48 protein-coding genes, 1 tRNA gene and 1 pseudogene are annotated in these 55,692 nt (G+C 62.1%); 32 read left to right on the forward strand and 18 right to left on the reverse strand.

The window, feature by feature from the left end; all coding sequences use genetic code 11:
* The first annotated feature begins 201 nt into the window (after positions 1-201).
* Positions 202-1,158: a cytochrome c biogenesis CcdA family protein gene (locus tag HMPREF2806_RS05925; RefSeq protein ID WP_005326045.1), complete on the forward strand. Its 957-nt coding sequence runs from the start codon at positions 202-204 to the stop codon at positions 1,156-1,158.
* A gap of 246 nt (positions 1,159-1,404) precedes the next feature.
* On the opposite strand, the gene HMPREF2806_RS05930 is transcribed toward HMPREF2806_RS05925, so the two are convergent.
* The 3 genes from HMPREF2806_RS05930 to HMPREF2806_RS05940 all read right to left on the reverse strand — a co-directional run bounded on the left by HMPREF2806_RS05930 (position 1,405) and on the right by HMPREF2806_RS05940 (position 5,278).
* Positions 1,405-2,691: an MFS transporter gene (locus tag HMPREF2806_RS05930; RefSeq protein ID WP_070516839.1), complete on the reverse strand. Its 1,287-nt coding sequence runs from the start codon at positions 2,689-2,691 to the stop codon at positions 1,405-1,407.
* A 46-nt stretch (positions 2,692-2,737) separates the two neighbouring features.
* Positions 2,738-4,090 (reverse strand): dicarboxylate/amino acid:cation symporter, encoded by a 1,353-nt coding sequence (locus HMPREF2806_RS05935; RefSeq protein ID WP_070516782.1) that lies wholly within the window; start codon positions 4,088-4,090, stop codon positions 2,738-2,740.
* Between the two features lie 117 nt (positions 4,091-4,207).
* Positions 4,208-5,278: a lipoate--protein ligase family protein gene (locus tag HMPREF2806_RS05940; RefSeq protein WP_070516784.1), complete on the reverse strand. Its 1,071-nt coding sequence runs from the start codon at positions 5,276-5,278 to the stop codon at positions 4,208-4,210.
* Positions 5,279-5,747: 469 nt separating this feature from the next.
* Here HMPREF2806_RS05940 and HMPREF2806_RS05945 point away from each other — a divergent pair, with 469 nt between their 5' ends.
* From HMPREF2806_RS05945 to nrfD, 4 genes are all read left to right on the forward strand, one after another.
* The gene (locus HMPREF2806_RS05945; RefSeq protein WP_070516786.1) at positions 5,748-6,590 is read left to right on the forward strand and encodes a PRC and DUF2382 domain-containing protein; all 843 of its coding nucleotides are present in this window, start codon (positions 5,748-5,750) and stop codon (positions 6,588-6,590) included.
* Between the two features lie 123 nt (positions 6,591-6,713).
* Complete coding sequence (gene fdnG / locus HMPREF2806_RS05955; protein ID WP_232745308.1) at positions 6,714-9,989, forward strand: formate dehydrogenase-N subunit alpha; 3,276 nt, start codon at positions 6,714-6,716, stop codon at positions 9,987-9,989.
* Between the two features lie 9 nt (positions 9,990-9,998).
* On the forward strand, positions 9,999-11,042 hold the full coding sequence (locus tag HMPREF2806_RS05960) for a 4Fe-4S dicluster domain-containing protein (RefSeq protein ID WP_070509603.1): 1,044 nt from the start codon (positions 9,999-10,001) through the stop codon (positions 11,040-11,042).
* Positions 11,039-12,133 carry an NrfD/PsrC family molybdoenzyme membrane anchor subunit gene (nrfD, locus tag HMPREF2806_RS05965; protein ID WP_070516788.1) on the forward strand — a complete coding sequence of 365 codons (1,095 nt, stop codon included), beginning with the start codon at positions 11,039-11,041 and terminating at the stop codon, positions 12,131-12,133. The genes HMPREF2806_RS05960 and nrfD overlap by 4 nt, the downstream gene beginning before the upstream one ends.
* Here nrfD and selD read toward each other — a convergent pair.
* Positions 12,123-13,100, reverse strand: a complete 978-nt coding sequence (selD, locus tag HMPREF2806_RS05970) for a selenide, water dikinase SelD (RefSeq protein ID WP_070516789.1) — start codon at positions 13,098-13,100, stop codon at positions 12,123-12,125. The genes nrfD and selD overlap by 11 nt on opposite strands.
* Before the next feature lie 35 nt (positions 13,101-13,135).
* Between selD and HMPREF2806_RS05975 the strand changes: the two genes are divergently transcribed.
* The 5 genes from HMPREF2806_RS05975 to HMPREF2806_RS05995 all read left to right on the forward strand — a co-directional run bounded on the left by HMPREF2806_RS05975 (position 13,136) and on the right by HMPREF2806_RS05995 (position 17,101).
* A tRNA-Sec gene (locus tag HMPREF2806_RS05975) sits at positions 13,136-13,230 on the forward strand.
* A gap of 24 nt (positions 13,231-13,254) precedes the next feature.
* The gene (selA, locus tag HMPREF2806_RS05980; RefSeq protein WP_187357583.1) at positions 13,255-14,538 is read left to right on the forward strand and encodes an L-seryl-tRNA(Sec) selenium transferase; all 1,284 of its coding nucleotides are present in this window, start codon (positions 13,255-13,257) and stop codon (positions 14,536-14,538) included.
* Positions 14,539-16,329 (forward strand): selenocysteine-specific translation elongation factor, encoded by a 1,791-nt coding sequence (gene selB / locus HMPREF2806_RS05985; protein WP_070516793.1) that lies wholly within the window; start codon positions 14,539-14,541, stop codon positions 16,327-16,329. It abuts the gene before it with no gap.
* 182 nt (positions 16,330-16,511) lie between these two features.
* Positions 16,512-16,793 carry a type II toxin-antitoxin system RelE/ParE family toxin gene (locus HMPREF2806_RS05990; RefSeq protein WP_070516795.1) on the forward strand — a complete coding sequence of 94 codons (282 nt, stop codon included), beginning with the start codon at positions 16,512-16,514 and terminating at the stop codon, positions 16,791-16,793.
* A gap of 8 nt (positions 16,794-16,801) precedes the next feature.
* Positions 16,802-17,101, forward strand: coding sequence for a HigA family addiction module antitoxin (locus tag HMPREF2806_RS05995; protein ID WP_049156400.1), 300 nt, complete (start codon positions 16,802-16,804; stop codon positions 17,099-17,101).
* Positions 17,102-17,549: 448 nt separating this feature from the next.
* Here the strand turns inward: HMPREF2806_RS05995 and HMPREF2806_RS06000 are convergent, their stop codons facing one another.
* The gene (locus tag HMPREF2806_RS06000; RefSeq protein ID WP_232745309.1) at positions 17,550-18,398 is read right to left on the reverse strand and encodes a hypothetical protein; all 849 of its coding nucleotides are present in this window, start codon (positions 18,396-18,398) and stop codon (positions 17,550-17,552) included.
* Between the two features lie 79 nt (positions 18,399-18,477).
* On the opposite strand from HMPREF2806_RS06000, the pseudogene zupT reads away from it, so the two are divergent.
* Positions 18,478-19,274: pseudogene (zupT, locus tag HMPREF2806_RS06005) on the forward strand (zinc transporter ZupT).
* Positions 19,275-19,277: 3 nt separating this feature from the next.
* Here zupT and HMPREF2806_RS06010 read toward each other — a convergent pair.
* The 3 genes from HMPREF2806_RS06010 to HMPREF2806_RS06020 are packed head-to-tail and all read right to left on the reverse strand — an operon-like array spanning position 19,278 to position 21,496.
* Positions 19,278-20,198, reverse strand: coding sequence for a DUF808 domain-containing protein (locus HMPREF2806_RS06010; RefSeq protein ID WP_070516797.1), 921 nt, complete (start codon positions 20,196-20,198; stop codon positions 19,278-19,280).
* 42 nt (positions 20,199-20,240) lie between these two features.
* Positions 20,241-20,777, reverse strand: coding sequence for a ribonuclease FAU-1 family protein (locus HMPREF2806_RS06015; protein WP_070516799.1), 537 nt, complete (start codon positions 20,775-20,777; stop codon positions 20,241-20,243).
* Positions 20,777-21,496: an Rv1157c family protein gene (locus tag HMPREF2806_RS06020; protein WP_070516801.1), complete on the reverse strand. Its 720-nt coding sequence runs from the start codon at positions 21,494-21,496 to the stop codon at positions 20,777-20,779. Before HMPREF2806_RS06020 ends, HMPREF2806_RS06015 begins: the two co-directional genes overlap by 1 nt.
* Positions 21,497-21,777: 281 nt before the next feature.
* On the opposite strand from HMPREF2806_RS06020, the gene typA reads away from it, so the two are divergent.
* The 8 genes from typA (at position 21,778) to HMPREF2806_RS06060 (ending at position 29,548) form a co-directional block, all read left to right on the forward strand.
* Positions 21,778-23,688 (forward strand): translational GTPase TypA, encoded by a 1,911-nt coding sequence (gene typA, locus HMPREF2806_RS06025; RefSeq protein WP_046648270.1) that lies wholly within the window; start codon positions 21,778-21,780, stop codon positions 23,686-23,688.
* Positions 23,689-23,757: 69 nt separating this feature from the next.
* The gene (locus HMPREF2806_RS06030) at positions 23,758-25,359 is read left to right on the forward strand and encodes an ABC transporter family substrate-binding protein (protein ID WP_070516802.1); all 1,602 of its coding nucleotides are present in this window, start codon (positions 23,758-23,760) and stop codon (positions 25,357-25,359) included.
* Entirely contained in the window at positions 25,349-26,218 is an 870-nt protein-coding gene (locus HMPREF2806_RS06035; protein ID WP_070509618.1) for a PIG-L family deacetylase, read from the forward strand. Before HMPREF2806_RS06030 ends, HMPREF2806_RS06035 begins: the two co-directional genes overlap by 11 nt.
* Complete coding sequence (locus HMPREF2806_RS06040; RefSeq protein WP_049154368.1) at positions 26,215-26,607, forward strand: hypothetical protein; 393 nt, start codon at positions 26,215-26,217, stop codon at positions 26,605-26,607. The genes HMPREF2806_RS06035 and HMPREF2806_RS06040 overlap by 4 nt, the downstream gene beginning before the upstream one ends.
* Positions 26,608-26,657: 50 nt before the next feature.
* A complete protein-coding gene (fdxA, locus tag HMPREF2806_RS06045; protein ID WP_005327491.1) occupies positions 26,658-26,981 on the forward strand; it encodes a ferredoxin in 324 nt (107 codons plus the stop codon).
* Between the two features lie 3 nt (positions 26,982-26,984).
* Complete coding sequence (gene dapC, locus HMPREF2806_RS06050; protein ID WP_070516804.1) at positions 26,985-28,070, forward strand: succinyldiaminopimelate transaminase; 1,086 nt, start codon at positions 26,985-26,987, stop codon at positions 28,068-28,070.
* Positions 28,071-28,877: a pseudouridine synthase gene (locus HMPREF2806_RS06055; protein WP_070516806.1), complete on the forward strand. Its 807-nt coding sequence runs from the start codon at positions 28,071-28,073 to the stop codon at positions 28,875-28,877.
* Between the two features lie 107 nt (positions 28,878-28,984).
* Positions 28,985-29,548 (forward strand): GtrA family protein, encoded by a 564-nt coding sequence (locus HMPREF2806_RS06060; RefSeq protein ID WP_049154373.1) that lies wholly within the window; start codon positions 28,985-28,987, stop codon positions 29,546-29,548.
* A gap of 432 nt (positions 29,549-29,980) precedes the next feature.
* Here the strand turns inward: HMPREF2806_RS06060 and HMPREF2806_RS06065 are convergent, their stop codons facing one another.
* From HMPREF2806_RS06065 to HMPREF2806_RS06090, 6 genes are all read right to left on the reverse strand, one after another.
* Complete coding sequence (locus HMPREF2806_RS06065) at positions 29,981-30,460, reverse strand: SoxR reducing system RseC family protein (RefSeq protein ID WP_232745310.1); 480 nt, start codon at positions 30,458-30,460, stop codon at positions 29,981-29,983.
* Positions 30,444-30,653, reverse strand: a complete 210-nt coding sequence (locus HMPREF2806_RS13580; protein ID WP_046648286.1) for a helix-turn-helix transcriptional regulator — start codon at positions 30,651-30,653, stop codon at positions 30,444-30,446. The genes HMPREF2806_RS06065 and HMPREF2806_RS13580 overlap by 17 nt, the downstream gene beginning before the upstream one ends.
* Positions 30,654-30,707: 54 nt before the next feature.
* Positions 30,708-31,568 (reverse strand): DUF559 domain-containing protein, encoded by an 861-nt coding sequence (locus HMPREF2806_RS06075; RefSeq protein WP_070516808.1) that lies wholly within the window; start codon positions 31,566-31,568, stop codon positions 30,708-30,710.
* A 483-nt stretch (positions 31,569-32,051) separates the two neighbouring features.
* On the reverse strand, positions 32,052-33,482 hold the full coding sequence (locus HMPREF2806_RS06080) for an amino acid permease (RefSeq protein ID WP_070516810.1): 1,431 nt from the start codon (positions 33,480-33,482) through the stop codon (positions 32,052-32,054).
* An 87-nt stretch (positions 33,483-33,569) separates the two neighbouring features.
* Positions 33,570-34,541: a 2,3,4,5-tetrahydropyridine-2,6-dicarboxylate N-succinyltransferase gene (dapD, locus tag HMPREF2806_RS06085; RefSeq protein WP_070516812.1), complete on the reverse strand. Its 972-nt coding sequence runs from the start codon at positions 34,539-34,541 to the stop codon at positions 33,570-33,572.
* An 18-nt stretch (positions 34,542-34,559) separates the two neighbouring features.
* Positions 34,560-35,918: an amino acid permease gene (locus HMPREF2806_RS06090; protein WP_070516813.1), complete on the reverse strand. Its 1,359-nt coding sequence runs from the start codon at positions 35,916-35,918 to the stop codon at positions 34,560-34,562.
* Positions 35,919-36,009: 91 nt separating this feature from the next.
* Between HMPREF2806_RS06090 and dapE the strand changes: the two genes are divergently transcribed.
* The 7 genes from dapE to HMPREF2806_RS06125 are packed head-to-tail and all read left to right on the forward strand — an operon-like array spanning position 36,010 to position 40,913.
* On the forward strand, positions 36,010-37,098 hold the full coding sequence (gene dapE / locus HMPREF2806_RS06095; RefSeq protein ID WP_070516815.1) for a succinyl-diaminopimelate desuccinylase: 1,089 nt from the start codon (positions 36,010-36,012) through the stop codon (positions 37,096-37,098).
* 7 nt (positions 37,099-37,105) lie between these two features.
* Positions 37,106-37,876 carry an LOG family protein gene (locus tag HMPREF2806_RS06100; protein ID WP_070509630.1) on the forward strand — a complete coding sequence of 257 codons (771 nt, stop codon included), beginning with the start codon at positions 37,106-37,108 and terminating at the stop codon, positions 37,874-37,876.
* A gap of 26 nt (positions 37,877-37,902) precedes the next feature.
* On the forward strand, positions 37,903-38,715 hold the full coding sequence (gene folP, locus HMPREF2806_RS06105) for a dihydropteroate synthase (protein WP_198531324.1): 813 nt from the start codon (positions 37,903-37,905) through the stop codon (positions 38,713-38,715).
* Between the two features lie 3 nt (positions 38,716-38,718).
* A complete protein-coding gene (locus HMPREF2806_RS06110; protein WP_070516818.1) occupies positions 38,719-39,456 on the forward strand; it encodes a glucosyl-3-phosphoglycerate synthase in 738 nt (245 codons plus the stop codon).
* 3 nt (positions 39,457-39,459) lie between these two features.
* Positions 39,460-39,813, forward strand: a complete 354-nt coding sequence (locus HMPREF2806_RS06115) for a DivIVA domain-containing protein (protein ID WP_070516820.1) — start codon at positions 39,460-39,462, stop codon at positions 39,811-39,813.
* Between the two features lie 35 nt (positions 39,814-39,848).
* On the forward strand, positions 39,849-40,016 hold the full coding sequence (locus HMPREF2806_RS06120) for a DUF3117 domain-containing protein (RefSeq protein WP_010187237.1): 168 nt from the start codon (positions 39,849-39,851) through the stop codon (positions 40,014-40,016).
* 9 nt (positions 40,017-40,025) lie between these two features.
* Entirely contained in the window at positions 40,026-40,913 is an 888-nt protein-coding gene (locus HMPREF2806_RS06125; RefSeq protein ID WP_070516822.1) for a methyltransferase domain-containing protein, read from the forward strand.
* Positions 40,914-41,192: 279 nt separating this feature from the next.
* Here the strand turns inward: HMPREF2806_RS06125 and HMPREF2806_RS06130 are convergent, their stop codons facing one another.
* Entirely contained in the window at positions 41,193-42,650 is a 1,458-nt protein-coding gene (locus tag HMPREF2806_RS06130; RefSeq protein ID WP_070516824.1) for a GH32 C-terminal domain-containing protein, read from the reverse strand.
* A gap of 11 nt (positions 42,651-42,661) precedes the next feature.
* Positions 42,662-43,816, reverse strand: a complete 1,155-nt coding sequence (gene glgA / locus HMPREF2806_RS06135) for a glycogen synthase (protein ID WP_070516826.1) — start codon at positions 43,814-43,816, stop codon at positions 42,662-42,664.
* 188 nt (positions 43,817-44,004) lie between these two features.
* On the opposite strand from glgA, the gene glgC reads away from it, so the two are divergent.
* A complete protein-coding gene (gene glgC, locus HMPREF2806_RS06140) occupies positions 44,005-45,222 on the forward strand; it encodes a glucose-1-phosphate adenylyltransferase (RefSeq protein ID WP_046648300.1) in 1,218 nt (405 codons plus the stop codon).
* A gap of 460 nt (positions 45,223-45,682) precedes the next feature.
* Here glgC and HMPREF2806_RS06145 read toward each other — a convergent pair whose 3' ends face one another.
* A complete protein-coding gene (locus HMPREF2806_RS06145; RefSeq protein WP_070516827.1) occupies positions 45,683-46,330 on the reverse strand; it encodes an O-methyltransferase in 648 nt (215 codons plus the stop codon).
* 163 nt (positions 46,331-46,493) lie between these two features.
* Here HMPREF2806_RS06145 and sigE point away from each other — a divergent pair, with 163 nt between their 5' ends.
* The 3 genes from sigE to HMPREF2806_RS06160 all read left to right on the forward strand — a co-directional run bounded on the left by sigE (position 46,494) and on the right by HMPREF2806_RS06160 (position 48,332).
* Positions 46,494-47,159 carry an RNA polymerase sigma factor SigE gene (sigE, locus tag HMPREF2806_RS06150; RefSeq protein ID WP_070516829.1) on the forward strand — a complete coding sequence of 222 codons (666 nt, stop codon included), beginning with the start codon at positions 46,494-46,496 and terminating at the stop codon, positions 47,157-47,159.
* A gap of 83 nt (positions 47,160-47,242) precedes the next feature.
* A complete protein-coding gene (locus HMPREF2806_RS06155) occupies positions 47,243-47,692 on the forward strand; it encodes an anti-sigma factor family protein (RefSeq protein ID WP_046648303.1) in 450 nt (149 codons plus the stop codon).
* A 67-nt stretch (positions 47,693-47,759) separates the two neighbouring features.
* Positions 47,760-48,332: a twin-arginine translocase TatA/TatE family subunit gene (locus HMPREF2806_RS06160; RefSeq protein WP_070516831.1), complete on the forward strand. Its 573-nt coding sequence runs from the start codon at positions 47,760-47,762 to the stop codon at positions 48,330-48,332.
* A gap of 7 nt (positions 48,333-48,339) precedes the next feature.
* Here the strand turns inward: HMPREF2806_RS06160 and HMPREF2806_RS06165 are convergent, their stop codons facing one another.
* Positions 48,340-49,479, reverse strand: coding sequence for an Mrp/NBP35 family ATP-binding protein (locus HMPREF2806_RS06165; RefSeq protein ID WP_198531323.1), 1,140 nt, complete (start codon positions 49,477-49,479; stop codon positions 48,340-48,342).
* Positions 49,480-49,638: 159 nt separating this feature from the next.
* Between HMPREF2806_RS06165 and HMPREF2806_RS06170 the strand changes: the two genes are divergently transcribed.
* The gene (locus HMPREF2806_RS06170; protein WP_070516835.1) at positions 49,639-50,415 is read left to right on the forward strand and encodes a hypothetical protein; all 777 of its coding nucleotides are present in this window, start codon (positions 49,639-49,641) and stop codon (positions 50,413-50,415) included.
* A 389-nt stretch (positions 50,416-50,804) separates the two neighbouring features.
* Positions 50,805-55,692 (forward strand): G5 domain-containing protein (locus HMPREF2806_RS06175; protein WP_070516838.1); only part of this gene is annotated, 4,888 nt, incomplete at its 3' end.

The following is a 55,692-nucleotide window of genomic DNA, read 5'->3' on the forward strand; positions in this document are numbered from 1 at the left end:
ATATCAGGTGTCTACCTAACAGGGGTCAGGTCCCCTTGAGCTCCCTGCCGTCATCGACACCGAGGCCACACTGACCACCCAGTACAAGGTCACCTCCATAAGCACCCTGGTGGTGGTCGACGCGAAGGGCGACGTTACCTTCCGGGCCACCGACCCGTCTGCGGAAAAGATCCAAGAAGAACTCACCAAGGCCGGTGCCCAATGACAGCCCTGCTTGCCCTGGCCTTCGCCGCTGGAATGATTGCCCCGGTCAATCCCTGCGGTTTCGCCCTCCTGCCCGCCTGGATAGCCCAGACCATCGGGGACGCCCGGACGCGCCCGCTCGCGCTGCGTCTGGCCCACGGGCTTCGGGCCGGGCTCGCGCTCAGCCTCGGCTTCGCCGGGACCCTGGCAGCCTTCGGGCTGATCGTCAGCGCGGGCGCCAGGACCCTGATCAGCGCAGCGCCCTGGCTGGGAATGGCCACCGGGGTGATCCTTCTCCTGCTGGGCCTGGCCATGCTCACCGGACTCACACCACGGCTCCGTCTGCCGGCCTGGGCCACGAAACCCCGCACACAAGAAGCCGCAGGGGCAGGTCACAAAACCGGGCGCATGGTGGCCTTCGGGATCGGATACGCCGCAGCATCCCTCGGCTGCACCCTCGGGGTGCTCCTGGCCGTGATCGCCCAAGCCCAGGCCGTCGCCAGCTACGCCGGGCTGCTCGCGGTCTTCGCCGCCTACGCCGCAGGCTCGGCCACTGTCCTGATGCTCGTTTCGGCAGGCACGGCCATCGCCGGGGCCGCCCTCGGGCGAAGAATCACCGGCCTGGCCAAGCACAGCAACCGCATCGCCGCCTTCATCCTCACCATAACCGGCGCCTACCTCAGCTGGTATTGGTATCCCGCCGCCACCGGCGGAACCGCACAGGCCAACAGCCTCGCCGTATGGTCAGCCGCCGCCAGCGCCTGGATCAGCGACAACAGCACCCTGATCGCAGCCCTCGCCGCAGCCGTGGTGCTCGCATCGGCATTGGCCGCCCTCAACCGGCGCAGGAGACTGCGCATCAGACAGGGAACGCCGCCCACAGGCGAGGGCCCCGGGCAAAGCGGGGAACCCGACTGCTGCACACCAACTCCGGACAATAACTCGACCGAGGACCGGCCAGGCACGATCCCGTAGCTGGCCGAGGACTCCCAAAAAGCAAGGGGGAGAGGGAACCTTGCCCATCTTCTGGCAAACGAGGCGCCCGCCTATCAGGACAGGTTGGTACAGCGGCATCAGGCCGGAAGTCAATTCGTGCGGCCCTGCTCGTCGTCTGAAACGACAATTCGGATCGCTAGCGGTCGGGCGATTGACGCTGCCTGAAGCTCAAGTGTGGGTCGTTGATGGAAGTTACTACCAGGAGGGGGAGAGTGAGGCGGTGGGTTAGATCTCTTTTAGGCGATTCCGCTTGGAGGCGAAGAGAACGCCTCCGCCGGTGATAATCGCAGCGGCAACAAGGTAATACGCCGGGGCGAGTTGGTTGTCTGTTTTGTCAATAAGCCAGGTGGCGATCATGGGCGCTGTGCCGCCGAAGACAGCGTTAGCTGTGTTGAAGGTGAGTGCAAAGCCGGAAAGGCGAACATGGGTGGGGAACTGTTCGGAGAGGAAGGAGGGGAGGACGCCGTCGTTAAGCGCAAGCACGCCGCCCAGGCACACCTGGATGATGATGACCAGGAGAATCCCAGCGCCGTCTAGGAGCATGAAGGCAGGGACGATGAAGAGGCCCATGAAAAGTGCAGCACACAGCATGGTGGTGCGGCGTCCCAGGCGGTCCGAAAGCAGGCCGGTGAGAAGTGCGAAGCCGATATAGAACGCGGAAGCGACCGACGACGCAATGAAGGCAGGTGTCTCCGCCATGCCCAGCTCCTGGGAGAGGTAGGTGGGTAGATAGGTCAGGATGACGTAGAAGCCAATGGCGTTGAGAACCGCGCCCGAGAAGGCTATTGCCAGGGCCTTGGGATATTTGATGACCTCGCGAAGAGGGGATTCTTCCGTGTCATCTTGATTCTCAAAGCGGGAAGACTCATCGGCGTTGCGGCGAATCCACAGGCCGTAGAGGCCCAGAGGTAGTGCGATGAGGAAGGGGACGCGCCAACCCCAAGAAACGAGAGCATCGTCGTCGAGTACGCCGGTGAGTAAAGCCGCAATGAGGGAGCCCAATAGCAGGCCGGATGCTGTGGCGGAAGGAACGATTGCGGCGTAAATGCCCCGCTTATGCGTCGGGGCGATTTCTGCGAGGTGCGTGGCTGCACCGGCATATTCGCCAGCCGCGGAGAAACCTTGGACCATGCGCGAAAGTAGAAGCAGCAGGGTGGCGGCGAATCCGATGGTTTCGTAGCTGGGGAGGAAGCCGATCACGGCTGTCGCTAGTGACATCATCGTGATCGATACCGTCAGGGTTTGAATTCGTCCGTGTTTGTCACCAAAGTGTCCCCACACTATTCCGCCGAGCGGGCGGACGAGGAAAGAAAGCGCAAAGAGTGCGAATGTCATGATGAGCGCGCGGCGCCCTTCCATCTCCGGGAAGAAGACTCGGGAGATAATGGCCGACATATAAATGTAGGCCGCATAGTCAAACCATTCGATGAAGGTTCCTATGAAGGACGCTTTGATAGCGCTGTGGTGTTGTGTGGAATCGGGGCCTGGTGGTGCTTGGGTTGACGTGGACATAGCTTCCACCGTACAGAAACTATATGTGCTCCACGTCACTTAATTCCTAAACGTTCACGCTTTCCCGCTCGTTCTCGTCAGCGTTCATGATGTCATTGACGCCACCCTCGGCAGCGTCCCAGGTTGCTCGGTCTTGGATGCCGGCGCGCTTGGCGACGATCGTGGCGCACAGAGCCTGACCGGTGACATTGACGGCGGTGCGGCCCATATCGATGATGGGCTCGATGGCGAGCAAGAGGCCGACGCCTGCCAGCGGGAGACCCAGTGTGGAGAGCGTCAGTGTCAACATAACGGTGGCGCCTGTCGTGCCGGCAGTAGCTGCGGAACCAATGACGGAAACGAAGATGATGAGAAGGTATTGGGTCGGGGAAAGGTCAATTCCGTAGAACTGCGCAATGAAGATGGCGGCGATAGCCGGGTAGACGGAAGCGCAGCCGTCCATCTTCGTGGTAGCGCCGAGCGGGATGGCGAAGGAGGCGTATTCGCGAGGCACACCCATAGCCCTCTCCGTAAAGCGCTGGGTAACCGGCATGACTCCCATAGAAGAACGGGTGACGAAACCGAGGGAGAATACTGGCCATACGCGCTTGTAGAAGCCAATGATTGGAATGCGGTTGAATGCGAGGACGGCAGGGTAGACCACAACAATGACAAGGGCGAGCCCGACATACATCGCGAGGACGAACTTGCCCAAGGAGCTCAGCGCATCCCAGCCGTAGGTAGACACGGCTTTACCGATGAGGGCGGCGGTGCCAATCGGGGCGAGACGGATGATCCACCAGAGAACCACCTGGATGACCTTGAGGAAGGATTCGGTAAAGCGCAGGAAGGGATCGGCTGCCTTGCCAGCCTTGACCGCTGCGATGCCCAGAGCCAAAGAAATGACAAGGAGCTGAAGGGCGCCGAAGCTGAGGGAGACTTCGCCATCACTCAGGGAAGCCTTGAGTCCAAAGAAGTTGGCGGGGACGAGTTGCTGGAGGAAGGCGGTCCAGGACCCAACGTTGGAAGGATCGGCGGCGGTGGAGGCGTCGACAGTTGTGCCCACTCCGGGCTTCATCACGAGGGCAACGAGAATGCCGGCCAAGACGGAGAAGAAGGCCGTAATGGCGAACCATACGAGGGTGGAGATTGCCAGCGAGGCGGCGTTAGCCACCTTGCGCAGGTTGGCAACCGAGGTGACGACGGCCGCGAAGATGAGCGGCGGGACCATTACTTTGAGCAATTGGACGTACGCGCCGCCGACGCCGGACAAGGTATCGGAGAGCCACGAGGACTCCATGCCGGAGGCGATGAAGCCGAGAATGAGGCCGATAATGAGGCCGGCGATGACTTGGGCTCCAAAGCCGGTGGCCCACGAGGGCAGCGTGCGCGAGGATGCGCGGGAGGAAGTGTCGGACACGAGATTTTCCTTCTAGACAGTGTTGTATAGAAATGGACCATTTGGTTCGGTAAAGTCATACCGATCGGTTCATTAGAACATGTAACACCGTACGCTGCCCAGAAATTCCCCCGCAAATTATGGGATGCGCTTGGTCCACTCGTCGTTGAGGAATTTGGTGTCGACGAGGTGGCGGGCGGCGGCTAGGGAGTCGTCGGAAAGCTCGGCGTCGACGGCGCCGTAGCGGGTAGCGAACTCGCGTGCCATGGTCTCGATGATTTCCTCGCGGGGCACGCCGGTTTGGCGGCGCAGCGGGTCCACGCGCTTCTTTGCGCTGGCTAGGCCCTTGGAAGACACCTTGACCTTGCCGATGCGCAAGACTTCCATCATCTTGTCTGCATCGATGTCATAGCTCATCGTGGTGTGGTGGAGCACCGCACCTTTGCGGCGCTTTTGCGCGGCACCGCCAATCTTTCCGCCGTCCGAGGTGATGTCATTAATCGGCACGTACCAGGCGTTGACGCCAAGCTTGCTCAGCGCCGCGAGTACCCATTGGTCTAGGTACTCGTAGCTGGCCTCGTAGGAATAGCCGGCCACGAGCGAGTCCGGGGCGTACAGGGAATAGGTCACGCAGTTGCCGCCCTCCATGAACATCGCACCGCCACCGGAGATTCGGCGTATTGGAATGATGCCGTGCTTGTCGACGCCCTCCTGGTCCAACTCGTTGGCATAGGACTGGTAGGAACCGAAGACGACGGCGCGGTCCTCCCATTCCCAGAAGCGGAGCGTGGGCCCGCGCTTTCCTTCCGCGACTTCGTTGAGGAGGACTTCATCGAGGGCAACGTTTACTGGGGTAGGTAGAACCCCAGGACGCAGGATCTCCCAGCTGTGGTCGGTGAAATCGGTGCCGCCTGACAGCGCGCGCTTGACCGTGACAGCTAGGTGGTGGGTGTCGAATCCGTGGAGAGCTACGGGTGAATCGATTCGCGCCAGGGCGGCATCGAGGCGGGATTGGATGTCCTCGGTGCTTGTGGCAGTAGTGATGCCGACCAGCGCTGGGGCTAGTGCCTCGTAGGCCTCTTCCGGTTCGAGGAAGAAATCGCCAGAGACCTTGGCTGCGGTAACGGTGCTGTCGGCGTCAATATCGAGATCGACGACGAGTAGTTTGCCGCCGGGGACTTTGAGCTCGAAGTGTTCAGTTTGGTTCATGGTGTTCAGGGTACTCAGGTATGGCGGTGTGACGATTGGGGGAGTAGACCATTTAATGAATCCGAAAGTTGGGATGGGGGTAGCTAATGTTTGTTGGTTGTGTCTATGGAAGTAGTAAGGGGTCACGTAGAGGGTTGCTGTTGGGTGCTACGTTGCGGGCGCAAGTTAGTGCGTTAATGTTTCGTTCTAGAATATGGGGAGGAAATGTAGGGCTGGGCTGGCAGGCGTTTGAAGTGCTCAAAAAGGCTGTAATCTAATCGTTATAGCTAATATGACCTGCGGCTACGCGCGATTTTGACAAAAGAAGGGGATGCGGCGGTGGCGCATTGTTGTGTCGTCCGTATGGTGGGGGTCAACGCAAACGAAATAGCAAATCGTCCCCCAATCCCCTGGGATTTATGGGGGTAGAGATGAAAGCTATCGTTTGCCATCGAGATATAGACCAAATGTAGAAAGGTTTAGAGAAACAATGGGTAAGAACATCAAGGATCTGTTTAACGCAACCGCATACGACAAGGCCGGCGAGAAGCTGGGCTCCGTCAAGGAGGTCTTCGTCGACGAGCAGTCCGGTCAGCCGACTTTCGTTGAGGTCAACCACGGTCTGTTCGGTATGAGCTCCAGCTTGGTTCCGCTCCGTGGTCACGATTTCACCGGTGATGAGCTCAAGCTGGCTTTCTCTAAGGACCGCATCGAGAACGCGCCGGATTTTGACTCCGATAAGCCGCTGACTCCTGAGGCGCAGGCGGACATCTTCAAGCACTACGACCTCGAGAACGCACAGGACGTAACCACCTACCGTGACGAGCGTGATGAGCGCGCTGGCGTTGCCGGTGCTGGCGTAGCTGGCGCTGGTGTTGCCGGTGCTGGTGCAGGTGCACACGCTAAGGATGAGACCGAGCGCGCCGCTGTCTCCGACAATAGCGTCACCAACAACGAGGGCGAGGTTATCCGCTCCGAGGAGCGCTTGGACGTCAACAAGGAGCGCGTGGCCACCGGCGAGGCGCGCCTGCGCAAGTACGTCGTGACCGATACCGAGACCGTCGAGGTTCCGGTTGAGCGCGAAGAGGTTCGCGTCGAGCGCACCCCGATTTCCGAGGCTGACGCTGCCAACTACACCGGCACCATCGGTGATAACGGCGCGGAGGAAGCCTCCGTTACCCTGCACGAAGAGCGCGTGAATGTAGAGAAGAAGACCGTCCCGGTGGAGAAGGTTAACCTTTCCAAGGAGACCATCAAGGACACCGAGACCCACACCGAGGATCTGCGCAAGGAGCAAATCGATACCGACGGCATCACCGAGACCCGCAAGTAATCTCGGTTAAGGGCTAAGAGGCTGGAGCTGCAAAGCTCCAGCTTTTCGCGTTTTGGGTTTGTTCAGTATTTTCTGGTCTTGAACAGGGTGGAAAACGCAAGGCCAAGCCAGTAGGTTTGAATCATGTCACGTTTTAGCCCACTGAATTGGCCCGTTGTGCGCCAAATCCGGAACAAGGATGCCTTCGGCCGCGACGTGTCCACGCAGTCGGCTAAGAGTGAAGACCTGCGCGGACGCACCGTTGACGCGGATCGCGTCGTCCAGTCGGTCTGCCCCTACTGTGCAGTGGGTTGTTCTCAGCGCGTTTATGTCAAAGATGACCGCGTCATCCAAATCGAGGGCGACCCGGATTCCCCGATTTCCCGCGGTCGTTTGTGCCCTAAGGGCTCTGCGTCTGAGCAGCTCATTAATTCCTCGACCCGCATCACCACGATCAAGTACCGAGCGCCCTATGCCACCGAATGGCAGGAGCTCGATGAAGAAACCGCGATGGATATGATCGCGGACCGTTTCGTGGAGGCACGCGCGAGGCACTGGGAGGACGTCGATAAGCACGGGCGTCGTCTCAACCGCACCATGGGCATTGCGGGCCTGGGTGGTGCGACGCTAGATAATGAGGAGAACTACCTCATTAAGAAACTGTTTACCGCCACCGGCGCGATCCAGGTGGAGAACCAGGCGCGCATATGACACTCCGCCACTGTTCCTAGTCTAGGAACGTCGTTTGGCCGCGGCGGCGCAACCCAACCGCTGCAGGATATGGCGAATGCGGACTGCATCGTCATCGAGGGTTCTAATATGGCGGAATGCCACCCCGTGGGATTCCAATGGGTCGTGGAAGCCAAGAAGCGTGGTGCGCGCATTATCCACGTGGATCCGCGCTACACACGTACGTCTGCCTTTGCGAACCGTCACATCGGCATTCGGGGTGGTACCGACGTGGTGCTGCTCGGCGCGATTATCAAGTACGTGCTGGATAATGACCTGTATTTCCACGATTACGTGGTGAATTACACGAACGCGGCGTCGATCATCTCGCCGGATTTCCAGGACACCGAGGATTTGGAGGGCTTGTTCTCCGGGTACGACGCGGAGAAAGGCAAGTACGTCACGGACTCGTGGCAGTACGTGCGAAAGCCTGAGGGCTCCTCGTGGAACGTGGAGAAGGACATGACGCTGGAGGATCCGAATACGGTCTTCCAGATTCTCAAGCGCCACTACTCGCGCTACACCCCGGAGATGGTGGAAGAGACCTGTGGCATTTCGCCGGAGGACTTCTACTACTTGGCGGACTCGATTGCGCAGAACTCCACCCCGGAGCGCACTACGTGCTTCGCCTACGCGCTGGGCTTTACCCAGCACACCCTGGGTGCACAGTTCATCCGTACCGCGGCGATCCTGCAGCTGCTCATGGGCAACGTGGGCCGACCTGGCTCGGGGATCATGGCTTTGCGCGGGCACGCCTCGATTCAGGGATCGACCGATATTCCGACCCTCTTTAACTCGCTGCCGGGCTACCTGCCCATGCCGCACGCGGATCAGGAGACCTGGGAAGATTACCTGGATTCCTTCCGGCAGGAAGACCAGAAGGGTTTCTGGCAGCTGGGTGAGAACTACGCGGTCTCGCTCATGAAGTCCTACTGGGGCGACGCCGCAACCAAGGAAAATAACTGGGGTTTTGACCTCATGCCGCGCCTGTCCGGTGCGCACTCGACGTATGAGACCTTGTTGGCCATGCTGCGCAAGGAGGTGGAAGGCTACTTTGTCTTTGGCCAGAACCCGGCGGTGGCGCAGTCCAACGGCGGCATGCAGCGCCGCGGGCTCGCCTCGCTGAAGTGGCTGGTTGTCCGCGATTTCCAGGAGATTGAAACGGCAAGTTTCTGGAAGGATTCGCCGGAAGTCAAGAACGGCGAGCTCAAGACCGAGGAGATTGCCACCGAGGTCTTCCTCATGCCGGCGGCAACGCACGTGGAGAAGTCCGGAACCTTTACCCAGACTCAGCGCATGGTGCAGTGGCGCTTCCAGGCGACTCCGCCGCCGGGCCAGGCCCGCAGTGAGGCCTGGTTCTTCTACCAGCTGGGCAAGAAGATTCGGGCGCGCCTCGCGGATTCAACTGATCCGCGCGATCTGCCGATCAAGTCTGTCACCTGGGACTACACCGAGGATGAGCACGGCGATCCAAGCTCGGATGAGATTCTGCGTGAGATCAACGGCTACTACCTTGATGGGCCTAAGAAGGGCCAGCTTTTGCCGGCCTTTACGGAGATGCGGGCCGACGGTTCCACCTCCGGCGGCTGCTGGATCTACACCGGCGTGTACAAGGACGGTATCAACCATGCCGCGAAGAAGGTTCCGGGTTCGGAGCAGAATGAAGTAGCACTCGACTGGGGTTGGGTCTGGCCGGCCAACCGCCGCATTCTGTATAACCGCGCCTCCGCCAAGCCGGATGGCACTCCGTGGTCGGAGCGCAAGAAGTACATTTGGTGGGACGAGGACCAGGGCAAGTGGGTCGGCGATGATGTCCCGGACTTCCCGGTGACCAAGCGCCCGGACTACGTCGCGCCTGTCGACGCCGTCGGCCCCGACGCCCTGGACGGTGATGATCCCTTCATTATGCAGCCGGATGGCTTGGGTTGGCTGTTCGCGCCGAAGGGGCTGTCCGACGGTCCTCTTCCGACCCATTACGAGCCCCAGGAATCGCCGGTGCACAACGCGCTGTACAAGCAGCAGCAATCGCCGACGCGCCTGACTATCAAACGCGCGGACAACCTTTCCCGCCCCGAGCCAGGGGAGCGGGGCGAGGACGTGTTCCCGTTTGTCTTCTCCACCTACCGTCTGACGGAGATGTACACCTCGGGCGCGATGTCACGCCGCCTGCCTTACTTGGCGGAGTTGCAGCCGGGGCTCTTCTGCGAGGTGGACAAGGAACTGGCCGCCAAGCGTGGATTGGTCAACGGCGAGTGGGCCACCATCGTGTCCCCGCGCGGCGTCATCGAGGCTCAGGTTTTGGTGACGGACCGCATGGAGATGCTCACCATCAATGGTGAGGACTTCCACCAGATCGGCTTGCCGTATCACTACGGAGAATCGGAGACCACCGAGGTGGCCGGCGATGGCGCCAACGACTTGTTGGGCCTGACCCTAGAGCCGAACGTGTTCATCCAGAACTCCAAGGTGGGGGCATGCGATATCCAGCCGGGCCGCCGTCCGCGTGGCGAAGCACGCGTCAAGCTGTTGCGCGAATACCAAGAGCGGGCGCACCTCACTGTAGATTCGGGTAACCGGATCCTCGATGTCTCAGACGCTTTCAGCACGGAAGAGAACACTGCTTCTGCAGAAAACACTGGTGATGATTCCACAGCTGGCAACGAAGCAGACTATGAAGGCAAAGAAAGCTAAGGAGGACTAATGGCTAATCTTTTCACCGAAAAGGCTGATCGGCATGGCTATGGGTCCTATCAGCGCATGGCGTTCTTTACCGATACCTCGGTATGTATCGGCTGCAAGGCCTGCGAGGTGGCGTGCAAGGAATGGAATCGCAACCCGGTGGAGGGTTATGCGGTCACCGGTAATTCCTATGACAACACCGGTGGGCTAGGCGCGAATACGTGGCGCCACGTGGCTTTCATCGAGCAAAACAACGAGCGTATTGAGCAGGCACGCGAGGACGGGCGCAAACTTGTCTCGCTGGGCCTGCCCACGGTGTCCGCACCGAGCGTCACCCCAGATACCGATGATTTTCGCTGGCTCATGTCCTCCGACGTGTGCAAGCACTGCACCAATGCTGGATGCTTGGACGTGTGCCCGACGGGCGCGCTCTTTCGCTCCGAGTTCGGCACCGTCGTGGTGCAGGACGACGTGTGCAATGGCTGTGGTACGTGCGTGGCCGGTTGCCCCTTCGGCGTCATTGAGCGCCGCGATGACGGCGGCGTGACGCTGAAGGCGGACAAGACCGCCACCGTGGATTATGAGGTCCCTGACCACGCGGGTGTGAACGTGCTGGCAAAGCTGAAGCAGCTGAAACCCCAAGGGCCTGACCATATTCCGGGGCAGGCGATGCCGATCAAGAATTTGGGCGTGGCTCAGAAGTGCACCATGTGTTATGACCGCCTCAAGATCGGCGAGCAGCCCGCGTGCGCCAAGACGTGTCCGACGGATTCCATCCAGTTTGGCCCTTACGAGGAGATGCTCGCTGCCGCGAAGGAGCGCGTCCGCGTCCTCCACGAGCAGGGCCTGACGGAGGCTCGTCTCTATGGCGCTAATTCCCAGGATGGGGTCGGCGGAACCGGGTCCATCTTCCTGTTGCTCGATTCCCCAGAGGTCTACGGGCTGCCGCCGGATCCGCGCGTGCCCACGGCGGATTTGCCGCAGATGTACAAGACCGCAGCGAAAGCTATCGGAGGAATGGCGCTGGCCGTGGCCGGGGCATTCATGTTGGGAGGCCGCAAGTGAGCGAGTTTGATGAGTACCGCCCGCCGCAGGAGCCTAGGCGCAGGCGAGGCGGCGGCAAGAAGCGCCGGCGTGGAAGAGTCGGCGCTGGCGCGCAGGACGGCTCCAAAGAAGAGCGTATGGCGGAGGACTTCGAGTTTTCCTCGTATTACGGCAAGCCCGTAGTCAAGGCCCCGCCGTGGGAGTGGCCCATCGGCGGCTATCTCTTCCTCGGCGGCGTGGCCGGCGGTTCTGCGATGTTGGCCGCCGGTGCCCAGGCCACTGGGAACGCACCGCTGAAACGCTCGACGCGGATGACGGCTTTCTCCGCGGCATCGGTAGGGTCGGTCTTTTTGGTGCTCGACCTCGGCCGCCCAGAGCGCCTGCTCAACATGTTCCGCGTCTTCAAGGTGACCTCGCCGATGTCCATCGGCTCGTGGATCCTGGGCAGCTTCGCTTCCGCCGCGGCCCTGCCGGCGGTCGAGGAAGCGGACGAACTGGTCGGCGGTGTGCTGCCGAAGTCGCTTCGCCGCCTCCTCGATACGGCGGCGGGTCCAGCAGGCGCTGTCGCCGGCGTGCTTGGTGGCCCGCTGGCGGGCTACACGGCGGTGCTGTTGGCCAACACGTCAAACCCGACGTGGAATGACGCGAAGAAGCATCTGCCTTATGTGTTCGTGTCCTCGGCTTCGGCTGCGGCGTCGGGTGCCGCCATGGTCTTTACCCCGGTGGAGAATGCTGGCGCGGCACGAGTACTCGGTATCACTGCCGCGGCGACCGATCTGGCCGCGACCCGTGTCATGGAAGCGAACATGGAGCCAGAGCCTCTGCGCCCGCTGCACGAAGGCACACCCGGGAAACTCATGAAGGCCTCCGAGGCGCTCATTGCCGCGGGCGGGGTGGGAACCGCAATCGCGTCGGTCACAAAGTCGCGCGCGGTGTCGGTGGTCTCCGGCCTGGCGCTTCTGGCGGGTTCTGCCTGCACTCGTTTCGGCGTGCTCAATGCGGGGTTGGAGGCGGTGAAAGATCCGTCGACAAGCATCGGCCCGCAGAAGCGCCGTGCTGAGGCCCGCCGCCAGACAGAAGGCCTCACGCACTCGACGGTGACTAGCGGATAGTAATGCGCGCCTCACCCGTCACGGTGCGCCCAATGACCGGATAGCCAGGAACCTCGCCGATGACCAGCAGGCCACCCGAGGTTTGGGCATCGGCGAGGAAGATCAAGTCCTCTTCGCTCAAGTCTGAGTCGAGGTGGGGGCGGACCCAATCCAGGTTGCGGCGCGAGCCGCCCGGGATGAAGCCCTCCGACAGGGCCTCCATGGCGCCGTCCACCGCAGGAACAGCGGAAAAATCCAGCTCCGCACCAATACCGGAGGCGCGGCACATCTTGTAGAGGTGGCCCAGAAGCCCGAAGCCAGTGACGTCCGTGGCCGCGCGCACGCCCGCGGCTACGGCGGCCGCGGCAGCGTCGCGGTTGAGCGTGGTCATGGAATCCACCGCGGCCTGGGAGACTTCACCGGTGGCCTTGTGCTTGTTATTGAGGATGCCCACACCGATTGGTTTGGTCAGCGTGATGGGCAGGCCCGCCTCGGCGGCGTCGTTGCGCATAATCTTGTCGGGGTGGACGATGCCCGTGGCAGCCAAACCATACGTGGGCTCCGGGGCAGTGATGGAGTGTCCACCAGTAATGGATATCCCCGCCTCGCTGGCCACATCCATGCCACCGCGCAGGACTTCGCGCAATACATCAAGACCGAGCTTCTCGCGCGGCCAGCCCACGAGGTTGATGGCGGTGATGGGAGTGCCGCCCATGGCGTAGACGTCGGAAAGCGCATTGGCTGCCGCCACCCGGCCCCAGTCATAGGGGTCGTTGATCATCGGGGTGAAGAAGTCCGCGGTGGAGATGACCGCGAGGCCGTTTGGGATGCGCACGGCGGCGGCATCGTCGCCGTCGTCAAGCCCGACCAGCACGTTGGGGTCCGCGGTGCCCACGAGGCCCGCGACGGCGGATTCGAGCTCTCCCGGGGGGATCTTGCAGGCGCAGCCGCCACCGGCGGCAAAGGAGGTAAGTGTGATGTCAGACATGGGGGTTATTCTAGCCGCGTGTATGGTGAGCAGACGGAGGCGTACGTGTCCTGGTGGGCGCCCCGGTCTTCAAAACCGGTGAGGCCGAGCATCTCGGTCTGGCAGGTTCGATTCCTGTCCGTCTCCGCCATTAGCGCAGCTAGGAGGAACTTTGATGACTGACCCCCGCCGCTTCATCCCGAAGATGGATGAGATCCTCCAGTACCCAGCGGTGCAGGACGCCCACCAACGATTGGCGCCGCATTCGGTCCGCGCGATCATCGACGCCGTGCTTGCCGACGCCCGCTCCGGCTCCCTCGACCCCACCCGCATTCAAGAGGAGCTGGCCGACAGACTGGAAGCAGCGCAGCCCTATTCCTTGCGCCGCGTCATTAACGCCACGGGCGTGATCATCCACACGAACCTGGGCCGCGCCCCTTTGCCGCCGGCAGCGGTAGATGCGCTCGTGGCAGCAGCTGGCTACACGGACGTCGAGATGGACTTGGACAGCGGCCTGCGCTCACGGGATAGGGGCCGTGGCGCGGTCGACGCTGTCTTGGCTGCCTGCCCCGGCGCGGAGGATGCACTGGTGGTCAACAATGGGGCATCCGCGCTGTTGCTGGCGACCGCCGCCTTGGCCCCGGACAAGGAGGTCATCATTTCCCGCGGCGAACTTATTGAGATTGGTGCGGGCTTCCGTCTGCCGGAGCTCATCGAGTCCACGGCCACACGGCTGCGGGAGGTGGGCGCGACGAACCGCACCCACGTGGCGGACTACGAGCGGGCGCTCGGGGAGAACACCGGGGCGATTCTCAAGGTGCATCCCTCGAACTTCTTGATCAGTGGGTTTACGTCTTCTGTGTCGGTTGCAGCCCTGCGCAGACTCACAGATCTGCCGCTCATCGTGGATATCGGCTCAGGGTTGCTCGCACCCGATGAGGTGCTTCCTGAGGAACCCTCCGCCAGCGAGGCTCTTCGGGATGGCGCGGACGTAGTGCTCTTCTCGGGGGATAAGCTCCTCGGCGGACCGCAAGCCGGCGTGCTTGTGGGAAAGAAGGAAGCGATCGCCGCGTGTAAGAAACATCCGCTGGCGAGGGCGGTGCGCATCGACAAGCTGCGGCTTAACGCGCTCGAGGCCTCCCTTGCCACTCCCTCCAACGCCGTGCAGGATGCGCTGCACACTGACGCTAAACGTCATCGCGAGCGTACCGAGAAGGTCGCCGCGGCGGTGGGCGGCGAGGTTGTCGAGCATGCCGGGCGTGTGGGCGGCGGCGGGGCGCCCGAGGTACCGCTGCCGGGCTGGGCTGTGGCGTTGCCAGAGGAGCTGGCGCGTCCACTGCGGTTGGGCGAGCCTCCTGTGGTGGCACGCGTGAACCAGGGACGCTGCCTGGTGGATGTGCGCTGCGTGCCGGAGGCGCAGGATGCGGAGCTTATTGCTGCGATTCAGGCGGTGATGTAGGTGTACGTTGTGGCGACCGCCGGGCATGTGGATCACGGAAAGTCGAGCCTGGTCAAAGCCCTGACGGGAATGGAACCGGACCGCTGGGAGGAAGAGAAGCGGCGCGGTTTGACCATCGACTTGGGGTTCGTGTGGACGAAGCTCGACTCCGGCGCCGACGTGGCTTTTGTCGATGTGCCGGGACACGAGAAGTTCCTGGGCAACATGCTGGCCGGGGTGGGGCCCGCGCCGGTGGTGCTCTTTGTCGTGGCGGCCGATGAAGGCTGGCAAGCGCAGTCCGCTGACCACCGCGATGCATTGCGCGCTCTGGGAATCGAGCACGGTGTGGTCGCGCTGACCCGCGCGGATAAGGCAGACGCTGCCCGCCGCGCTGAGGTCACCGCGCAGGTCAAGGCAGAGCTGGCGAAAACAGCGCTTGCCGACGCTCCCGTGGTCGAAGTCTCCGCAAAGACCGGCGAGGGCGTCGAAAAGCTTCGCGCCGAGTTAGACCAGGTGCTCGCCGCTATGCCCGCGCCGGATTGCCAAGCACGCGTGCGGTTGTGGGTCGATCGCGCCTTCAGCGTGAAGGGTGCTGGCACCGTGGTGACGGGAACGCTGGCGGCGGGGACTGTCTCGGTGGGGGATGAGATGGAGCTTGGCGGGCAACTCGTGACGGTGCGCGGAGTGCACAGTGAAAACACGTCGGTGGACAGCGCTGGTCCGGTTACGCGTGTAGCGCTCAACCTCCGTGGGGTGGCCGCGGATGAGGTTCATCGTGGGGATGCACTGCTGAGCCCAGGGCATTGGCGGGTGCTCGATACCGTGGATATTCGCCGTATCTTTGGCACTGAGATGGCTGAGCTTCCCCAGAACCTCGTGGTGCACATCGGCACCGCGGGCGTTGGTGCCCGTCTGCGGCCTTTAGGCGGTGACCATGCCCGGTTGACTCTCGAACGCCCGTTACCACTCACGCTGCTCGATCGGTTTGTGGTGCGCAGCCCCGGCGGGCGGCACGTGGCGGCGGGCTTTGAGGTCGTGGACGTGCACCCGGCTGAGCTGAGCAGACGTGGTGATGCGAAGAAGCGCGCAGCTGAGCTAGAAGTTTTAGAAGCAACCAACCCGTCCGAGTGGCTCAAGCGCTGCGGCTACGCTGCACGTGAAGAGCTCGTGCGCGATGGCTTCTCGGTGGAGGAAAAGCCTGCCGGAGTCATCGAGTTCGCTCAGTGGTGGATTGCCGCACGACAGGTGACCGCGTGGAAGGACGCACTTCTGCGTGCGGTCGACGAACACAGGGCAGCCAACCCGCTATCCCCAGGACTGACGAAAGCAGCGGCCATGGACGCGCTGAACCTGTCAGAGCCGGCCCTGCTGGGCCTAGCAGTAGCGGCAGCCAAGCTCGAATCGGTCGATGGCGTGCTGCGCGTGCCCGGTCAGTCCGTCGACCTGGGCCCCGCGGAGAGGGGAGTAGCTGAGCTCGAGCAACGCCTGTACGCCGAGCCTTTCGCCGCCCCGGAGGCAGAAGAACTTAAGGAATTGGGGCTGGGCCCCAAAGAGCTCGCCGCTGCCGAGCGCGCCGGGCGTGTGCTCCGGTTAGACAAAGGCGTTGTGCTTTTGCCTTCCGCTCCTCGCGAGGCACTCGAAGTTGTCTCTACGTTGGAACAGCCTTTCACCCTCTCGGAGGCGCGCCAAGCCCTGGGGACGACGCGCCGGGTTGCCATCCCGCTCTTCGAGCACCTCGATGCCACCGGCGCGACCCGCCTAGTCGACGGCAAGCGCTTCGCATTCGGGCCAGGGGCAAAGGAACCAAAGTAAAGGCACCATTTGTCGCCGGTTTTCGGATAAACCCCAGGTCAATGAATTAGCGTAAGTGCATAAGGTGCCAGTTAAAAGGTGCCTTTGGTGGCCATTGAGAAAACTTTGAAGGCGCAAGTGTCTTCATTGGCTTAGCGGTGACCGTCATTGACGGTCTCCGTTATGTTTTGTAGGGTGAACCCATGATCCAGTCTTTCGGTAACCGTGATACCGAGCTTGTCTGGTTACGCGAAGCGTCGCCGCGGATTGATTCGAGAATCCACAAAACTGCTAATAGAAAACTCCATCAGCTCGATGCTGCTGTTTCGCTGAACTCCTTACGTATTCCACCGGGCAACCGCCTCGAAGCTTTGAAAGGTGACCGGAAAGGAACATTCAGTATCCGAGTCAATCAGCAGTGGAAGATCACCTTCCGCTGGACCGAGGCCGGCCCAGCGGACGTTGTTATCGAGGACTATCACTAAGGACGGTTATGAGTACTAAGCTTTATCCGCCGATTCACCCCGGCGAAGTGCTTAATGAAGATTTCATCGAAGCTTTTGGGATTACCCAACACCAACTGGCTGTAGAAATTGGCGTCCCGCTGCGGAAGATTAATGAGATTGTTCACGGCAAGCGTGGAATCACCGCAGATACCGCTCTTCGGCTAGGAAAGTACTTCGGAATCGAACCGCAGTATTGGCTCAACCTGCAAAGCCGTTATGAATTGGAGGTGGCTGAGGATGCCGTCGCTGATGAAATCGATGGCATCCGGCCCCTCGGGGCGGCTTAAATTCAGCGGTTAATAGCGAGAGCGATTGGACTGGGGGCGTCCGCCAGAAGCAGAGCGGACTGAATGGCGGCTGCCTAGGTCAGGATCATCGCTTCCCCAGGAGTCTTCGGCCCAGATCGCAAAATCGCGATCGGCATAGCGCTCTTGTCGGGTGGCAAGGTGCTCCATCCTCTGCGCATAGCGTTTCTTCGAAGCATTAACTTCGTCAGCTTTAGAGCCTGTAGAGGATCGATTTCTGCGATTGTTGTGTTGTTTGCTGGGCATGATGAGTTCCTGAGCTTCTGAAACGGTGAGCTAGCGTAAATAAGACCCTACGCGAGAGGTGGGTTTAGCAGCCAGGTCGCGGCCGACCAACAGGGGCAAAGGAACCAAAGTAAAGGCACCATTTGCGGGCGGTTTTCGGAGAAATCCCAGGTCAATGAATTAGCGTAAGTGCATAAGGTGCCAGTCAAAAGGTGCCTTTGGGGGACGTGAAGGCGCGCGAGCCGGTGGGCAGCGGCGAAGCGAGGGGATCTGCAGGTGTGGTGAACTCCCAGTCTGCGTCGGGGTCGAGCGCTGGCGGGATGGCGGGCTTGTCCGAGTCGAGTGGCAGCGGTGGGACCGCGGGGGCGAAGAGCTCGGCAGGGTCAGCGGGGTCGAGGGGAAGGTCCACGGCGATGCGGCCCCCTGCAGCATAAGCCCGGGCGGCCAGGGAAGCACCGGACTGGGAGGCAGCTGCGAACGCGGCGGCCAGTGCCGGGGTATCGGAGAGCTCCGCGCACGGTCCGAGGACGAGGTTGTCGTGGGTGGCGAGGACGGTGTCGTCGAGAAGCGCAAGCGTCACGATAAGCTGCTCGGTTCCCATCTCGCGCACCTGGTGCGCGGTGAGCTCACCTTCCGCGACACGAACGAGGGCGCCGTACCCACCGCTGAGCAGGGCAGTACCCGCCGGCTGATTGTTTGCGGGAATCATCCACGGGTCGAGTCCCAGGGCAACGGCGACCTCCACCTCGCCATCAACAATCTCGACGGTGGCTTGCGTCGTTGGAGTCATCGCCGCAGTGCGCAGACGATTGAGCGCCTGATACCCGGAGGACTCCTCGCCATCGAGCGCGCCCAGAAAACCGAAATCCGAGCGCACACGCCAGCCTCCCGTGGTGGGGTCGGGGAGCAAGGACACGTCGACGAGCGCAGGCTGCTGCGCCAACCCCGGGATGCTCAGCGCGGTGCCGAGGCTAAGATGCTCGAGAATCGCGACGTGCTCAACACCAAAGTAAGACGGAGCCAGCGGATATAGCGCCATGGTTGCGACAGTCACCTCAAGAGTCAGATGGGATGCGATGGACTTCTTTCAAGCTTACGCAGAGGCCGGGTTAGACACGCTATAGTTTGCCACTATGGACTTAGCCACCATCGCGTTCGCTTTCAGCCTTGTGTTGCTGTCTGGCTTGTCGACGTCCATCGGAGGCGCCCTCGCCGTAGGCAAGAGAGAACCTGGCCCGAAGTTCATGGCCGCTGCCCTGGGCCTGTCCGCAGGTGTGATGCTCTACGTCTCCTTCATGGAAATCCTGCCGGAGGCCCTGAAGAAGCTAGAAAGCACCCTCGGGGACGAAGCGCGCGCCACCTGGACGATGATGGCGGCATTCTTCGCGGGTATTGCGATCATTGCCATCATTGACCGCCTTGTGCCCGAGGAGATTAACCCGCACGAGCCGGCCACCACCGAGGAGGACGCGCGGCGCAAACGGCTGATGAAGACCGGCATGTTCACCGCCTTCGCGCTGGCTATCCACAACTTCCCGGAAGGCTTTGCCACGTTTCTCTCAGGCCTCGAAGCCCCGGAGATCGCCATCCCCGTCGCCGTGGCTATCGCCATCCACAACATCCCCGAGGGCATTGCGGTCGCAGTGCCCCTGCGCAGCGCGACGGGCTCGCGGAAGAGGGCCTTCTGGTGGGCCACGCTATCTGGCTTGGCCGAGCCCTCGGCGCTCTCATTGGCTTCGCGCTGCTGATGCCATTTATCGGCCCGATGACGTTCGGCATCAGCTTTGCCGTCATCGCCGGCATCATGGTGTTCATCTCCTTGGATGAGCTTCTGCCCACGGCAGAGGAGACCGGCGAACACCACTGCGCCATCTACGGGCTGATAGCCGGTATGGCGGTGATGGCTGTTTCGCTCGCGATGTTTATCTAAGGTTTATTTCACGCGCTCCGCGGTGGCCTTGACCGCCATGACAATGGAGACGATGACTGCGCCCAGAATAAAACCACACAGCATGGACAAGGCAGTATCTGCCGTCCAGGCGAGTGCGCCGTTGCCGATGCTTTCGGTGACGTGGTGGATGAAGCCATAGGGTTGCTCGGCGCCGAACTCGCTCAGACCCTTGACCACGATGTGGCCGCCGACCCACAGCATGGCGGCGGTGCCGATAATGCCGATGATCTTGAGCACGATAGGCATTCCCTTGACCAATGCGGTACCCAGGGCAGAGTCACCATCGTGACGCTTGAGCAGGGCGACGCCGATGTCATCCATCTTGACTAGAAGCCCGACGGCGCCATAGACACCCAAAGTGAGAAGCACGCCGACGGTGACCAGGGCACCGAGGCGCAGCCAGAAGGGCTGATCAATGACCTCGTTGAGGGAGATCACCATGATTTCGGCCGACAGGATGAGGTCGGTGGTGATAGCGGATTTCACCAGGGAGTCCTCGGCATCGGGGCCCTTTTCTTCCACGGTCTTTTCGTCCTTCTCACCGCGGTGAAGGACAGCATGGAAGATCTTCTCCGCCCCCTCGAAGCACAGGTACGTACCTCCGCACATGAGGATAGGGGTGAGCGCCCACGGCGCGATCCACGACAGAATGAGCGCAATCGGCAGGATGATGACGAGCTTGTTGATGAGCGAGCCCTTGGTGATGCGCCAAATCATGGGCAGCTCACGCTGCGGCTTGACGCCCTGGACATATTGAGGCGTGACAGCGGCGTCATCGACGACGACTCCAGCGGCTTTCGCCGAGGTTTTGCCGGCCAACGCTGCCACGTCGTCGACGCTGGAGGCAGCGGAGCGGGCGATCAGGGCGACGTCGTCAAGCAGGGCAAAGAGGCCACCGGCCATGACTCACATCCTTTAAGGTAGGGGAGAAGTACTCACCCTAGGTTACTCGGCAGGAACGAGCTCCACATTTTCTGCCCAAGTAAGGTCCATTCCCAGCGTGCGCAACCAATTCATGGCGTCATCGCCGTAGCGCGTGATGCCCTCGACGGCGGCCAGCGTGCGCTCCATGGCGCGCTCGGCTTCCTCCGCGCTGATAAGGCCGTTGGAGGTGGCGGCGGCTAGCTCGTCGATGTCGAGCACGTCAACCGGCTCGCCGGAGGTGGAGACCAAGTCGACGTAGAGATCGCGGGTGGTCCACACGTCCCCGTCAATGTCGATATCGGCAACGTCGATGTAGAAGTCTTGGTGCACGTCCACACCTTCACGGAAATGGAAGATATTGGCGCGCAGGCCGAGCTCTGGCAGCAGCCAAGACTCGAGGTAGCCGAAGCGCGGGTGGTTGGCGCCGCGGGCCATGTAGAGGCCAAAGTCGGTGACCCGGTAGGTGTCTACCTCGCGCTGGAAACCTTTCGGGTCGACATTGATGTTGTCGGCCGTATTGAAGGTCTCTTGCTTGACTGGGTGCAGGTCTGTGCTCATTAGTTCACCTCGAGGAAAGCCGCGGTAGGTGGGAAGGAACACGAGGATTCAGCAGTGTTAACCGCACCGGAGAGAACCGCCACGATGGTTCCCTTGCCGGTCGTTGCGCGGCCCGAGACCGTGGTTGGCCCATCGGTGTTGATGCCGTTGTTGAAGAGGGGTGTGGTGCCGAACTGGAAGGTGTCCAGGTTGAACCACTGAACGCGCATGGCGCCCTGCTCTTCAGCGGCGGTCGGGGTGCCCAGGGCGGTGAAGAGGAAGACGGCTTCGCCTTCGCCTGCGCCTGGGGCCGGCATCTCGGTCGGGCCAGGCACGGCGATGGCGGAACCCACCGAATCGCCCTGCCCGCCGATGCACTGCGCGGAGACCGTGGGCCAGTAGAACTGGCGGAAGCCGGGGTTATTTCCCTCCGGCATCGCGACGCCGCCCTCGCCGCCTTCACCAGCGGTGAAGTTGAGTGCGGTGAGGATGGCGCTACGGGCCTCCTGCGGGATCCATGGCTGTGCCGCGAAAGCACGAACGCGCTCCTGCGTCTCCGGGGTGGGACGGCCGAGGCTGTCCAGCGGGTTGCTGCTCTGAGGAACGCTCACCAGCGAGGAGAGATCAGGGGCGCCGGCATGCGCGGGCGTGATGCTGAGCAGGCCCACCATCAGGGCAGCAGTGAGTCCGGCTACGCCGCGACGGGCGGAACCGGTGGAGTGCTGTTCAGAAAAGGCCATGGAGAATCCTTGCGTGTGGGTGGGGGAAGTGACGTCACAGAAACTACACAGTGATCACATCAGCCACAATAGTATCTGCTGTCACAATATTCACTTTTTCGGCGTAGTCAACTCTTTTTAGAGCCCTACTGTGCGGTATGTCGGTGCTTGATACCAATCTGTTACATCCCGCAGCGCTCTGCGGGATGATGCGCGCGATGCTGCACATCAAAGGGCTAGAGAGTATATTTAAGGGCCGTTCACATCGCTAACGCACCATGCTTTGAAGGAGCACCCCACACGTGAGTAATACTGAATTCCGTAACGTAGCCATCGTCGCGCACGTTGACCACGGTAAAACCACCCTTGTCAACGGCATGCTGGAGCAGTCCGGCGCTTTCGGCGACCATGGCGAACACTCGGATCGCGTCATGGACTCCAACGATCAGGAGCGCGAGCGCGGCATCACCATTCTGGCGAAGAATACCGCCATCCACCGCAAGGGCCTAGGCAAGGATGGCGGAGATCTCATCATCAACGTCATCGATACCCCGGGCCACGCTGACTTCGGCGGCGAGGTCGAGCGCGGCATTTCCATGGTGGACGGCGTCGTGCTGCTTGTCGACGCCTCCGAAGGCCCCCTCCCGCAGACCCGCTTCGTCCTCACCAAGGCACTGGAGGCGAAGCTGCCGGTCATCATTTGCGTGAATAAGACCGACCGCCCCGACGCCCGCATCGACGAGGTCGTCACCGAGGCCCAGGACCTGCTGCTGGAAATCGCCGCCGGCCTCGAGGACGAGGAAGCAGCCGCTGCCGCCGAGGAGCTGCTGGGCCTGCCGGTCCTCTACACCTCCGGCCGCGAGGGCAAGGCTTCCACTGAGAACCCAGGCAATGGCAACGTTCCGAACGCCGATGATCTGCAGGCGCTTTTCGACGTTATTTATGACGTCCTCCCCGAGCCCTCCGCCAAGGTCGACGCCCCTCTGCAGGCACACGTGACCAACCTGGACTCCGATGACTTCCTTGGTCGTATCGCCCTGCTTCGTATCTACTCGGGCACCCTCAAGAAGGGCCAGCAGGTGGCCTGGATGCACTACGACGAGGAAGGGGAGATGCACACCAAGACCGTCAAGGTGGCGGAGCTCCTGCGTACCGTCGGTTTCCAGCGCCAGCCGGATACCGAGGCCATCGCCGGTGACATCGTGGCGATCTCCGGTATCTCCGACATCATGATCGGTGACACCATCGCGGACGTGGAGAACCCGCAGCCGCTGCCGCGCATCAAGGTCGACGAGCCGGCCATCTCCATGACCATTGGCGTGAACACCTCCCCGATGGCAGGCCAGGGCGGCGGCGATAAGCTCACCGCCCGCTTGGTCAAGGCCCGCCTGGACCAGGAGCTCATCGGTAACGTCTCCATCAAGGTGCTGCCGACCGAGCGTCCCGACGCTTGGGAAGTCCAGGGCCGCGGCGAGATGGCGCTTTCCGTACTCATCGAGAACATGCGCCGCGAGGGCTTCGAGTTGACCGTCGGTAAGCCGCAGGTAGTCACCCAGGTCATCGACGGAAAGACGATGGAGCCCTATGAGATGCTCACCATCGATTCCCCTTCCGAGCACCAGGGCGCTATTACCCAGCTGCTGGCCACCCGCAAGGGGCAGATGCAGTCCATGGACGTGCGCGAGGGCGACTGGGTCCGCATGGTCTTCCGCGTCCCCGCCCGCGGTCTCATCGGTTTCCGCACCCAGTTCATGACGGAGACCCGCGGCGCTGGCATCGCCAACTCCATCTCCGATGGCCTTGACGTCTGGGCCGGCGACATCAAGGCCCGTCCGACCGGCTCGCTGGTGGCGGACCGTTCCGGACAGATCACCGCCTACGCCCTCCAGCAGCTGGCGGACCGCGGTGATTTCTTCGTGGAGCCGGGCATGGAGGCCTACGAGGGCATGGTTGTCGGCGCCAATAACCGTGATGAGGATATGGATATCAACATCACCAAGGAAAAGAAGCTGACCAACATGCGCTCCGCCACCGCGGATGCCACCGTCACCCTCGCCAAGGCCCGGACCCTGTCCCTGGAAGAGGCGCTGGAGTTCTGTGGCACCGACGAGTGCGTCGAGGTCGGCCCGAACGTTCTGCGCGTGCGCAAGGTCGAGCTGTCCGCCACCGACCGCAAGCGCGCGGCCGCCCGCGCCAAGCAGCTCAACAAGTAGTTCGCTCAGCGCCGCCCCCGGGTAACTACAGTGGTAGGGAAAGTTTTCGGAATGTAAAGGTTGTGTGGAGTGGACCGTTTCCTGCCTCGGCTTGGCGTTATCCTCGCAGCCGCCCTGCTTACCGCCTGCCAGGCCAACCCCGGTCCGCCGCCGGTGGTAGATGAGAACGATCGCAGCACCACGCCAACGAATTCCAGCACCACGGCCCCGCCACCTGAGGTAGCACCCGAAGAGGACCTTCTGCCGGAGCGCAGCACCGTGGCGATTGGGGTGGACCCGCTGCGCGGTGGGCTCAACCCACATCTGGTGGCGAACAACTCCGAGCTGGTCAACCAGATTGCGGAGCTGGTCCTTCCCTCAGCTTTCCACGGCTCTGAGATGGATACGGATGTCCTGGAATCCGCAGAGGAGATCGAAGCCCCCGGCAGCATTGCCATGCGGGTACGCTATACCATCGCCGGGCCGGCGCAATGGTCGGATGGCACGCCGATCAGCGGCTCCGATTTTAACTACCTGTGGTCACAGATAATGCGCACGCCGGGCGCGAAGGACGTGGCTGGCTACCGGGCAATTACAGCCGTGCGGACCTCCGGGAATGGGCGCGTGGTCACCGTTGACTTCGGGCATCGCGTGGAGGATTGGCACAAGCTCTTTGCCAACCTCGTGCCCTCCCACCTTCTGGAGGACCGCGATTTCGCCTCGGCCCTGGCGGACGGGATCCCCGCCTCGGCCGGGCGCTACCTCGTCGCCGGAATGGATCGCGGCCGAGGAATCATTACCCTCAACCGCAATGATCGGTTCTGGGGAGAAGATCCCGCGAATATCGACGTCATTCAGCTGCGCGCTGTGCGTGATACCGCGCAGGCGGTGAACATGCTGCGCTCGCACCAGATCGGTTTTGCTGATATCACCCCGCAGCAGACCACCTTGGAGAACTTGAGCCTGCTCAGCAACGTCAATACCGGTGTGGTGACCCGGCAACGCCAGCTGCGGCTGAACATGTCGGCGGTTGAAGGAGCGCTCGATGAGCAGGCGCAACGCCGTGCGTTGGCCTCGCTTCTCGACACCGACCAACTAGCCCGCCTCGCCACCGGCCGCGCCTCGGAGCTCAAGCCTGGGAACAATCCCTTCGATAGCCACGCGGAGCTCGCCCCATTGCGCGAGCGTGCGGGCCGCAAGCCGGTGCGGATTGCCGTGGATCCTCAGTACCCCACCGCCTTGGCGGCGGCCACCACCATCGTGGACGTGCTTCAAGCCAAGGCCATCGACGCGGAGGTCGTCACCGAACGCTTGACCACGATTACCTCCGACCTGCTCCCGGCGGGCAAGGTGGATGCTGTGGTGGCGTGGGATGAGAACGGCGAGGACGCACTCAGCCTGGCCAACTATTTCGTGTGCGCGACACCCACGCGCCCGGCGGCAACGCTGTCCGGGTACTGCCCGGAAAACTCCGCCGACACTGCCCTGGGCATTCTCTCTGGCGAGGTGGTTTCCGCGACCGCGCAGGAGCGCGTAGAGCATCTCAACAGGGAGGAAGCGCTCTTCGTCCCGCTGCTCAACGAGGTGCGTATCCACGCTTTGGGCAAGGGTATTGTTGGCCCCGGACAAAGCATTGAGGACTGGGACTCCGGCCTCATCAGCGCACCGCAGTGGAGGAAAGATGATGACTAAGGATCTCACCGGCTACCGTGTCGTGGCCGTTCATGCCCACCCAGATGACGAGGTGCTTTTTACCGGCGGAACGTTGGCGGACCTGTCCGCGCGCGGTGCACAGGTCACGGTGATTACCGCGACGCTGGGAGAGGAAGGCGAGATCATCGGCGAGCCCTACCAGGGCCTCGCGGAGACCGACCAGCTGGGAGGGTTCCGCGCCTGGGAGCTTAAGCACGCGCTCGACGCTTTAGGCGTCGACGGTATTCAGCTGGGTGGTTTCGGGCACTTCCGCGATTCCGGCATGGAAGGCTCGCCCGCTCACGAGAATCCGCGGGCCCTGGTCAACCGCGTGGAAGAGGCCGCCGACCTGATGCGGGGCCACCTTGTCGCGCTGCGTCCACATGCAGTGCTGACCTATGGCCCGGACGGCGGTTACGGGCACCCCGACCATATCGCTGTGCACAAGGCCGTGCATGCGGCTGCCTCGCCTGAGCAGCGCATCTGGTGGGCCGTCTTTGAGCGCGCCGCGCACTACCGCGGCCTCGATGCTGTTACCCCTCCGGAGGGCTGGAGCCTGCCCGATAAGGAGTACCTGGATAACTTCACCAATGCTGGCTGCGATGTGGCCTACGAGCTCACTGACGCGGCTCTCAGCGCCAAGCGCGCAGCGATGCTGGCCCACGCCACGCAGATCTGGCTTGCCGACGGCTCCCTCACTACCATCAACCCTCACGCCGCCCAGGCGGGCTTGAAGGATCCCGCGGAGGTTCCCGCTGCCTATGCCTTGTCCAACCTGCTCACCATGCCGCTGCTGCGCCACGAGTTCTACCAGCTGGGCCAAGGTGAGCTGCAGGATTCATTGCTGGGGGAGAAATGAGCGAGCGCGCAATCCGCACCGACTTCTCCCGCGGCGAGCAAGTAGGGGGCCTAGTGTGGCTCGTCTTAGGCGCACTCTGCTCGCTGACCTTAGAGGTGGTCTATCTCACCGCCCGCGTGCCATGGTTCGACGGGGCCAGCGTGGCCTTTCCGATCACCATCCTCATCGCCTTTTGGTTCAACGGGGTGCTGACCCGCACAGCGCGGCTGTGGAGTGAGAATCCCTACATCGCGGGCTTGCCCGGTTTAGCTTGGGTGGCGGGTTTCCTCGCGTTCATGCTGGGTGCCGCTATCGGGGACGGTAGCTTGCTGGCCAATAATATTCTCAGCCTGCTGCTGTTCGCCGCGGGAATCGCGGGTAGCGTTTGGCCATTTTTCGCCTCGGAGTAGCATACTGTTAGTCGTAGAAAACCCGTGACACACAGGAGTTTAAACACCTTATGACTTACACCATCGCGCAGCCTTGCGTCGACGTGATGGACCGCGGCTGCGTTGAAGAGTGCCCGGTCGACTGCATCTACGAGGGCAAGCGCATGCTCTACATCCACCCGGACGAGTGCGTGGACTGCGGCGCCTGTGAGCCGGCTTGCCCGGTGGAGGCCATCTTCTACGAGGATGATGTTCCGGATGAGTGGCTGGACTACAACGATGCTAACGCCGCCTTCTTTGATGATCTCGGCTCCCCGGGCGGCGCAGCTGCGCTCGGCCCGCAGGACTTTGATGTCCCGATGATCGCTGCACTCCCGCCTCAGAACCAGGAGTAATAGATGAGCCGCACGCCGCTGGGAGACACGCTCCCGGATTTCCCGTGGAACTCGCTCGCCGGTGCCAAGAAGAAGGCACAGGCGCACCCGGACGGGATCGTTGACCTATCGGTGGGCAATCCCGTCGATCCGGTGGCCCCTGGCGTGCAGTTAGCGCTGTCCGCAGCGGCCGAAGCTCCCGGTTACCCGCAGACCCAGGGCACCCCGGAGCTGCGCGAGGCCATTGCGAAGGCGCTGCAGCGCCGCTACAACATGAACGTGGACGCGGTACTGCCGGTCATCGGCACTAAGGAAGCTATCGCCTGGCTGCCTACCTTGCTGGGCATGCGCGGGGAGACCGTGGCTTTCCCTACGGTGGCTTATCCCACCTACGAAGTCGGTGCGCTGCTGGCCGGTGCCAAGCCTCTGCGCGCCGATGAGGATTTCCAGGATGCGTCGCTCGTGTTCATCAATTCGCCGTCGAATCCGACGGGTCGGGTGTTGGGCGTCGAGAAGCTGCGTGAGATCGTCGCCTGGGCGCGCGCGAACAATGCCATCGTGGCCTCCGACGAGTGCTACATGGGCCTGGGCTGGGATGATGAGAACCCGCCGGTGTCCATCCTGGATCCGCGCGTGACTGATGGGGATAACACCGGGCTCATCGCCATGCATTCGCTGTCGAAGAGCGCGAACATGGCTTCTTACCGCGCGGGTTTCTTCGCGGGCGATGCCCAGCTCATCGCGGAGCTATTGGAGCTGCGTAAGCACGCGGGGCTCATCGTTCCGGGTCCCATCCAGGCGGCCATGGTTGCCGCGCTTGACGACGACCCCTCCGAAGCCCTCCAGCGCCAACGCTACGCCGCGCGCCGTGTGGATCTCATGCGGGCGCTGACCGGCGCGGGCTTTAGGATCGAGCACTCCGAGGCGGGGCTCTACTTGTGGGCAACCCGCGGTGAGAACTGCCGCGAGACCGTCGACTGGCTGGCCGAGCGTGGCATCCTCGTTGCCCCCGGTGATTTTTATGGTCCCGCCGGCGAACAGTACGTGCGCATTGGCCTCAACGGCACTGATGAGCGCATCGCCGCAGCCGTGGCCCGCTTGGCTGCGTAAATGGCCTTTCGCCCACCAGCGCGCGAAGGTATTAGCCCGCGTAAGGTGATGCTCACGGGCATCGTGCCCGCCACTCCTACCTATTGGGCAGGTGAGGCGGGCGATTCCGCGTTTTCGCCCGGTACTCGCTTAGAGCCCGGCACTGTGCTTCCCGGCCCAACGCTGGCCTGGTATCACCCTTCGGTGCCTTCCGAAGAGCCTATTCCGTTTGATTACCGCGCGGTCTTTGAAGACGGGGACCTGATTGTCGTGGACAAACCGCACTTTCTCCCCACGACGTCGAACGGGCGCATCGTGCGCGAGACCCTCCAGACCCGCCTGCGCGTGGACTACGGGGAGGACTCTATTGTGCCGCTGCACCGGCTGGACCGGTTGACGTCGGGGTTGGTGCTGTGCTCGCGTAATCCGCGCACGCGCGCTGCGTACCAGCAGCTTTTTCAGGAGCGTGCGGTGGTGAAGCATTACCGTGCTCGGGTGGCCGCGCCCTTCTCCTTCGACGGCACGGTGCGGCTGGGCATGCGGCGAGTGCGGGGTGAGCGCCAGGTCCGCGTGGATCCTATCGGCACGCCTACGGTGACTCGGGTGCGCGCTCGGGGAGCGGTGGCCGATGTCTGGCCACTGACCGGCCATACCCACCAGATTCGCGTGGTGCTTAACCACCTGGGGCATCCGATTGTGGGGGACGATACTTATCCGGTGGATCGCGGGTTGTCCCTCTACGATTTTTCCACGCCCCTGCGGCTTACTCACGTAGCTTTGAGCTTTAAGGATCCGCTTTCTGGTGAGAAGCGTGAGTTTCAGCTGTGAGATTCGGCGCTCTTGCGGCGCGCGTTTTAGTTTGCGCTGAATGAGGGACTAAACTCAAACGAAGTTTTATTCATCATAATTGAGCATTTTGTACGAAGGGCGTGTCCATGGCGGATCTGAGCTTTGCTCGCTTTGCCTCGAATCTTGGCCAGTTCATTAAGTTCGGTCTGGTCGGCGGTTCGGGCACGTTGGTCAACATTGCGACTTCGATTGTGGCTGCAAAGTGCGGTTTGGCGTGGTTTGGTGCCACGCCGCATGACGCGATGTTCAACCTGTTCGGCACGCAGTTCCACGTGCGTTGGTTCATGCTCTTTTCCACGATTGCCTTCTTGGTGGCGAATACCTGGAACTACCAGCTCAACCGCATGTGGACGTTTAAGTCCGTCAACAAAGTGTCCTGGTTGCGTGGGTTCTTCCCGTTCCTCATTACGGGCATCGGCGCCTACCTGGTTACCCTCGCGGTGCAGTACCTGCTGATGAATCCGACTTCGCCGCTGCAACTGCCTCCCCATATTTTCGATGATTCAACCGGATTCCGCACCATGTACTACTGGGCCAACGCGATTTCCATCGTGGTAGCCATGCCCATTAATTTCATCTTCAATAAGCTGTGGACGTTCCGCTCGAAGCCAAAGACGCCGATCTTGGTTCACGAGACCGAACCGGCTTAATACCAGCCCTTTGCCCCGCCTCGCCCCGCCTCGCCCCGCACCCTTCGCGCTCACCAGCGTAAGGCTGCGGGGCCTTTGTGTCGCGGCGGTGAGCGGGAAGGGAGGCGTCGGCACGCACCGCTTCCTTCGCGCTCACTGGAGACACGGCGTGGAAGCGCTCCATCGTGCTGGTGAGCGCTTAGGGACGAAAATCGGAAACCCGCCCTTTGCGCTCACCGGCATCTAATAGATTCGCTAGTTCCCGTTTACAGTGAGCGGGAAGGGGCGGCGGCAGCGGTTTAGCGGGGCAGGGCAAGGCTGCATTCTTTGCGGGGGCCGGCAGTATCGGCTTGAACTACCCTTGGCGCTCACCGGCGCCTGTAAAAAGCAAGACCCGCCGTCCGCGGTGAGCGCGAAGGGCGGGATGGATGGGGATTGGCCGGGCAGTGCGGTCTAGTCGTCGAGCTCGGAGTCGAGGCGGGCCTGGTCGCGTTGATGCTGGCGGCGGCGAAGGAATGGCGTGAAGATGATGGCGGCGGTCACGCCAGCCCCAGCGCCAAGCAAGTAGGAGGTGGAGTCCGGTGCGTAAGCGTTGTGGGCAATTCCAACGAACATCACAATGAGCGGGATGAGGTAGACGGTCATCGCAGGCCAAATGCGGCCAACAGGCGGGGTGGCGACGCGCTTGCGCAGCCACGCCGTGCCGAAGAGATTGCCGATGATAGACGGTGCGATGGCGAGGAAGCACAGCATGCTCATCTGACCAGGAAGGACCCAGGCGAGGATGGCTGCGGCGACGAGCTCGAGGAAGCGGGTCGGGGTAGCGCTGATGGTGTTGGCCTTGTAGAAAGTCTCGCGCTCGAATTCGTCGCGAGAGGCGCGGTCGATCTCGCGGAGCGTGTAGTTGGCCAGGGCGTTAATCATGTTGTTCATCTCCAAAGACTTCTTCGATGGTTTTTCCTAGTTCGCGGCAGATGTCTAGCGCTAGGTAGACGGAGGGGGAGTAGTTGCCGCGTTCGATATTGGCGATTGTCTGGCGGGAAACGCCGGCCCGTTCAGCAAGGTCGGCTTGAGACATCTCGAGCCAGCGTCGCCATTTGCGAACCATGTTCTGATGCTCGGCCATCTGGCCTCCTTTACGGTGTGTAACTCTTACATGACTAAGTGTAAAGAAAACTTGTCACGATGGCAATGTTTGCATGCATAAGTGCCAAGTCCAATAAGGCTGGGTCGCCGCAGAAGGGAGCTTGGGATTTCGCCCTTTGAGCAGCTCAAGAGTCGCTTTGATAAGCAAGAAGGCGTCGTTGAGGTGGTAGCGGATATCGTCGGCAGTAAAGCGCAAAACCGTATACCCATGGGCTACGGCCGCGTTCTGCTTCGAGCGGTCCGCTTGAAACGCCCGATCATTTTTGTGGTACTCCCAGCCGTCGACCTCGATGATGAGCTTGCCAATCTTCAGGTCAAAGCGGTACCCCGCAATGAGCGCGTTGTGCTCAGGAAAGATCCCGTCCGCGCTAAGCCTTCGGCTGAGCTGGCGCTCCGGTACGCTATCGGCCCCAATCGGCGTGCGGCGGATAGTCTCTTTCAAACGCCGGGGAACCCGACGCATCCTTCGCCGGTCATCTTCGAGGCGGGCGGGCCCTGTTTTGCCGCGGTAGTACTCTTCCAGCAGCTGGCCGCAGGCCGCGGCTATACGACGGGCTGCCCACAGTACCTGGACAACAGGCAGGCCATTCACCTTGGCAGTAGCCGACAGGCGTGAATGCGTCACCCGAAAATTCTTGCCCTTAAGCGTGCGCGGCCCCTCGGCTTCCAACGGAAACGTCAGCTTCCTCCCCAAGTGAATCTCCTGCGCGGTCTTGCCCGTGAAATGTATTCGACTGAGCCCGTGTGCCAGAGCCCGCGCCACGGCAAGCGGCGACCACTCGTCGCTATAAATCCCGCGGTGCACGCGAAAGAGCGTCCCCGCGCGAAGCTTCCGCCTGATTGCCTCCTTGCTCAAGCCCTGCTCGCGAAGCTCCGCGGTCGTCCATGCCTTCATGAAGCTCAAGGTATGCAGTGCTTAACGACGCGTCGAGGGTCAATTCCCCGCCTGTGGATAACTTGGCCCTGCGGCGTCGATTTTGCGCTAAAAAGCTGTCGCGTCCGCAATTTTTGCACCTCTTGCCCGCCCCGAAACTCCCTTCGCGCCCACGGGCAGCCTTGAAAAGGCGACACCCCGGTCGCCGGTGAGCGCGAAGGGTGGTCAGTGATAGGCGTGGCGGGAAAGCGGCCCGTTTGGTTCCGCCTTCCCCTTTGCGCTCACGGAGCACGTGCCTGGTGCTCTTCAGCTCATCGATGGTGAGCGCGAAGGGAGTGATTGAGTGGGTAAGCTCCTGCGCCTGACCCTTGGCGGCCACCAAGAGCGGACAAACGGTACAACGCTGGTCGGCCGGTGAGCGCGAAAGGTGGGGCGGCGATGGAGACGAGGGGGTTGGGCGGCGATGGAAACGAGGGAGTGGGGCGGCGAGATGGCGAGGGGCGGCTAGCGGGCCTCGAGCTCCTCGGCCGTCGGTAGGGGCAGGCGCGAGGTCGGGGCGATGCCGCGGGCCTTCGCGTTGATGACGCCGGCGATGGCTAGCACAGCGAACATGGCGGCGGCGGAGAAGAGTTGGATGCGGGCGGAGGCGTCGGTAAGCATGAGCACCGCAATGGCCGCAAAGAGCGCCAGCGCGAACCACGTGAGGTAGGGGTAGGCCCACATGCGCACCGGCAGCGGGTGGATGGCCTCGAGCTGTGGGCGCAGGCGCAACTGGCTCACTGCGATGAAGACCCACACGATGAGCAGCGAGGCGCCAGCGGCGTTGAGCATGAAGGACAGCAGCCACCCGTTATCTGCATAGTTGAGAACAACCATCACCGCGGAAAGAATGACAGACAGCGCGATGGCCGCCGTCGGGACGCCGCGACGGTCGGTGGCGGCGAAGAGCTTGGGGGCTTCACCGCGGCTAGCCAGCGAGTGCATCATGCGGGAGGAAGCGTAGATCTGCGCGTTAAAAGCAGAGAGCAGTGCGAGAACGATGACCACTTCCATGATGGCAGCAGCACCTGGAATTCCCGCGCGGTCCAAGACCATGGTGAACGGCGACTCGGAGGCAGACTTCGCGGAGCCGAGCGAGGAATAGGGCAGGAGGAAGGTGATGACGAGGACGGAGCCCAGGTAGAACACCGAAATGCGCGTAATGGTGGTGCGCACTGCGTTGACGAGGGACTTCTCGGGGTCCTCGGATTCCGCCGCGGCGATGGCGACGACCTCGATGCCGCCGAACGCGAAGGCCACGGCGAGCAGACCGGCGGCCACGCCGCCGAGGCCGTTGGGCATGAAGCCGTCTTCGAGGAAGACAGACGTGCCGATGAAGGTGTGGCCGGGGAGAAGGCCGAAGATGAGCAGCGCGCCGATAACGAGGAAAGCAATAATGACGGCGACCTTGATGAAGGCGAACCAGTACTCAAACTCACCAAACAAGCGCACTCGCAGCAGGTTGATGGTGCCGAAGAGAGCCACGCAGATGGCTGCGGGGATCCAGGGCGGGCAGTTAAACCACGCGCCGATGAATCCGGCCGCGCCGGTGATTTCCGCGCCAAGGACCGCGACGGTGGCGAGCCAATAAATCCAGCCCTGCGTAAATCCTGCCCAGCGGCCGATGCCGTGTTCCGCGTATTCGGAGAAGGAGCCGGATGCGGGGATGACCGTGCCCATTTCACCGAGCATCTGCATGACCAAGATGGCAAGGAAACCAGCGATGAGATAAGCCAAAAGGACCGCGGGGCCGGCGGCAGAAATACCAACGCCGGTGCCTAAGAAAAGGCCAGCGCCAATGGTGGAACCCAGCCCCATCATGGTCAGGTGGCGGACTTTCAAGCCGCTGCCGAGTGAGCGAGGAGAGGAATCGTTTTGAGCAGTCACCTTTAGCATTCTAGGCAGCCGCTCGCGGTAAGTGGGCATAAAGGGCCCGGGATCAAGAAAAGCCCCCGCAAGAACGGGGGCCTCAAGCAACAGCGTTTAGTTCTTGTGCAGGTCCTCGTTGAGGGCCACAGCCTCAGACTTCCACTCCACGGCTTCGACGGCGCCGGTCACGGAGTTGCGGCGCAGCAGTACGCCGGAAACACCAGAGAGCTTGGATCCCTTGATGGTGTCGCCCTCAGACAGGCCCAGGGCCTCCGCGATCTTGCCAAAGACGGCAATCTTGGTACCGGCGGTGACGTAGAGGCCGGCTTCGACGACGGCGTCGTCGCCAAGCGAAATGCCCACGCCGGAGTTCGCGCCGAGCAGGCAGCGCTCACCGATGGAGATGACCTCCTTGCCGCCGCCGGAGAGGGTGCCCATGATGGAGGCGCCGCCGCCGATATCGGAGCCATCGCCCACGACAACACCCGCGGAAATACGGCCCTCGACCATGGAGGCGCCCAGGGTGCCGGCGTTGAAGTTAACGAAGCCCTCGTGCATCACGGTCGTGCCCTCAGCGAGGTGGGCGCCCAGGCGAACGCGGTCGGCGTCACCGATGCGCACGCCGGACGGGACAACGTAGTCCACCATGCGCGGGAACTTATCGACGGAGTAGACCACGACCGGGCCGCGGGAGGCGAGGCGGCCGCGGACCATTTGGAAATCGGCAACCGCGCAGGGGCCGTAGTTAGTCCACACCACGTTGGCCAGCTTGCCGAAGATCCCGTCTACGTTCAGGCCGTGAGGCTTGACTGCGCGGTGGGAGAGCAGGTGCAGGCGCAGGTAAGCGTCGTAGGTGTCGGCGGGAGCCTCGTCCAGATCCTTGATGGTGGTCTCCACCGCGATGCGGGCGACGCCGCGCTCCTCGTCGGGGCCAACGAGGTCAGCGAACTGCTGCGGAACCTCCTCTAGGCGCTCGGTGCCGCTGGCTTCTACAGAGATATCGGTGTGAACTGCGGGGAACCAGACGTCCAGGACGGTGCCGTCATGGGTAATGGTTGCCAGGCCGCGTGCGGATGCTGAAGTCATAGGCTCACACCCTAGCAGCTACGCGTCCGCTCCGCGCCTTTTGTTACCCGGGAGTAGGTGGAAGATCACAACCAGGGAAACGGTCAGGATGAGGACGGCGAGGACTTGGTTGCGGGCGGAGGCGTCGAAAAGCATGAGAATCGTAAGACCCACCAGTGCTAGGGCAGTCAGCCACGGCAGCCAGGGGAAGCCCGGCACGCGCAGCGTCGTGAGCTCGCCGTTGGCCTTCATCTGAGGGTGCAGTTTGATGTAGGAGGCCACGATGAAACACCAGATGACCAGCAGGCAGCCGCCCACCGCGTTGAAGAGGAAGGCCAGAAGCCCCGGCGGGTTCCAGTACTGCAGCACCACCGATGCGAAGGCAAAGATGATGGAGAGCACGACCGCGAAGATAGGGGAGCCGGAGACGTTGGTCTTCAAGAAGACGTGGTGCGCGCTGTGGTCCTTAGCCATGTCGTAGACCAAGCGGGAGGTGGCGTAAATCTGCGCATTGAAGGCAGACAGCAGCGCCAAGGCGATGATGGCTTCCATGAATCCCGCGGCGAAGGGGATTTTCGCGGCGGCGAGGACCAGGGTGAAGGGCGAGTCCGCGGCCACATCGGCGTCCTGGATGGAGCTGAAAGGCAAGGCCATGGTGATGACCAGGATGGAGCCGATGTAGAAGACCATGATGCGCACGATGATGGCGCGCACGGCAGTAGCGACGTTGTGGGCCGGGTCCTCAGATTCCGCCGCGGCAATGGTGACCAGTTCGATGCCACCGAAAGCGAAAGCCACGGCGAGCAAGCCGGCAGCAAAGCCGGGGCCGCCGTTGGGCAGGAAGTTCTCCGTGAAGTTATGTCCCGCCATGGACAGGTCCATACCCGGCAGGATACCCAGTGCCATGAGCACACCGACGCCCAGGAAGGCCACGATCGTGGCCACCTTGATGATGGCGAACCAGAACTCGAATTCGCCGAAGCCACCCACGGCGGCAAAGTTAACGATGGCGAAGAAGACCACGGCCACCAATGCCGGAATCCAGGGGTCCACCCCGAACCAGTTGGAGACAATCGCCGCGGCACCGGTAATCTCCGCGCCCATCACCATGACCAGCATGAACCAGTAAATCCAGCCCAAGGTAAACCTGGCCCAGGGCCCGAAGGCCTGGCCCGCATAGGTAGAGAAAGCGCCCAGCGAAGGCCGCGCCGCGGCCATCTCACCGAGCATCCACATCACCAAGGCGATGAGCGCACCAGCCACCGCATAGGAAATAAGGACGGAGGTGCCGGAGACCTGGATGCCCAGGCCGACGCCTAGGAAGAGGCCCGCGCCCACCGCGGAGCCGAGGCCCATCATGGTGAGGTGGCGGGTTTTGAGTTGAGTGGCCGCAGCCATAGGGAAATCACCTTCAACGCTGTTGATTGTTTGCAACGGGAAGTACTTTACGCAATGCACTAAGCAACCGGGGGCGCTAGCATGGCGGGTTGTGACTTTAAATCTCTTCTCCGATCCCATCGAGCTGACCAAGGCGCTGGTGGATATCCCTAGCCCTTCGCACCACGAGCAAGCGATCGCTGATGCCGTCGAGGAAGCCCTGCGCGGTCTGGACCAGAGCACAGTAGAGGTGGAACGCTACGGCAACACCGTCTGCGCCCGGACGAATCGGGGCTTCGAAAGCCGCGTGGTCCTCGCCGGCCACATCGATACCGTGCCCTTGGCCGATAACGTCCCCCACACCATGTCGGAGGACGGCGCCACCATGTATGGCTGCGGCACCGTGGACATGAAGTCCGGCATGGCGGTCTACCTCAACGCCTTTGCGCAGCTGTACGACTCCGATGAGCTCAAGCACGATCTCACGGTCATCGCCTATGAGGGCGAGGAGGTCGCCACCGAATTCAACGGTCTGGGCCACTTGCAGAAGGATCACCCGGAGTGGCTGCAGGGAGACCTAGCGCTGTTGGGCGAGCCCTCCGGCGCCATGATCGAGGCCGGCTGCCAAGGCACCATCCGCGTGCGCGTTACCGCCCACGGCACCCGCGCGCACTCGGCCCGCGCCTGGCTGGGCTCCAACGCGGCACACACCTTGGCGCCGGTGATGCTCAACGTGGCTAACTACCAGCCGCGCGACGTGGAGATTGACGGCTGCACCTACAAGGAAGGCCTCAACATCGTTCACCTCGAATCCGGCGTGGCCACCAACACCATCCCGGATGAGGCCTGGATGTTCGTCAACTTCCGCTTCGCTCCCGACCGCAATTCCGAAGAGGCGCTGGCGCACCTGCTGGAGGTCCTCGGCGAGCACGAAAACATCACCGTGGAGGTCGATGACATCGCGGGTGCGGCCCTGCCCGGCTTAGGTCAGCCGGCGGCACGCGCGCTTGTCGACGCCGTCGGCGGCAACGTCCGCGCCAAGTACGGGTGGACCGACGTGGCCCGTTTCTCCGAGATGGGTACCCCAGCCGTTAACTTCGGCCCTGGCGATCCGGGCTTTGCTCACAAGAAGGACGAGCAGGTGCCCATCGCCCAGATCACCGAAGTCTCGACCGCACTCTTGAATTACCTGAAGGGATAACACCACCATGACTCCTGAGCAACTGCGCACCCTGCGCGGACCTCTTCTCGTGCGCACCGCCGGAGAGCAGTCCTCCACCTTTGATCAGCGCCTGCTGCAGTCTGGTGCGGATCACGAGTGGCAGCACGCCGATCCCTGGCGCGTCCTGCGCATCCAGGGCGAGTTCGTGGACGGCTTCGACGCCCTGGCCAAGCTGCCCAAGGCCGTGACCGTCTTCGGCTCTGCCCGCACCCCGGAGGATGACCCGAACTACCAGCTGGGCGTGGCCTTGGGACGCCGCCTCGTTGAGGCCAAGTACGCCGTTATCACCGGCGGCGGCCCCGGCATCATGGAGGCGGCCAACCGCGGCGCGCACGAGGCTGGCGGGCTGTCTGTGGGCCTCGGCATCGAGCTGCCGCACGAACAGGGCCTGAACCCCTATGTGGATCTGGGCTTGAACTTCCGCTACTTCTTCGCCCGCAAGACCATGTTCCTCAAGTACTCCCAGGCCTTCATCTGTCTGCCCGGCGGCATGGGCACCATGGATGAGTTCTTCGAGGTCATGTGCATGGTCCAAACCGGCAAGGTGACCAACTATCCCATCGTGCTCATGGGCACCGACTACTGGGCAGGCCTGGTGGAATGGATGAAGAAGACCCTGGCCGAGGGTGGGTTCATCAACCCCGAGGACCTCGATCTCTTCCTCGTCACCGACGATATCGATGAAGCCGTCGCTCACATCCTGGCCGCGCACAAGGTCATGTCGGACAAGCGCCTGCGGGAGCAAGAAGACAAGTGACCTCCGCTCCTCACCTCGCACGGGTCATGGCGATTGTGAACCGCACGCCGGACTCCTTCTACGACAAGGGCGCCACCTTCGAGCTCGACCCCGCAATCCAGCGTGCTGAGCAGTCGCTTGACGACGGCGCCTCCATCATCGATATCGGCGGCGTCAAGGCCGGCCCGGGTGAGCACGTCGACGCGGCCGAGGAAATCGAGCGCGTCGTGCCGACTATCGCGGAGCTGCACCGTCGCCGCCCGGAGGCGCTGATCTCCGTGGACACGTGGCGCGCCGAGGTCGCAGAGGAAGCTATCGCCGCGGGCGCCGGGCTGGTCAACGACACGTGGGCCGGTTGGGACCCCGAGCTCATCGAAGTCGCCGGCCACCACAAGGTCGGCTACGTGTGCTCGCACACCGGTGGCGTGACCCCGCGCACCCGCCCGCACCGCGTGCACTTCGACGACGTGGTCGCTGACGTCATCGCCGAGACTACGCGACTGGCGGAGCGCGCCGCCGACCTCGGCTGCCCGGAGGAGCTGACGTTCATCGACCCCACGCACGACTTTGGCAAAAACACCTTCCACGGTCTGGAACTGTTGCGGCGCATCGATGAGATCGTGGCAACGGGCTGGCCGGTGCTCATGGCCTTGTCGAACAAGGACTTTGTGGGCGAGACCCTCGACCGAGCCGTCGACCAGCGCGTCGCGGGCACCCTGGCAGCGACGGCGTGGTCGGCAGCGCGCGGCGTGGCGGCGTTTCGGGTGCATGAGGTGGGCCCGACGCTCGATGTCATCCGCATGACCGCTGCCATTCAGGGGCACATGGCGCCGCTTGCGACGACGCGGGGGCTGGCCTAAGGCATGTTTCCGAGCATTTCTGTGGTCATCCCTGCGCTGGATGAGGAGCGCACCGTCGCGCACGTCGTGCGCGCCTGCCTGGCGGATGAGCCTTTAGAGGTCATCGTCATCGACGCCGACTCCACCGATGAGACCGCCGCCCGGGCCGCCGCGGCGGGTGCCCGGGTGTGCAACTGGCGCGAGGTGCTGGACGAGGAACCGCGTCCGGGAAAGGGTGAGTCCCTGTGGCGCGGGGTGGCCGCGGCCCGTGGTGAGGTGGTCGTGTTCATCGACGCGGATTTAGAGTCTGCTGCGCCCGGCATGGTTACCGCGCTGACCGAGCCTTTCGTGGATCCCCACGTGCAGATGGTCAAGGCGCGCTATGCACGCAGCCTGAACGGTCAGCCCACGGGCGGCGGGCGGGTCACGGAGCTGAGCGCCAAGCCGCTGCTGCGGGTGTTCTTCCCCGAGCTCGCGCACATCGATCAACCACTGGGAGGGGAGTATGCGATTCGCCGCGAGGCAGCCCTGGATCTGCCTTTTGTGGCGGGCTATGGGGTGGAAGCGGGGCTACTGATAGACGTCGCCAAGCGCTATGGGCCCCATGCTATCGCCGAGGTGGAGTTAGGCACCCGCGCCCACCGCAACCGCCCGCTCGAGGAGCTGTCCCCGATGGCCGATGTCGTCGCGCGCACCATCCTGTCCCGCGCGGATGTGGTTGGGCCCGTTGCCCAACGTCCGCCGCTGCTGGGTAAGATTTAGCGCATGATGTCCTGGATTCTTCTTATCGTTGTCCTCATCGCCCTCGTCATCATTGGCACATGGGCGTGGGGAAGCATCGTGGGTCGGGGGACCGTGATGGAGGCTCCCGATACGGCCGTGGATACCAACGAGGAGAATCTGCGCGCCCTTGAGGAGGGGCGCTTCGATGATCTGCGTTTCGACGTCGTGACACGCGGCTACCGCCAGGACCAAGTCGATGCGCTGCTGGCTGCCGTCGAGCGCCGCATGGGCGCTGCGCCGGTGGCTTCTGATGGTTCTGCAGATGATTCTGCGGAACCATCCCCCGCGGGTGCGGCAACGAGCCTGCCGCTGTCAGCCGAAAAAGAGCTAGACTAGAAGGACGTTCTAAAAATAGTCGAAGGAGACTCAATATGGCAGCGATGAAGCCCCGTACCACTGGTGGAGAGATGGAAGCGGTAGAGGAGTCCCGCAAGATCGTGATGCGCATTCCTTCTGACGGGGGTGGGCGCATTGTCATTGAGCTCAGTAAAGAAGAAGCAGCGGAGCTGGGTTCACTCCTCGTAGCAGTTTCTAGCTAGTCTAGGAGCATGCTTTCACATATCGTCGATATTCTGGCCGATCCTGCCGATGGCAGCGCCCTGCAGGGCGCGGATGATTTTTCTCGCCTCGTGTCGGAGACCGGCCACTCTTATGACGTGGCCAAGCAGGGCTACGTCACGCTGGCAGCCGGCGCGGGCCTGAAACATCAGGGCGACGATGCCGCGATGGTTACCGCCCGCGAGACCTACCTGGCCATGGGGCACTTCGCGCCCTTCGTGGAGGCAGTGACCGGCGCGGTCCAGGATTCTCTGGAAACTCAGGATGCGGCTGAGCACGCGGCAGGCCTCGATGAGGACACCGCCCCTGCGCTCCTTGAGGTGGGCGCGGGCACGGGTTACTACCTAGCCCACACGCTCGATTCGATTGAGGGCGCTCGTGGCGTGGGCCTGGATATCTCTACGCATGCGGCCAAGCACCTGGCCAAGTCGCACGAGCGCGTCGGCGCTGTGGTCGCGGATGTGTGGGAGCGTCTGCCGCTCAAGGATGATTCGATTCACGCCATCTCGGTTGTCTTCGCCCCGCGCAACCCGGCGGAATTCCAGCGCGTGCTCGCCCCCGGCGGGGAGGTTATTGTGCTGACTCCGCAGGCTGGCCACCTCGATGAGCTGCGGGAGCCTTTGGGCATCCTCGGAGTCGAGGAAGGAAAGGTGGAGCGTCTCTACGCGCAGGCGGAAGGTTTCCTCGAGCAGGCGGCCGACCCGGTCGATATTTCTTTCCCGATCGTCCTAGACAAGGCCTCCATCGCCGCGCAGGTGGGCATGAGTCCCTCGGCGCGCCACATCAGCCCGGAAGAGCTGGCCGAGCGCATGGCCTCCCTGCCGCAGTCGCTGACCGTGACGGCGCATGCCCGTCTAGATCGCCTGCGTTCGGCCTAATTACTGACGCTCCTTTTTAGACCTTCCTTCGCTGCTTCTCTTCGAAACCACCCTTCGCGCTCACCGAGAGTGGGCGCGGTGGCTGTTTGAGTTCCTCGGTGAGCGCGAAGGGGGTGGCTCGACCGACCCAGCCCGCCTCGGCCTCCCGTCGCGCTCACCGAGAGCGGGGGCGGTGGCTGTTTGAGTTCCACGGTGAGCGCGAAGGGTAGGGGGGCGCATTAAAAAGAGGACCGAGACAACTCGGTCCTCCTCCTATACGCCGTGTCGCAGTCGATGCGATTAAGAGCGCTTGGTGCCCTTGCGGCTCCACGACTGCTCAATGACAGCCTCGCCCTCCGTGCTGACCTCGATGGCAGAGCATCCGCCCTCAAAGTAGACGCGAGAACTCATGGCCACCAAGCCACCGTCCACAAACACCTCAACGCTAGCGCCGTCTTGGATGACAGTAAGCGTGTCCGAATCGCCCTCGGCCAGCTGGGCCACCGCGGGAGCAGAGTCCTTGAAGTAGTGATCGAAGGCCTTCGACATTGAGCGATCCAGGCTGATCTCTTCGCCGGTGTGGCGGATAACCGCGGCGGCGTCACCGTTACCGTCCTTCAGCGTCACGGTCACGGCGGAGCCTTCCGGAACCTCCAAAACACCAGTCCAAGATTGGGCATAATCAGAGAGCTTCACCGCATCCGGCAGGCCCTCCGCTGGGGTCTGGTACAGCACGCCGCCCTGCAGCGTTACCGCACGTGGAAGGGACAGACTATTAACCCAGCCTTCCGCCTCCCAGGATGGGTGCTTGGTGGCATCGTCACCGCGGCCGTTGCCGTTGAGCAGACCGAGGATGACCGCGCGGTCGTAGCGGCACTCCTGCGGAATCGTTCCGGTCGTGGTGTTGGTGTTGCGCGGGCGGGAGAAATCGTGGCCAAAGTCCACGCGCTGGAAACCTTTCGCCACGGTGAACACGGTGCCATCAAGGCGGCCCACGATGTAGCCGGAAACATCACGGCCCTCGCGCTCTAGTGTCACGAAGAGCACATCGTAGATTTCCCTATCGACCTCGTCGCGCAGGCGCACCAAACGCGGCGAGACCACCGGCGGGATGGGGGAGGTGGCCGGAACCTCGCCGTCCTCGAAGCCAGGATCACCATCGAAGCTCAACGGTCCGAGCAGCGTCCATGCTTCGCCGTTGGGGCTATCCAGAATCACCGGCACCGGCGCGTCGGAGTGCCCGGTCAGGGCCAGCATGAGCCAGCCATCGTGGCCTTCCTCGCGGTCCTCCTTAGCCCAATCCGGGACCACGGAGGGAGAGCGGAAGCGGTCGTAATTGGTGCTGGCACCGACAGCTTCGCCGAAGCGGACAACATCCGGGTCGAGCGCCGAAGGGTCATCGGAGACGACGCATTCATCGGCGTAGTCGGTGTAGCGTGCCAGACGCACGCTCGTGCCCACCGAAGTCACCGAGGTGAAATACAAGTTGAGGGCGTCCTGGCCCTCCGCGACGGAGCCAGCACGCAGCGACAGCTCTCCGCCTACGGGGGCGAGGACGTCGTCGCAGTCCAGCCACTCAAAAGCTGTTTCTTCGGACGTGGAATGGCCCCAGCGTGCGGGCTGGTCAGCCGCAGTCCGGTATTGGTGGAACAGGTGCCACGTGTTACCGTCGCGGACGATTCCCGCGGGGGCGTCGAGCAACCCGGTATCGGGAACGAAATGAAGTTCTGGGCGATGAGGCGGTTCGTTAAGAGTCACGGCAGTCCTTCCTACATCAACGAACGGTAAATGTCCACGGTCTGCTGCGCGATGGTGGCCCACGAGAAGTCATCCATGGCGCGCTGGCGACCGGCGCTACCAAAGCGCTGCGTCAGTTCCTTGTCCGCCGCAACCCGATTCACGGCGGCGGCGAGGTCGGCCTCAAAAGTAGTCTCATCGGCGGCGTCATAATTGACCAAAACGCCGGTCTCACCATCCACGACGACCTCTGGGATGCCACCCACATTGGAGGCTACGACCGCGGTGCCGCACGCCATGGCTTCGAGGTTAACAATGCCCAGCGGCTCATAGATCGACGGACAGACGAACACATCGGCACCGGAATAGACCTGCTTAATCTCCTCGCGGGACAGCATGTCCTTAACCCAGAACACACCATCGCGCTGCGAGCGCAGCTCCTCCACGAGGGCTTCAGTCTCCGCCGCAATCTCCGGCGTATCCGGCGCGCCCGCACACAGCACGAGCTGAATGTCTTCGTCAAAGCTCTGAGCCGCCTTGAGCAGGTGCTTGACGCCCTTCTGTCGGGTGATGCGGCCGACGAAGGCGGCGATGGGGCGCTGCTTATCGACGCCCAGCTTATCCAGCACCGCCGACTCACCCGGCTGCCACACCTGCGTATCGATGCCGTTGAGGACCACATGCACCTTATCGGCGTCGATGCGGGGGTAGGCATCCAAGATGGAATCTTTCATGCCGGCCGATACGGCGATGACGGCGTCGGCGTATTCCATCGCGTTCTTCTCTGACCAAGAGGAGACCTCGTAACCGCCGCCCAGCTGCTCGCGCTTCCACGGGCGGTGCGGCTCGAGGGAGTGCGCGGTAACCACGTGGGGGATGTCGTACAAGCGGCTGGCGAGGTGCCCGCCAAGGCCCGTGTACCACGTGTGGGAGTGAGCCACATCGATATCGGAGGCGGCGTTGGTCATGCGCAGACCCGTAGACAGTGTCTGCAGCGCGGCGTTAGCATCCTTCAATGCGGGGTCAACGCCATGGACAAAGACGTCTTTCTCGTCACGCTCAGACCCCATGCAATGGACGGAGACATCGATGATCTCGCGCATGAAACGGGTGAGCTCTGCAACATGGACGCCAGCTCCACCGTAAATCTCAGGCGGATACTCCTTAGAAAAAATTCCGGCTCTCATACTCGCCAGAATACGGACATTCCGCAGCGCGCGCTAAACCTTCCTATCGCGCGCCTCGGGCGCGGCGCGCAGCGGCTTTGGGACGCAAACACGAAGGAAGCATGCAAGCGGGGTGAGGGAGGTTAAAGGGGGTAAAATCACGCAAACTTCTACTGCACGATGCGGAAAATGTCTATAAGTTGGGTGGTGTGAGAAGCCTTCCTAATGTCCTTGCCATTGTCCTTGCCGGCGGCGAGGGAAAGCGCCTCTTTCCGCTGACGGAAGACCGCGCTAAGCCCGCCGTTCCTTTCGGTGGTTCCTACCGCCTGATCGACTTCGTGCTGTCCAACCTCGTTAACGCCGGATACCTCAAGATTGCGGTGCTGACCCAGTACAAGTCCCACTCCTTGGACCGCCACATTTCCCAGGCATGGAACCTGTCTGGGCCGACTCCGCAGTACATCGCCTCCGTACCCGCCCAGCAGCGCCGCGGTAAGCGTTGGTACAACGGTTCGGCCGATGCCATCTTGCAGTCGCTGAACCTGATTTATGACGAGAAGCCGGATTACGTCATCGTCTTTGGCGCCGACCACGTCTACCGCATGGACCCGGCCCAGATGGTGGAGGAGCACATCGCGACTGGCCTGGACTGTTCGGTGGCAGGCATCCGCGTCCCGCGTTCGGAGGCTTCTGCCTTTGGCTGCATCCAGGCGGATGGGATGGGCACGATTACGGAGTTCGTCGAGAAGCCTGCGAATCCTCCGGCCACCCCGGATGATCCGAACATGACCTACGCCTCCATGGGCAACTACGTCTTCACCACGCAGGCGCTTATCGACGCTTTGCTGGAAGACGAAAAGAATGAGGACTCCGCGCATGACATGGGCGGCAACATCATTCCTTATTTCGTGAAGCGCGAGCAGGCACACGTCTACGACTTCATGGCCAATGAGGTGCCCGGCTCCACGGAGCGTGACCATGGCTATTGGCGCGATGTCGGTACCATCGACTCCTTCTATGAGGCGCACATGGACATGATTTCTGTGCACCCCATTTTCAACTTGTACAACCGTTCGTGGCCGATTCACTCCACGGATGACTCGAACTTCCCGCCGGCGAAGTTCGTGCAGAACGGTATCGCGCAGTCTTCGATGGTGGCTCCGGGCTGCATTGTCTCCGGCGGTACGGTGCGCAACTCTGTGCTCTCCTCGGACGTGCACGTGGCCGATGGCGCGACGGTGGAAGGCTCCGTCATCCTGCCGGGCGTGCGCATTGGACGCGGCGCGGTGGTCCGCCACGCCATCCTGGACAAGAACGTGGTGGTCAGCGATGGTGCGATCATCGGCGTGGACCGCGAGCGCGATGAGGAGCGCTTCAAGGTTTCCGAAGGCGGCGTGGTCGTCGTGGGTAAGAACGTAAAGGTCTAAGCCGCGAGACAGCACAGTAGTTTAAGCGGGCGTGCGGGTGGATTGAAGTCCACTCCACGCCCGCTTTTCGTGGCTTTGATGTCGCCGACGAGTTCCGGGGTGCTTCAGGAGCCTGCGCGACAACACTCCCAGCAACAGCACCCCCTGCAACAACACGCGCGGCACAACCACCCCCTGCAACAACACGCGCGGCACAACCACACCCTGCAACACCACACCCTTCGCGCTCACCGAGAGCGCGCGGCCCGCTTGGCGAAGCCCCACGGTGAGCGCGAAGGGCGGGGGTGGGAACGGAGAAGGAGTAAAAGTGGGCACAAAGAAGGACACCGGCGCCACAGGGCGGGGTTTTGCTCGGAGACGTATCAGTGGCTAAACCAACGGTGCCCTAAATGACGAAAGTCTCCGTGCCGATCGAAAAACGGGCGATGGTTTTGGCAGATCGGGCAGTTTCAGAAGGCGGCTACAGCTTGGTAATGAGCGTCAGGCCCGCGCCGTAGGGCAGGCGCGTCACGGCCGCGCCCTCGAGGGAGCGGGCAACCTCGTCGGCCTCGCGGGTAGCGGCGGTGTCGCGGTCGGTGCGGGAGGGGTCGGCCACGGTGCCGTCGAGAAGCGCATTGGCCAGCACCAAAGTGCCGTGCTGGTGCAGCAGCGGCCAGGCGGCCTTGAGCAGCGCAGGCATGTCGAGCGCGGGGACCTCGGCGTAGATCACCTGGTAGGTGTCATTAGCCAGACGGCCCATGATGTCGAGGGGGCGCGAGGGTAAGAAACGGCCGCGGCTGGGGGAGTAGCCGGCCTCGCGGAAGGTTCGCTTGGCGCTGGCTTGGTGCTCTGCCTCCGGATCGATGCAGGTGAGGATTCCGTTCTCTGGCATGCCGGCAAGCAGATAGAGGCCCACGACGGATGCTGCGGGAGTAATCGCCACCGCCTGCGGCCGCGAGGTGGTGCCGGATGAAACCGCCGCGAGCGTGGTGAGCAACTGGCCGGTTGCCTCATCCGGGGCTGGCAGGCCGTACTCCTCCGCGTGGGCGCGAGCGCCGGCGAGAACCTCGGAGACCTCGCTGGTGGATTCGATGTAGGTTCGCATTGCGTCATAAGCCGTAGTAGTCACAAAAGAAAACCATAGTGAAATCGCCACAGCTGCGTGCCGAGAATCGCCCACAACTCTCCTCAGCTGTGACGCAAGAAGCGCATGTAAGCGTTGTGACGGATTCACAGGCTGCTCACAGGGCCGTGGCTGGAGTTTCGACGCGCACTATAGAAAGATATTCGGCATGACCACACAGCAGCGCGAGTTTGAGCACGCTCACCGTTCCACCGATTCCTCCGCCACTGGCAGCCATGATGCCAGCGCTGAAACTGAGAAGTTGACCGGAACCGCTGCGTTCGACGCCGGCCAAGCCGATATGCCTTCCTGGGGTGAACTCGTGGCTGAGCACGCCGATGATGTCTACCGCTTGGCTTACCGCCTCTCCGGCAACCAGCACGATGCTGAAGACCTCACGCAGGAGACCTTCATGCGTGTCTTCCGCTCCTTGGATAAGTACCAAGCGGGAACCTTTGGGGGCTGGCTGCACCGCATCACCACCAACCTCTTCCTGGACATGGTCCGCCACCGCTCCAAGATCCGCATGGAGGCCCTGCCGGAGGATTATGAGCGCGTCCCCGGAACCGACATGACCCCGGAGCAGGCCTATTCGGTAGCTAACCTGGATCCGGCGCTGCAGTCCGCGCTGGATAACCTCGCACCGGATTTCCGCGTGGCGGTGGTTCTCTGTGATGTCGTGGGCATGAGCTACGACGAAATCGCCGAAACCCTCGGCGTCAAGATGGGCACCGTGCGCTCCCGCATCCACCGCGGCCGTTCCCAGCTGCGTGCCGCTCTGGAGAAGGAAGCCGAGAGCAACGCAGACACCCGCAGCCTGCTGCGTACGCGCTAGACTGGGCAGCGTTTAAGTCTGAGACCGCGAGAATTCTGCCGCCTAGGGCAGAGGAGCGCGCACTGAGGTGAGGTGACGTTGAGGTGAAAGCAGAAGGACATAGCAGCGACGGCCAGTCCCTGAGTCTGTCCGGATTCTTCACCGAGGCCCAAGCCAAAGTCCGCGATAAGGCGAAGGCCCGCGCCCAGCGGGCAGATACCATCGGCCATTTGGGGCCCGAGGCGGTCGTCGCTTTCGTCGACGGCGAGATGCCCGCCAAATATGCCCACCGCGTACGCATCCATCTCGTGCACTGCCCGGAATGCCGGGCAGAAATCCACCACCAGCGCAACGCCGCCGAGTGGGTTCGTGAATGCAGCGTGGAATCCCATGTCAAGGCTCCTGATTCCCTGATGGCGAAGCTTGCAGGTATCGCTCATCAGGGCGTAGGGCCCGGGCCGGATGCGGAAGCGCCTGCGCACCAGCCACGTCAGGATTTCTTGGACAAGGTGGAGATGGTTGTGCGCGCCATCCGGCACAACCAGCGGGGCTAAGAAGAGCCCCAAGCCTTCCGCGCGCCCGTCGCCCAGTTACCTCTAGCGAAGTAGTTAAGATAGTTTCGTGTTTTCCTCAATTGGTTGGGTAGAGATCCTCGTCATCGTGCTGCTGGGGCTGGTGATCATCGGCCCCGAGCGCTTGCCCGGCGTGATTATGGACGTCCGCGCGGCTATCTACGCCGCGCGCAAGGCCATTGCGAACGCCAAGGCGGAGCTCAACGGTGAGATGAGCGGTCTCGGCGCGGAGTTCGATGACCTCCGGGTGCCCCTGAGCCAGGCGGCGGAATGGACGCGCATGGGCCCGCGCGGGGTTATCACCAAGGCGCTTTTCGACGGCGACGATTCCGCCTGGGACGACTTCAACCCGAAGAAGATGGCTGAGGACATCAAGAAGAGCACCAGCCCGTATGAGCATGACGCGGAAATAAACAACCAACCCGCGCATAACCAGCAGGGGCCGGCACAGCCAGCGCCGGAGCAGAACACTGGCCGGCCGACCTTCGATTATTCGCAGGTCTATCCGGACCTTGGCGCCCAGCAGCCGGCGGGGGAGAAGGCGGCTAAAACGACACAGCCCCCGCGCGGCGGAAATGCATCCACCGGCGAGGGCAGCTCCTCCTGGGAGGACGTCACCTAAGGGTTATTTAGCCCTTGCGGGTGACACCCAAGCCAAGCTTCTTGCCCACGAGGGAATCGGAGCGTACGGCAATGGAATCGGCCACCTTGTTGATGGCCTGGGTAGCGGGGGAGTCGGGCGCGGAAATAACGATGGGGGTTCCGGCATCGCCAGCCGCGCGCAGGCTCGGATCCAGCGGGATGCTGGCCAGCAGGGGAACCTCGTGGCCCAGCAGCACGCTGAGGCGCTCGGCCACTACTGTGCCGCCGCCGGAGCCGAAGATATCCATGGTGGAACCATCCGGCATGACCATCGCACCCATGTTCTCAATCACGCCGGCCACGCGCTGGCGCGTTTGCTGCGAGATGGAACCGGCGCGCTCGGCAACCTCGGCCGCGGCCGCCTGCGGGGTGGTCACAATCAGCAGCTCCGCATTGGGGATGAGCTGGGCCACCGACAGGGCAACGTCGCCGGTACCCGGCGGCAGGTCCAGCAGGAGCACGTCGAGGTCGCCCCAGAAGACGTCCGCGAGGAATTGCTGGAGGGCGCGGTGGAGCATCGGCCCGCGCCAGACCACCGGCGCATTGCCCTCCACGAACTGGCCAATAGAAATGTGCTTGATGCCGTGGGAGATGGGGGGAAGCAGCATTTCGTCGTCAAGCACTGTGGGGCCCGCCGTGGAACCCAGCAGGCTGGGCACGGAGTGGCCGTAAATATCGGCGTCCACGATGCCCACCTTGAGCCCCTTGTTGACCAAGGCAGCGGCCAGGTTCACCGTGACGGAGGACTTGCCCACGCCTCCCTTGCCGGAGGCCACCGCGAACACGCGGGTGGTGGACTCGGGCTTGGCAAAGGGGATCTCCGGCTCGGCTTGCCCGCCGCGCAGCTTCTGCTTGAGCTCTTTACGCTGCTCGTCGCTCATCGGAGTCATGGAGATGCTGATGTTGCCGACACCGTCGATCTCCGCCACGGCCGCGCGGGTATTGGACTCGATGGTGCCCTTCATCGGGCAGCCGGCGATGGTGAGATAAAGCTCGATGTCCACGTCCGGACCGTTGACGGCTACGGACTTCACCATGCCGAGCTCCGTGATGGGGCGTCCGATTTCTGGGTCATCGACGCGGGTGAGCGCGTCGCGAACGGAAGATTCAGTAATAGCGCTAGTCATAACGCGCATTAGTCTAGTCACTTGCTATCGGGGAGAGCCACACCGCCGTCTGGCCAGCGGGGTGTGTAAAATTCAGCCAGATGCCGCGGCCCAGCGCTGCGGACTGAGAACCCTGAAGAACAGCGACATGTGCGCTGCATGTCCGGTTGAATAGAAAGAATGCGCCTGATTCTGATGCCCCGCCTTATTGCACGTTCCCGCACCTTCGCCCGCGTTGTTGGGGTGGCCTTGGTGGGGGTTGCGGGGGCGTCGTTAAGCGCCTGCTCCGGGTATGAACCCAAGCCGGATCCGAACCCAGTGAACTCGGCGCCTATCACCATCATGATTGACCCGACATCCCATGAGCAGCGCGTGCTGGCGGAGATCTACCGCCAGACCCTGCGCGATGAGGGACGCGCGGCTACCGTTTCTCAGAAGCCAAAGCTGGTGCGTCAAGGAGGGGAGCACATCAGCGGGGTCAGCACTAACGGCAACTTCTTCGTGGGCTGCACGGGTGAATTCTTAAGCGTCTACAACCCGGAGGAAGCCCGCGCGATTTCCAAGGACTACGTGGCTGCCAAGGAAGAGGGCACCAAGGACGTGGACTTTTTGGAGCGCACCCACGTCGCGCTCATGGCCTCGCTGCCCCCGGAGGTCTCCGTGGTGGAGCCCGCCGGTGCCGAAGGCTGCCCCAAGTCAAAGCCGGAGCTTCCACAGAATTACGTTGTGGTCTACCAAGACGGGCTATTCAACCGCGATGAAAAGCTGGAAGTTGCCTCCTTTACCAAGTTCCTCACCGCGCAGGACCTCGATGAAGTGGTGCAGGAAGTAGACGACTCCGAGGATTTTGAAGAGACCGTGCGCGCCTGGATGGAGGCCAACCTCATGCAGAACCTCAACGAGGAAGGTGACTCCAACTCTTCCGGCGGCTCGGATTTGGTCCACGAGGAATCCTAGGAGATACAAGCTAGGGGGCGCAGTCCTCGGCGCCTGGGGGAACAACCTAGGACTGTATAAAACGGCGCTGGACACGCCCTGCTTGGCGACGTCTCGCCGCACCGCCCCACTCCCTACGTGTGGAAAACGATCAGTATCTCACAGAGTGGTCGATTCCAGGAAATCTATAATTCCCACGCGCTTGTGTACTTATTGTTAAAGATTCCAGGTAAAACCCTGTTTTTCTTGCGGGTTTATGTATAGGAGGATACAATTTTTAGAGTTCACCTGCCTATTTCCTGTCAATCCTTAAACGAATTTGTGAGGAAATACCTTGAGAAGCCGCCGCGGCTTTCGGGTTTCCGCACTGTGGGGTGGGGCAGGGTACTGCATTTGAAAGGACCTAAGGAATGAATGCACCACGAAGTGGCTCGGCCCGTCGGCCCTCTTCCCGTAAAGGAGTAGCAGCACTTTCTGCTATTACACTCGCGCTGAGCGGCCTCAGCATCACCTCTTTTAATACTGTCGTCCCCGAGGCCGCCGCCGCCCTGAGCGGCGGCATCCGCGACAAGTCGGGAGCGGTGGAGCAGGATGCCCAGAAAACCTCCGACCTCCCGGCTGGTTCGTGTACTGTCTCGGGAAGCACTGAGAGTGGCAGTCAGGCTGGTTTCAGCTGGTATACCTCTGAGCCGTCTGCGTCCAGCCCCAACAAGAAAGCCTGGGGATTGAGCGTCTCCTTTGACAACTCGAAGGACCGCACGTTCGCTGATTGGAGCTTTACCAATTCAGGCCTTATGGGTGCGTACCTCGATGCAGCGCAAATCCCCGCTATGAATGCGGGCCAGACCCTTGTTGACAAGGCAGTCACACACAAGGCCGACGAAATCCTCGATATTACTGCTTCTAGGCAACAACGAAACCTAAATCTCAACGCGGAACTGACTGACCAGAAAGTCAAGCAGTTCGCTGAGGCCGCCGCCGCCAACCCGGTACGTTACGCCTGGCAGGGTAACTATAAGCAGGAAAATCCCGACCCAAGGACTAGGGCCACCCGGGGAGAATCTGCAGGCTTTACGGCCGTCGTGAACCCGTGGCCGAGCGAGAACATCGAATGTAACCCGATCACGGTGTCGTGGGAGAACTTCGAAAAGCACGTCATCGTCCCCGGTGAGGAAACCAAGGTCGGTAAGGTCAATGTTCCTGCTGTGCAGAACGGTGGCACTGACGACTCTATGTCCCGCATGGTCGTGGAGGCTTACGATGGCAACGGCGCGTTCATCGGCACCACGGACCCGGCCGCATCCGGCGGTACGCAGAACCTGCGTATCGACGAAACGACCGGCGAAATCTTCTTCACCTGGCCTGAGTACCGCGGTACCGACCTGGCAACTGACAAGAACGTGAACTTCTCCGTTCTGGCAAAGCCGCGTAGCGTGGACCAGCTCCAGGCGGCTGCCGAGAACAACAACTTCGGGGAAGGCGCTACCTTCGACAGCTCCAACTCGCTGACTCGCTACAACAAGGCAAACGTCATCGACTCGAAGGCGTTCTCCCTTGATGACACCGAGTACCACACCCCGAAGTACGACAAGACGGATGCTTCGATCATCTCCGGCGTCGATAGTGCTACTGGGCCGATTGCTACCGAGCCGCAGAAGGTCACCTTCACCCAGACCCCTGACCTGATCAAGGACCTGGCAAAGAAGAAGGGTGATAACGGCTTCGAAGCCAAGGTTGAGCTGGATGAGAAGTACGTGTACGACGGCTGGACCGTCGAGATGGACGAAAACTACAACGTCACTGTCACCGCTCCGGAAGAGCCGAAGCCGGGCACCTTCGCTCGCCCGAAGGTCATCGTTGAATACTCCAACGGCTCCACTGATGAGCTTGAGCTGCTCGTGGTTGTTGACCCGAACAACACCCAGGTCACTGACTTGGTGCGCCCTGGTCTGTCTAAGGGCAAGCTGAATGAGGACATCACCGTTCAGGTGGGTACCAAGTCCATCATGAAGGGCCATAAGCCGGTCCACCCGGCCAAGTTCGAGATCGACGAGTCTACTGTGCCGGATGGCTGGACCGTCACCGTCGATGACACCGGCAAGGTCACCGCGAAAGCAGACGACTCTGTTGCACCGGGAACCGTCATCACCCCGAAGGTGAAGGCAACCTACCCGGACCAGACCACGGATGAGATCGAGGTCCAGTTCCAGGCGATCGTGGACATCAAGATCCCGACCTACGACACAGTGACTGGTCAGCCGAACGCGAGCGTCAGCCTCACTCCCGAAATCCCGGAGCGCGGTCTGAGCGGCAACACGACCGATGAACCCCCGACGCGCTACACCTTCGAGGATGGCACCAACCAGACCACCCTTACTAGCAAGGATGGCAAGACGTGGACCGTCTACGTTGACGAGAAGACTGGTGAGATTACGACCACGATCCCGAAGGGTGCGCAGGAAGGCGACATCCTGAACGTTCCGGTCAAGGCTCACTACAGCGATGAAGGCAAGCAGAAGCCGCAGACGGTTGTCGGCACTGTCGTCGTTATCAAGGGCGACATCAAGGCGAACTACAACGTCCAAACCACCGCTCCTGGCCAGGCAGTGAAGCACCAGGTTGAAGACGCGCCTGACGGCTCGACTTTCTCCTTTGGTCGAAAGGACGGCAAGCCGGTTCTTTCTCAGGAAGTCAACGGCTGGAAGTACACCATTGACCCGAAGACCGGTGAAGTTTCCTCCACCCCGCCGGCCGATGCTAAGCCAGGTGACAAGAACACCGTCACGGTAACCGTTAACGCCCCAGGTGGTCTGACGACTCAGGCACCGGTTACCACCGTGGTCAAGCTGACCAACGCCTGGGAGTCTGAGCCGGTTGTTCCGTCCCAGACGGTCTACCCGGGTGGCACGGCGACCTCGCCGATTGGCGTCGAGAAGCCTGCAGAGATCAACCTTGATGCGGACAAGCCGTTCATGATCAACCCGAAGGGCCTCGAAGCCACCGGTGAGAACAACGAATTCGGCAACCCCACCTACAAGGTGAAGACGGCTAACGGCGACTGGATCGTCGGCCTGGATGACAAGGGCAACGTAATCTCCACCGCGCCGGAGACCGCGAAGCCGGGCGACAAGATCGACGTTCCGGTCATCGTGACCTACGAGGACGGCTCTAAGGACAACACCACCGCAACGGTCAACGTCATCGACGTTCCGAAGCGGGAGGTTCCGTTCAAGGTCGAGTACAAGTACGACGACACCATCCCTGCCGGTACCTACAAGGTTGAGACTACGGGTGTGCCTGGCGAAGAGAAGATGAACCAGGACGGCACCTGGGATCAAACCAAGGCACCGGTCAACGAGGTCGTCGTCGTCGGCACCAAGCCTGCCGAGAGCGCCAAGGAAGTCACGTGGACGGTTCCGATTCCTTACCCGACCGAGGTTCGCGAGAACCCGGACCTGAAGCCTGGTGAAACCCGGGTTGTTCAGGAAGGTGAGAACGGTGAGAAGACCTTCACCGCTAAGTTCACCGCTTCGGGCGATCAGGCTGAGGTCGTCGAGGAAGAGACCACCAAGGAGCCTGTCAAGCGGATCGTCGAGTACGGCCCTGGCATTGCTCCGAGCGAGCTGGTGACCAAGACTGAGAAGCCGATTCCGTTCGACACCAAGGTGATCTTCGACGACTCCCTCGAAGCCGGCAAGCAGGTTGTTGACCAAAAGGGTGAGGTTGGTACCGAAGTTGAGACCTCGACTCAGAAGCTCGTGGACGGAAAGCCTTCGGGCGACCCGGTCGTGACATCTGAGCGCACGAAGGAGCCGACCGAGCAGATCATCCGCGTTGGCACCAAGACCACCGGCACCAACACTGAGACCGTTAAGTCTGAGGTTCCGTTCGGTGTGAAGATCGAATTCGATCCGAACCTGCCTGCCGGTAAGTCTGAGGTTGTGACCGAGGGTGTTCCTGGTGAGAAGACGGTGACGATCACGCGCGAGATCGTCAACTCGAAGCCTGGCGACCCTCAGATCACCGAGGAGATTACCAAGCAGCCTGTTGATCAGGTCATCAAGGTTGGTACCAAGCCGTCTGAGGCTTCCTCGAAGGTCACCTGGACTGCTCAGGTTCCGTTCGAGGTTATTACCCGTCCGAACCCGGAGCTGAAGCCGGGTGAGATCAAGGTCGTCCAGAAGGGCGTGCCTGGCGAGAAGACCTACACCGCTGACTTCACTGCCAAGGGTGACCAGGCAACGGTCACCCCGGAGGAGAAGCAGACCAAGGCTCCTGTTAACGAGATCATCGAGTATGGTCCGGCACCCGAGGACACCTCTGTGGTGACCAAGGTAGAGAAGCCGGTTCCGTTCGAGACTGAGATCGTCTTCGACAACTCTCTCAAGGAGGGCGAACAGAAGGTTGACCAGCAGGGTGAACTTGGCACCGAGGTTGTGACCTCGACTCAGAAGATCGTCAACGGCAAGCCGGACGGCGATCCTACTGTGACGACTGAGCGCACCAAGGAGCCGGTCAAGCAGATCATCCGCGTGGGCACTAAGTCGGAAGGCACTCACACCAGTGAGTATGTCAAGGATGTGCCATTCGAAACCTCGGTCATCTTCGATGACACGATGGAAGCGGGTAAGCAGGAGACTGTCCAAGAAGGCAAGCTCGGTAAGGACAAGGTCACCACGACGCTGACCATCGAGAACTCGAAGGTCGTAGATTCCAAGACCGAAACCGAGCGTGTGACCGAGCCGGTCAATAAGATCATCAAGGTCGGTACTAAGGGCAAGCCTGCCTCCACGCAGATCGAGTGGAATGAGAAGACTCCATTCGAGACCGAGATCCGTGTCAACCCTGACCTGCAACCTGGAGAGACTAAGGTTGTCCAGGAGGGCAAGCAGGGCGAGATCAAGCACACCGTCAAGGTCAACGCCGAGAACGGTGAGATCACCAAGGAACACTCCTCCGATAAGATCAGCGACCCAGTCAAACAGATCATCGAGGTTGGTCCGGCCAAGAACCAGACCGAACTTACCGATAAGCACACCGAAAAGACCCCGTTCGACACCATCATCGAGTACGACCCGAACCTCGAGGTAGGCAAGGTTGTTGAGGACCAGGCTGGTGCCTTCGGTGAGAAGGAGATCACCAAGACCTGGAAGCTCGAAAACGGCAAGCCAGTCGGTGACCCGGAAACCTCTGAAGAGGTCATCAAGGACCCGCAGCCGCGCAAGCTACGCGTAGGCACCAAGTGCAAGTGCGAGAGCCCGAGCGAGGAACCGAGCGAAGAGCCGAGCGTGCCGAGTG

It is taken from the genome of Corynebacterium sp. HMSC076G08, assembly GCF_001811515.1.
Taxonomy (GTDB): Bacteria; Actinomycetota; Actinomycetes; order Mycobacteriales; family Mycobacteriaceae; genus Corynebacterium; species Corynebacterium hiratae.

Coding starts and splice junctions, on each gene's coding strand:
- HMPREF2806_RS06020 (WP_070516801.1), bottom strand. CDS start 21,496: ATGGCCTTTTCTGAACAGCACTCCACCGGTTCCGCCCGTCGCGGCGTA.
- dapC (WP_070516804.1), top strand. CDS start 26,985: ATGAGCCGCACGCCGCTGGGAGACACGCTCCCGGATTTCCCGTGGAAC.
- HMPREF2806_RS05940 (WP_070516784.1), bottom strand. CDS start 5,278: ATGAACCAAACTGAACACTTCGAGCTCAAAGTCCCCGGCGGCAAACTA.
- dapD (WP_070516812.1), bottom strand. CDS start 34,541: ATGACTTCAGCATCCGCACGCGGCCTGGCAACCATTACCCATGACGGC.
- HMPREF2806_RS06015 (WP_070516799.1), bottom strand. CDS start 20,777: ATGAGCACAGACCTGCACCCAGTCAAGCAAGAGACCTTCAATACGGCC.
- HMPREF2806_RS05945 (WP_070516786.1), top strand. CDS start 5,748: ATGGGTAAGAACATCAAGGATCTGTTTAACGCAACCGCATACGACAAG.
- glgA (WP_070516826.1), bottom strand. CDS start 43,816: ATGAGAGCCGGAATTTTTTCTAAGGAGTATCCGCCTGAGATTTACGGT.
- HMPREF2806_RS06100 (WP_070509630.1), top strand. CDS start 37,106: ATGACTCCTGAGCAACTGCGCACCCTGCGCGGACCTCTTCTCGTGCGC.
- fdxA (WP_005327491.1), top strand. CDS start 26,658: ATGACTTACACCATCGCGCAGCCTTGCGTCGACGTGATGGACCGCGGC.
- HMPREF2806_RS06080 (WP_070516810.1), bottom strand. CDS start 33,482: ATGCTAAAGGTGACTGCTCAAAACGATTCCTCTCCTCGCTCACTCGGC.
- sigE (WP_070516829.1), top strand. CDS start 46,494: ATGACCACACAGCAGCGCGAGTTTGAGCACGCTCACCGTTCCACCGAT.
- HMPREF2806_RS06115 (WP_070516820.1), top strand. CDS start 39,460: ATGATGTCCTGGATTCTTCTTATCGTTGTCCTCATCGCCCTCGTCATC.
- HMPREF2806_RS06065 (WP_232745310.1), bottom strand. CDS start 30,460: ATGAACAACATGATTAACGCCCTGGCCAACTACACGCTCCGCGAGATC.
- HMPREF2806_RS05930 (WP_070516839.1), bottom strand. CDS start 2,691: ATGTCCACGTCAACCCAAGCACCACCAGGCCCCGATTCCACACAACAC.
- HMPREF2806_RS06125 (WP_070516822.1), top strand. CDS start 40,026: ATGCTTTCACATATCGTCGATATTCTGGCCGATCCTGCCGATGGCAGC.
- HMPREF2806_RS05960 (WP_070509603.1), top strand. CDS start 9,999: ATGGCTAATCTTTTCACCGAAAAGGCTGATCGGCATGGCTATGGGTCC.
- HMPREF2806_RS06035 (WP_070509618.1), top strand. CDS start 25,349: ATGATGACTAAGGATCTCACCGGCTACCGTGTCGTGGCCGTTCATGCC.
- HMPREF2806_RS06040 (WP_049154368.1), top strand. CDS start 26,215: ATGAGCGAGCGCGCAATCCGCACCGACTTCTCCCGCGGCGAGCAAGTA.
- HMPREF2806_RS05995 (WP_049156400.1), top strand. CDS start 16,802: ATGAGTACTAAGCTTTATCCGCCGATTCACCCCGGCGAAGTGCTTAAT.
- HMPREF2806_RS06090 (WP_070516813.1), bottom strand. CDS start 35,918: ATGGCTGCGGCCACTCAACTCAAAACCCGCCACCTCACCATGATGGGC.
- HMPREF2806_RS06170 (WP_070516835.1), top strand. CDS start 49,639: ATGCGCCTGATTCTGATGCCCCGCCTTATTGCACGTTCCCGCACCTTC.
- selD (WP_070516789.1), bottom strand. CDS start 13,100: ATGTCTGACATCACACTTACCTCCTTTGCCGCCGGTGGCGGCTGCGCC.
- HMPREF2806_RS13580 (WP_046648286.1), bottom strand. CDS start 30,653: ATGGCCGAGCATCAGAACATGGTTCGCAAATGGCGACGCTGGCTCGAG.
- HMPREF2806_RS05990 (WP_070516795.1), top strand. CDS start 16,512: ATGATCCAGTCTTTCGGTAACCGTGATACCGAGCTTGTCTGGTTACGC.
- HMPREF2806_RS06165 (WP_198531323.1), bottom strand. CDS start 49,479: ATGACTAGCGCTATTACTGAATCTTCCGTTCGCGACGCGCTCACCCGC.
- HMPREF2806_RS06110 (WP_070516818.1), top strand. CDS start 38,719: ATGTTTCCGAGCATTTCTGTGGTCATCCCTGCGCTGGATGAGGAGCGC.
- HMPREF2806_RS06120 (WP_010187237.1), top strand. CDS start 39,849: ATGGCAGCGATGAAGCCCCGTACCACTGGTGGAGAGATGGAAGCGGTA.
- HMPREF2806_RS06055 (WP_070516806.1), top strand. CDS start 28,071: ATGGCCTTTCGCCCACCAGCGCGCGAAGGTATTAGCCCGCGTAAGGTG.
- HMPREF2806_RS06075 (WP_070516808.1), bottom strand. CDS start 31,568: ATGAAGGCATGGACGACCGCGGAGCTTCGCGAGCAGGGCTTGAGCAAG.
- folP (WP_198531324.1), top strand. CDS start 37,903: ATGGCGATTGTGAACCGCACGCCGGACTCCTTCTACGACAAGGGCGCC.
- HMPREF2806_RS06010 (WP_070516797.1), bottom strand. CDS start 20,198: ATGGCCGGTGGCCTCTTTGCCCTGCTTGACGACGTCGCCCTGATCGCC.
- selA (WP_187357583.1), top strand. CDS start 13,255: ATGACTGACCCCCGCCGCTTCATCCCGAAGATGGATGAGATCCTCCAG.
- HMPREF2806_RS06060 (WP_049154373.1), top strand. CDS start 28,985: ATGGCGGATCTGAGCTTTGCTCGCTTTGCCTCGAATCTTGGCCAGTTC.
- HMPREF2806_RS05925 (WP_005326045.1), top strand. CDS start 202: ATGACAGCCCTGCTTGCCCTGGCCTTCGCCGCTGGAATGATTGCCCCG.